Raw genomic sequence first — 57671 nt, 5'->3', positions numbered from 1 at the left:
TATAGCCGATAAAAGCTTGAGTTGAATAAGGTAGAATATCGCCGTGTGCATTGGTAGTAAAGGTAATAGTTGGAACATCATGTTTAGCTAACTCTTTGCCAGAGTCGACCAATTCTTTAGTTTGGCCGTTTAGAGTGATAAAAATCACAATAGCACGTGAATTGATTTTTTTAGAAATAGTCCGAATAATATTAGGATCAGAATGAAGTTCAACATATTTTCCAGTCAGTTGTAACTTTATCATCAGTTCTTGCCCAATTAACTCAGAAAAGCCACGACAAAAGATATAGACCATACTGGCTTGGCGAGTCATCATGATACTGTCTTCAATCATGTTATAACTAAGATTATGCAGGGTATTATTCATTTCAACTTCATTTTTTGTAATTACAGCCTTGATTTTGTCATCGGCATCATTGATTACGTCAAATTTAGCTGTTGCCTTTTTCTTTAAACGTAGATATTCACGATAAGATGAAAATCCATTATAGCCCATCTTTTTAAGAGTTCTGACAACAGTAGCAGTTGAAACATTGGCGAATTGACTTAGTTGAATAATCGACATCTTGATTATTTTATCTGGATTAGCTTGAATGATATTCCATAAATGTTGTTCAGCATTGCTTAACTCTGTAGTTGACATAAGTTACCTTTCTATAATGTAAAAAATGTAAAAATTTTCCAATTCATCTGTGAAAACGCTTTAATTTGGAAATTCGTTACTAATTCTAACACATATAATTATAACTGTAATGAGGAAGAAAGGAGAGGGTTCCTTTGATTTATACAGCAACATTAAATCCAGCAATTGACTTAGTAATTGTAACGCAATCACTTGAACCAAATAAGGTAAATAGAACCCAAAGCTTTGAATTACAGCCAAATGGTAAGGGTGTGAATGTATCTTTTATCTTAAAAAAATTAGATGTAGATTCGATTGCCACCGGTATTGGTGGAGGATTCACTTTAGACTTTGTCAGACAAGGTTTAAAAGATAAGGGAATTAGAGAATTATTTTTACAAGTAGATGAGCCTACAAGAGTAAATGTATTTACTCGGGTTTTAAATCAAGGGGTTGAATATAAGGAAGTTAATCCTGGCCCTAAGATAAATCATGAACTGCAGAAAGCATATCTAAAAAGACTTGAAGATAATTTGGTTGAAAATGATGCACTAGTAGTATCAGGAAGCTTTTCAACAGGAATTGATGAATCTTATTTAGTTGATATCTCTATGTTGTGCGAAGCTAAAAAAGTAAAACTAATTGTTGATTCAAGCTATCCTGTTGTCAAAGACATCTTAAAATATCATCCATTTTTACTAAAACCAAACGATGATGAATTAGCAAGTTGGTTTGGAATTAATAGAAAGTTAAGTGAAGTAGAAATTATCCATTATGCTCAAAAAGTTGTACAACAGGGATGTCAAAACGTTCTAATTTCGAGGGGGAGCGAAGGAGCAATTTTAGTTTCTGATGATACTATTCTTATCGGCAATGCTCCTAAAATTCAAGTTTTGAATACCGCTGGCGCTGGAGATACAATGCTAGGAACATTTTTAGGATATCTGGCCAAAAAACAAACCAAAGAACAAGCTTTAAAGCATGCTATTGCTGCAGGTAGTGATACTGCCAGCAAGACTTGGTTAACTGATTTTGAAAATTTAGATTCACTACTGGACCAAATCGTAATTAAGAAGGGGAGTTTAGAATATGCCAAAGTATGATTTAGTTGGTGCCACAGGTTGTGCAACTGGAATTGCGCATACCTTCATGGCGCAAGAAGCTCTAGAAAAAGCAGCAAAAGAATTAGGTTATTCCATAAAAATTGAAACCCATGGACAAACTGGGATTGAGAATGATTTAAGTCCAGAAGAAATAAAAGAAGCAAAAGAAGCAAAAGGTGTTGTAATTGCATCTGATGTAGATGTAGATGCAGAACGATTTGCTGGAAAAAGAGTGGTTATTGTTCCAGTTGCAAAGGGCATTAAAGATCCAAAAGGATTAATTCAAAAAGCATTAAATCCAGCAACACCAATTTATAAACCAGGTCAAGTTGCAAAAGTGTCCAATAACTCACAAAAATCAGAATCTTTTGGAACGAAACTGTATACCTCACTAATGAATGGGATTAGTCACATGTTACCTTTTGTGGTAGCAGGTGGTGTATTGATTGCTATTTCATTTCTCTGGGGAATTTATTCAGCTGATCCTAAGAATGCACAATACAACCAATTAGCCTTTACTTTAAATAAAGTTGGTAGTACCACAATGAACTTAATGGTTCCAGTACTTGCAGCTTATATTGCGGAAGCACTTGCTAAAAGAAGTGGGTTAGTAGTTGGTTTTGCTGCAGGGATGATTACCTTTGCAGGTGGCGGTGGTTTCTTAGGCGGCATTATTGCCGGATACCTTGCAGCTTTGGTAGTATTCTTACTTCAAAAAGCCTTCAAAGTATTACCTGACAAACAATTTAGAGGTTTGAAATCAATTTTCTTATATCCTGTTTTAGGTGTGTTGATTGCCGGTACTATTATGTTCTTATTGAATGGTCCGATTGAATCAATCAATGTTAGTGCTATGAACTGGCTTAAGAGTGTTCAAAATTCAGATCCAATTGTCTTAGGGTTAATTGTTGGGGCAATGTGTGCCTTTGACTTCGGTGGTCCTGTTAACAAGGCTGCTTATGTTACTGGTACCGCTTTACTTGCACAAGGTAACTTCTACTTTATGGCAGGTGTTTCAGCAGCATGTATCGCTCCACCACTTGCTACTGGTTTCGCAGTATTATTAAACAGAAAATCATATTCCAAGAGTGAACGGACTGCCGGTTATGTGAACTTCTTATTAGGTTCAACTCACATTACTGAAGGTGCTATTCCATTTGCAGCTAAACACCCATTATGGAATATTCCAGCATTTATGATTGGTTCAGCAATTGCAGCTGCATTATCATATGTTTCTAAAATCAAGGTTCCAGCACCTCATGGTGGTTTCATTATTTTGCCTTTAGTTAACCATCCAATTCTTTGGGTTGTATATATTGTTATTGGTGCTTTTATATCCGGTGTGTTACTTGCATTAATTGCTAAGAAGTTTGAAGGTAAGGACTCAGAGTCTTCAATGTCAGTAGATATTTTTGGAGCTGGTGAGGATACTGAAGATATTAAAGAAGAAATAACTGAAGTTAATCAAAAAGAAGACGACCATGATCCGAGTGAAATTTTAAATATTAACAATATTAAGTCTGATCTTGAATTTACGTCAAGAGATGACGCTTTAAAGTATTTGGCAGATTTAAGTGTGAAAAACCAATTGGCAACCGATTCTAAGAAAGTTTATGACAGATATCTAGCAAGAGAAGAAGAAGGATCAACTGGGATGACCGATGGTTTTGCAATCCCACATGCTCAATCTGCAGCTATTAATGAATCAGCAATGATTATTTTGAAATTGCGTAAGCCAATTGATTGGAATTCATTAGATGGTAAGCCAATTGATACTGTGATTTCATTCTTGATTCCTCAAGTAGATAGTAATGAACATTTGAAGTATCTTTCAAATACTGCTAAGTTATTAACTCATCCCGATTTTATTAAAAAATTGAAAGCAACAAATGATCCAGCAGCAATTAAGAAGTTGTTTACTGAATATAAAGCATAGATATAGAAAGAAAAAGAAATATGAATATCAATCCCGAAATCGCAAAACATTTAGACAATTTATCAAATGAAAATGGTGTTATTTCAGCCTTAGCTATTGACCAAAGAGGTTCACTGAAGCGAATGCTTGCCGAAGCTGCTAATAAGCCTGCAGATGAAACAACTATTGTTGATTATAAAAAAGCAATTAGCTCAATCTTGACCTCTTATGCATCAGGTATTTTGACAGATCCAGAATATGGCTTACCTGCAACTAAGTTACGTGATTCAAATTGTGGCTTGCTCTTAGCTTATGAAAAAACAGGCTATGATACAACTGAACCTGGTAGAATGCCAGATTTAATTGAAAAACAATCCGGCTTGCGTCTTAAAGAAGAAGGTGCTGACGGAATTAAGTTCTTAGTTTACTATGATCCTGATGAAGATGAAAAGGTACTAGAAAAAAAGCATGCCTTTGTTGAAAGAGTTGGGGCAGAAGCAAAAGCCAATGATTTGCCATTATTCTTAGAAGTCTTAACATATGATGCTAATATGAGTGACGTTAAGAGTAAGGAATATGCTAAGGTAAAGCCACACAAGGTTATAGAAACTATGCGTGAGTTTTCAAAGCCAAGATACAATGTGTCTGTTTTGAAGGTTGAAATGCCATTCAATATTAAGTTTGTAGAAGGCTTTGGAGAAGAAACAGTTTATACTCAAGCAGAAGCTAAGATGCTTTTAAAGGAACAATCTAAAGCAACTAACTTGCCATACATTTTCCTTTCAGCAGGTGTAACTAGTGAAGAATTCATTGCCGAAATTGAAATGGCCAATGAAGTCGGTGCAAACTACAACGGTGTGCTTTGTGGCCGAGCAACTTGGAAGCCAAGCATTAAGCCATTTGCGGCAGAAGGAGAAACAGCAGGTAAGGAGTGGCTCAAGACTCATGGTCGTGAAAATATTGAAAGATTGAACAAGGCTTTAACAGGAGCTAAGTCTTGGAAAGATAAGTTAAAGATCGAAACTGTCTTAGGATAAATAATTAATAATAAAAAAGGTTATATTATAGCTACTCAATAGTAGGTGATAATATAGCCTTTTTATTAGTCGGTAAATTTGATACAAATAGTTTCTAACCCCTTCAAGTGGTATGGGATAACATAAGCGTTATTTATATTATCTCTTTTAAAGGTATTGTTTCCTTTCTGCGAATAGATTGTAAGTTTTTTTGCTCTAATCTTAGTTGAAATTTTGATTTTAGAGTAATCATCTAAACTACAATTGGAGATAAGGTAATAATTATCCCTACAATTTAGTTTTACTCCCGGCATCTGTTGCAAATGTGGAATATCTAGAATTGCTTGGAAAATTCCCTGTTTAATTGTAGAATATTGAGCTTCCCAACCGTATTTTGGATTGTAGTCTGTGGGGAGGATAATTATGTGATTATCAATAATTGCAATTCCTTTACCTAGAATTTGTCCACGATAGTTTCGGACGGTTGTAATTGTGTGTACTTTATTAGAATTGATGTAGCTTATTTGATAATAATTTCCAATATGTTGTTGCATAGTCATTCGTGGATTTTTGATATTATCGATAATTTGATTATCAGCGACTTCATATGCTTGATAGGCGGTTCGAGGTCTATAAATTTCCACATTATCAATATTAATTAAATATTGTAATTTGCGATGAATTAAGACTTGGACGCATTCTCCATCAAGCAAAACAGTATTATTCTTAATAAGATTTTTAATCTCAGTATTAGTGAGATTTTCTAAAAATTGCCCAGAAATGGCAAGGGTTTCATTTTGAAATTTATTTTTATTTGCAATGATGGTAGTGGCAAAACCTAAGTCTGATATGAATGACCAACCGGTTTCATGTGGCAAAAGTGCATTGATATCTTTTGAATAATAATTTTGAAGATGATAAACGCTATTTTGGTTTGTTAAAATTTTTATGCCATTTAAGGAATTCAAGTTAAAGTTAGTTTTGGCTAATTGTTTGAGAAATGGTTTGGCATCTTTTAATAATTTGGCATAGTTCCAGGTGTTATTAATACCGTTTCCTAGCATGTCGAACAAATTAAGAAAGATTCCACTTGCACCAAACATAGCAGTGGTCATTAGTTGGAATTTGATAAATTTGTTAGATTTTACTAGAGGTGAATACATGTAGTTTTCTAATTCTGGTAAAATCACAGCTTCTGGAAGATTAGAACAGGTTGCACGTGTGTAGTATTCTAATAAGCGTCCATATTTAAGCGGTGAAATTTCATTGTAGGCTGGTAAGTGTGGCCTGATAATGATTGGATGGTTCTTTCCAGCTAAAGCTTTCAATAATTTCTCCCAGTCACGTCCTTCTATCGCATGCCAATTAGGATCAGAAGTCATTAGGGCTAAATTAGTATTGGGGGAAATTCGATGAACAGCTTTTTCAATTTGATTTGCAGCGAAAATCATTTCTTGTCGGGCTTGTTGAAGATAAATTTTTCTGGCCTGACTCGGCTTGTTCGAAATTAATTGATTTACAAAGGCAGTGCGTGAAATTTTATATCCTAATTTTTCTTGATAAAGCTGCATATGATAGTCACAAAAGCACATTAAATTTAGAGGTGAATGGTTGAAATGACGAAAATCATCTTCTAGCCATAACTCTTTAGGTTTTAAGGTAGCATATTTTGCATAGCAAGATGAAATATAATTAACCCAATTAATATCTGCTGGGCAGGCCATACTTTGAGCATAATTTCCATCTAAATCAACGAAAGGGCGAAATTTTAATTCTGGATTAATTTTAAATCCACGGTCCGAGTGCATGATTGTTGTCCATGGGTTTAGACTAGTACTTACACCAAGGTGGGCGAGGTCTTGGCTAATTGGTTGGATTAGCTTTAACCATTGATCAATTTCACTAGAAATTAAATGACCATGATTTAACTCTTCGCCACTGATAAAAAAGCAAACGTTATCAATATCAGCATGTTGTACAAACTGTAGAAGTTTATTAATTTTGTCTTTTGAAGGATTGTATGGATCGAGCATAAAGCGAAGTGAATAATAAAAACTCATGAAGCATTTTCTCCTTTTTGAAAGCGCAATCATCACAAGTTATATTTTACCTCTACCATAGTGACTAAGACAATTAATATATCTGTTAAAGCTTTTTAAATTTTTTCAGCGTTTATTTTCGTATTTTATATTGTACAAAAAATATTGGAGGAAAATAAATGCTAGAAAACCAAAAATACTATGGCTTTACAAATGATGAGATTTTTGGCAGTATTATGCAAAATAAACGTTTTTGTAAGGCGATTATTCAGGCAGCTTTGCCGGATGTAGATGTGGTATCGGTAGAAAGTATTGATGCGCAAAAAGAGCTTGGGACCAAGAGTGATAAAAGGAGTAAATCTGTCAGGCTCGATATTGCAGTGAAAGACAAGGTAGGGAATTTGTACGATGTCGAGGTGCAAGTAAATAACAATCATGACATTGGGCCAAGGATGCGGTATTACCAGTCGTCAATGGATAGAGACACTCTAGACCGCGGAAAACCGTATACTTCGCTTGCTAGAACGTATTTAATTTTCTTGTGTGCCTTTGACCCGTTTGGAAAAGGTAAGCTGCGGTATAGTTTTCACTTGTATGATGATGAAGATAAGAGTATTCAGCTAAAAAACAATGCTGAGAATATCATTATTAATTCTAAAGGTACAGGTAGTGAAGATGTCGATTTGTTAAATCTCCAAAAGTTGATGAACGATGATAAAATAGAGGCAACAGGAGTTTTTAAAGAAATCCAGACACAAATTCAAGAATACAATGATGATCCAAAAAGGAGAAATCTTATGAGAACAGCAGAATTACGGATGAAAGAGGAAACTGCGGTAGCTGAAAAACGTGGCGTTGAGAAGGGTATTGAATTAGGAACCAAGCAAGAAGCACGTAGAAAAGATCAGAATACGGTAAGAGCTTTCGTAACATTCTTTAAACGTACACAATCTAAAATGAGTGAAGCAGAAGTATATTCAGCAATCAAAGATTCGGTTGATTCTGATTTTAGCCTCAGTGATGGTGAAATTCGTGAGATAATCCATCAGAACTTAAAATAAAACCTTATAGCAACACAAAAAGCATTGGTAACCTTTGTTATTACCAATGCTTTTGTTTTATTAATTTTTTACCACATACCAAGAACTTTAGTCCAAAGTAGACCACCGCCTAACCAGATTATGTTGAGGATTACACCGATAATGGCACTTAATTTCCACCAATCTTTATTTGCAACATATCCTGTACTTGAAAGTAATGCAGCTGGACCAGCACTATAAGTTGAAGTTGAAAGATAAAGTGAGCCGCAAAGACCGAGCATTAATGCTGCGATTAAGTGAGGAACTCCTGCTGCAAGTGCAACTGATAGGAAACCAGCATATAAAGCTGAAATTTGAGTTGCAATTGAAGGGAATAAGTAGTGAAGATAGAAGTAGGCTAGATATAAAATTACTAAAACTGTAATCCAGTTACTACCATGTAAGATAGTCCCTAAAGTCTTTGAGAACCAAGGGAAGAAACCTAACTTCATCAGTTTTTGTGACATTAACATGAAAATAGAAAGCCAAGTTAAAATGTTCCAAGCAAATCCTTGACCTAATAAATCTTTAGCGTTAATAACACCAGTAATAAGTAAAATAGCTACAGCAATGAAACTTACTTCAGTTGCGCTGATTCCAAATTTTGATCCAACTAGCCACAATAAGATTGCAAATACAAATACTGCAGCCATAATCTTTTCTGCAAGAGTCATTTTACCAATTTCAGCCAATTTGTCTTCAGCCCATGATTTAGCATTAGGTGTTTCTTTAACCTTTGGAGGATAAATCTTATATAGGACAAATGGAATTAATACTAAAGAAATTAATCCAGGTACGATTGCAGCAAGGAACCATTCCATCCAGGTGATTTCGATGCCTTGTGTCTTAGCTAAGCCAATCGCAATCATATTACCGGCTAAACCGGTTAGAAACATAGTTGATGTAACAATATTAACTTCGTATTCGTTAAAGACTAGGAATGAACCAATCTTGTTTTGAGTGTTATCATCAGGGCTTGATCCCATAGCTTTTGAAAGATTATCAATAATTGGGTACATAATTCCATTTACTCTCGCATTATTACTTGGAATCCCAATTGCAAGGACAGTTTCAACAGCTGATAAGGCATAAGCAAGACCTAAAGTTTTTTTACCAAATGATTTAACAAATAAATATGCAATTCTTTTACCTAAACCTGATTTAATAAAACCTGCGGCTAAGAACATACACATAACAATCATCCATGAGGTATCATTACCAAAGCCAGCAGTAACTTCTTTCATAGTGAAGATTTTAGTTAAGGTAGCAATTGTTACTGCAATTAAAGTAGATACCATCATCGGTACTGGTTTAGTAATACATGCTGCGATAGTAGCAACAAAGATTGCAAATAAATGCCAAGCTGGAATACTAATTTCAGCTGGTTTAAATGACGTTAATAGCCAAATGATAATACCAAGCGCTAATGGTAAAATCCATTTTTTCCATTGAAATTTATCTAACATTTTTTCCTCCAATATTATTTATTTATCAGCTTTTTTAATAGCTTGATTTACTGCTTCTTTAAGAGCTCTTGTAGTTGTACTTGCTCCGGAAACAGCATCAACATTAGTTGAATTATTTTCAACTATCGTTTTTGGAAGTTCTTTAATTGCTTTAGCTCCAATTCCTTCAGTTTCATGGCTTTCTAGAACTTCAATATTTTTAATTTTTTGGTCACTATAAGTAACTCTAACTACTATTTTTCCTCCAATACCTGCTTCGGTTGAACCTAAGTATTGGTTAGGACCTAATTCGATATTTTGATTCTTTTCACCGTCAGCTAAATCATTAATTCTTGGTAAAGGCTTTGAGATGATGACTTTATCAGTATCACTTTTTGGAGTTGCAGCATTTTGACCTGCTAACTTACCAAAAATTAAACATTCAGCTAAATTACCGCCTCCTTGATAGCGCTTAATACAAATACCCCCTAATTCTCCGGCACCGTATAAATGTGGAATTGGCTTGTTTGACCAATCTACGATTTCAGCATTTTCATTTCTTCTAGGTCCACCTTGAGTATTTAATATCGCTGGTGCTAGTTTGATTGCAAAAAGTTGTCCAGGCTTAAATGCTGTCATATTTTCTGGACTTCTGGAAAATTCAATATCATTTCCTGAGTTAGCAAAATCATTAAATTTAGCAATGGTCATTTTTAGCTTGTTTGCAGGAACTGCTAATTTTTCAGCTAATTCTTGAGCATTGTTTGCAGAGACTAATTTCTTTAAGAAGTTAGGGTATCTTAATTTACCTTCTTTTTCTGCAGCTTCGAATTTTTCTTTTTGTACCTCATCCATTACTAACCAAGCGTTTTCATAAGCATGCGGAATGACATAATCGCCATGGGTATAAATATGACCATGTCTAAATTTGGAATCTTCTTTCATAAAACGAGTTCCATCATCGGCAATTGCAAAGATTGATCCAGAATAAAGTAAATTCCAATGACCGATTTGGCGACCGCGATGACCTTCATCCTCTGCAAAGGTATATCCAGGAATTACTCCTAAAGATTCATAATTAGACATATGCCATAATTGTGCGCCAACTTTTGCAGCCATAATGACACCCGCGCCTTTGTTATATAAAGTTCCGAAAGGAGTCAAATGACTTATATGAAGGAAGTTTTGCTGGAGTTGATTATTATTTTCAAATCCACCTGTTGCTAGTACAACACCATTTTTAGCATGGATATAGTACAAGTGATGATTTCTTTCAATAGCAACGCCAATAATTGCTCGTTTTTCTGAATCCTGAATTAAATCTTTAGCTTCACTGTTAAGCCAGACATCAATATTTTCTTTTCGATCTAATACCCTTTTACGAAGTAATTTCCATAATGCAGCATCAAAGTCACGGTTATGGACTAAAGCAAAGTCAAATGTTTCTGAGCCATCATATTCAGGGTATTCAGCCATATGATCTTTTTTATCTAATTTATCGCCTGACTTAACATCTCTTGACCATTGAAAGGCTTTAACATCTAAATATTTTTCAAAGTATTCAGGCATTTTAACCATGCCATGCAAGTATGTGTCTAAAGTCTTTTCGGGAATAGCAAATGGAGCAGCTAGCTTATGATAATATTTTACTAATTTATCGAAATCATAAGCCATTGCTACATGTTGAGCAGAATATCTAGTATTGCCACCTTCATGACCGAATGGAGCAGCGTCAACCAAGAGTACTTTAGCTCCATTATCAGCAGCAAATCTTGCAGCTGTTGCACCAGCTCCGCCAAAACCTAGAACGATAACATCGTAATTTGCATCCCATTCTTTTACTTTCATTGTCTGTTACACTTTCTATTAATAAATAATATTTATCTTTGATGATTTCAAATGAAACGTAACAATAAGAATAATTTTTGTCAACCATAATTTGTAATCGCTTAATTTAATAAATGCAAGTAAATAACAGTATATATACAAAGGTGAAATAAAGTGCTTTTTTGAAAAGTTAGTTATAAAATGTTAGATAAATATAAATTATTAACAAATAAAAATTATTTATGGTGATGACAATTGGAGACAAAAGATTATTTATACTTTATAAAATTGGTTGAATGTAAAAGCTATGTTAAAACAGCACAATTTTTTGGAATAACTCAACCAGCAATTTCAGCGATGGTAAAAAGACTAGAAAAAGGGATTGGTACGAAACTATTTATAAAAAAGGGGAGTAATTCTAGCCTACATATTACTAATGCTGGAAAAGTGGTTTATCGAGCAGCTAAAGAGCTCGTTCGCATAGAAACCACAATGAAAGTGGATGCTAAAAGAGCAAGCAAAAATCAATTTAAGCTAGCATATTCAGAACTGGCAGGAAGTCTTTTATTACCAGCGATTATAACTAAACTTAATCAAGGTAACTTGTTAGCGCATGTTGAGACATATCAGGAAAATTCACACTTGCTAGAAGGTCATATTCTAGAAGGAAAATACGATGCTATTATTTTTTCACGATTAACGGATGAATATATTAAAGGAATTAAATCAGTTGTCCTGCAAAAGCATGAATATCAATTGATTGTTCCAGCATCATCTGAACTAGCCAAAAAATCAGAAATTGATTTTTTTACTATTGGTACTATTCCTTTGATTATGCGTCATAAGCGTTTTTTATCACGCACAGCACTTGATCGAATATTTGCAAAAATTAATTTTCACCCTCAAAAAAGGCTGATTGTCGATAGCATTGATGCAACACTAGAATTAGTTAGAAACAACATGGGGGTTGCGTATTTGATGAATTCTACTGTTAAAAATATTCCAGGTGTGGTCGCTGTTCCACTGATTCCTAGTCAAAAACAATATGTTTATCAATGTCTAGGTTTACGCGAAAATGCAATCCCGAATGAATTTCAGAAAGCGTGTTTGGAAATAATTCAAAAAATAAAATCTTAATCTAACTTATTCCATGCTTCTTTTACAGCCTCTTTTAAAGCTCCACTAGTTGCACTTGCTCCTGAGATGCTGTCAACGTCAACGGTGTTATTTTGAAGCATTGCCTTAGTTAATTTAGGAATTGCAAGTCCACCAACATCAGGAGATTCTTTTTGTTGCAAAACCTCAATTTTCTCAAGCTTATTTTTATTTCCAGTTAATCGTACTACAATTGGAAAATCGCTGATACCGTTATTGCTAATCCCAATTGATTGATTATCAGCAGTTTCGTAATTAGTTGCTGTAATTTTTGCGTCTGAATGCAGTTCTGGTATAAGAGAAGCTCCTGTAACAGCATCTACGGTAGGTGTTAATTTCCTAGTGCGAGCAGCATTCTCACCGGCAATTTTTCCAGAAATTAATAAGTCAGCGATACTATTTGCACCTAAATATTTAGTAGCGAAAATATCGCCCAATTCACCAGCTTCATAAAGATGAGGAATTGGATTACCATTTATATCAATAACTTCGCATTTTTCATTTCTTTGTGCACCACCATGGGTGTGTAGAATATTATGTCTAACTTTGATAGCATAATACGGACCATCCCCAAATGCGCGCATAGTATTAATATTACGGTTTAAGAACATATCTCTTTTTTTGTTATTTACTAGGAAGTTAAAATCTTCAACAGCTTGTGACAATAATGGTGCATTAATTAATTTTGATAATTGATCAATACTGTCAGCCTTGATTGCATAAGAAAGTAATTCTTTAATTTGTACAGATTTTGCTGAAGTATCATTATTTAATTGAGCGTATTGTGCTTGATCCATAATGATGTGAGGATGATTTTGATTAGGAATCATAATCCAATTTCCATGATTATATTTGTATCCATGACGATCTTCTTCATCTTCTCTGAAATAACGAGTCCCATCGTCTCCGGCTACAAAAATGCTACCGTTAAACAATGATTCCCAATTAATCATATAAGCAAATTTTTCTCTAGCATCACCATTTCTAAGTGAAAGACCATGAGAGTCATAATTTGACATATGCCATAAACGGGCATTTGCTTCAACAGCTAAGTCAATTCCTTTTCCTTGGTTATATAAAGTTCCAATTGGTGCGAGAGAACCTTGACCTAAATAGTTTTGGACCATATCTTGATTGTTTTCAAAGCCACCACAGGAAAGCACGACGCCATTTTTTGCTCGAATATTACGAATTTGCCCTTTTCGCTTAATTTGGACACCTAACGTAGTGTTAGTTCCTGAATCTTGAATTAAGTGGATGGCAGGTGATTCATACCAGATAGTTATCTTGTCCAATCGTTCATAAACTTTTTTACGCAGTAGTTTCCAAAAGAAACCATTATACATTCCTTTATTCATACTTTGAGATTGCATTGCATCAGAATTTCTATATTCTGGATACTCTCCCTTGGGACGACGCCCAGTTGCGACTGAATCAATATCGAAATATTTTTTGGCATATTCTTTCATTTGTGTAATATGCTTTACAAAACTATCTAAAGCACGAACATCGTATTTAAAAGGATAGTATGTTTGCTTATAATAGTCCGCAAGTTTATTACTGTCTAAGCCCCATGCGAAGGCTCCTCCGGAATATCTTGTGTTCCCACCTTCATGACCTTCTGGGGCAGAGTCAATTAACAGTACTTGAGCGCCATTGTCAGCCGCAAATCTAGCAGCACCAGCCCCGGCACCACCAAATCCAACTACAATCACATCAAATTGTGCATCCCATGTCATTGCAGGAGTATAAATCATATATATCATCTCTTCCTAAAACGTTTTCAAAAATAATATAGAATATAATTTATAAATAAACAAAATATGATTGTTACTTATTTTAGTTGTTAGAAAGTGCTAGAATCATTGGTATACTAGTTGTTAAGTAGCAAATGAGCAACAAAACTTATAACGCAAAAAGTTTGATTCATAAAAGGAATTTATAAATAATGAATGAAAAAGACATGCTTTATTTTTGTAAATTAGTAGAAGCTCAATCTTATACAATGGCTGCTAAGGAGTTGGGTGTAACACAACCCACCATCTCTTCTGCTGTAAGAAGATTGGCACAATATTATCAAGACCCCTTAATTATTCAAAAAAATAAAAAAAGTAGACCTGCTTTAACCTCAGCAGGTCAAATCCTTTATGACAAATCCAAAGAACTATTACTAGAATTGGCTAGTTTGGATCATGATGTACGTCATGCCAATGATAGAAAAATAAGAATTTCTTTTTCCGGTATAGCGGGAAGCATTTACATGCCTGAAATAATTGAAAAATTTTATCACGCTGGTATTTCAGATATGTTAGAGCCTAAGTTTGAAAGATCGGCAGCTGCTTTTTCTGATTTGGAAAAAGGAGATAGTGATATAGCTATATATTCTTGGATTGTCCCATTTAATGATCCTAATTATTTTATTCGTACTCTTGATAAAACTGAATTAGTAATTATTACTGGGTTGAAGCACCCATGGTTTAATAAAAATGAAATTAATGCACGAGAGCTGAGAAATGAGAAGTTTATTGCTCGAAAGTCTACTTATTTGACCCGTGAATCGCTTGATAGAATAGGAGAATTTGGAGATTTTGCACCTAATATTATCTATACGGCACAGACAATGCAGTTATTGATAGACTTAGTAGAACGAAATATGGGAATTGCATTAGTACTAGAATCAAGTATTAAGCACAATGATTTAGTCCATGTGATTAGGTTAACTCCAGATCAGAAACTTTGGGCATATATGCAAATTGCCATGCGCAAAAGTTTTATGCCAAATAAATATCAAGCAAAGGGAATAGAAATTTTACGAAATTTTCATAAGAAAACAAAATAAATCCACACAAAAAATCTGTATTCGTATCCGAATACAGGGGGTATAAAAATAATTTTAATAAGTTCACTAAAAAACATAAATAAAGATTTGCTTGAGTTAACTTTCTCTAAAACACTGAGTAATATTCTATAATTTTTAAACATATATAAGTAAGTTAACATAGAGGAGATTAGCTTGTGATGCTACTATCCCAACTAAAAAAATAAGGAATGTTTTGCTTGGTTCTATAACTAAATTTAAATATTAAAATAGAAAAAACTTTAGCAACAATACGCAGTAATTGTTATTTTTCGAGTTCGGTGATGTTTCATTACAATGTAGCATCATTATCAATCTATTTTATGAAATGTGGTATTAATAATTTCTTCAGCAGATAATGCTTCATTTATGTTATAGCTGTTCAAATCGAATAAGCAATAACCATAACTTAGATTTCCTTTAATCATGCCATCAATAAGTCCTTGAAATTGATGTAACTGATTGAATAATTCTTGAGGAGATAATTTTCTCGATAAGATTTGTTCAATATATGGTGTTTTAAAAGTTAAAAAATCCCCAAAAGGTAAAGTTAATTTGATAAAGTCATCCTTATGAGAGGATAGAAATCTTGCTTTGATGCCGTCATCAATTATTGCTTCATTACAAATAGCAAATGGAGTATTTAAATATATACCGTCTACTTGTTGTATTAATGTTTGTATATCAGAGGTCTCAATCCCACTAGCTAAAACTACTAGTGTATCAGGATAAACGTTTTGAATTTTATTAGCCACTACTAGTTCTTTAACAATTGCGATATCTAGTCCGTGATTAATTGCGGTATTTGCAAATGCCAAATCGCTGACAACTTGCATGATCTTAATACCATTTTCGTGTAAAATTTTTGCCCAAGCTAGCGAAAGCGGACTCCCCAATCCTTCAAAAAGGGCAATAGTTAATCGGCGCTTACGCATAAGTTCTACAATACTTTTCGCAGTTGGGTCTTTTTCTGGGCTGTCATACTGACTTGCTACTTCTACAGCAAATGATCTAAATGTATTTTCAAGTGTTGTATTAATCTGTTCATTCATTAAATTTCTTTCAGTCATTGTATCCAAAATAGAATAATTATTTGGATTACCAACTACTTCACTGTTGGTTGAGGATGCTCCACTTGTTACGTCTGTTATATTATAACCGCTATTTATTCCTAAAATTCCCAATCCTCCGGCTTCACTAATGGCAGCTACCATTTTTCCATTAGTCATAGTATGCATAGGGCAATGAATAATTGGAGTGTTAATTGCTAAAGCATGACATAAACGATTTTTCATATTAAATTCTCCTTTTTCTATAGCATAATTAAAAACGCTGAAATAAGTAAATTAGTATTATTAATAAATCAATAAAAAACCTTAGGTTGTAGTTTAACCTAAGGTAAAAGACTAAATATCTCTTTTTTTGTGTAACTTTTCATTGATTTGCGATTTATTAGCTTTAAGCCAGTCGATAAAATCAAGACTGGTACTTGAAGTAATTGATTCAGGATTAAAGACCAAATAAACTTGTCGAGTGTCAGTTGGAATGTTCAATAACTTAATTTTATGTAAATTAAATCCTTCTAAATAGATAGTATTTGCGACAATTCCCACCATGTTATTTGATAGAACTTGCCCGGCAATTGCGAGTTCATCATGCATTGAATTAGCAATCATTAAGTCTGATGCTTGAGATAATAATGCGTTAGTAATATCTTTGCCAATTGTAATATCCTTAGTATAAGTAATAATAGATTCACGAAGCTCCTCTGGCGTGATTTCATTGATTTGCGCAAGGTCATTATCTTTACTACAAATGGCAATTACTTCTTCAGTATATAAAGGGATGAAAGTAAAATTGTCAAAACCTGCTACATACGAACAAATTCCGATATCATACCAACCATTTTTAATTCCATTACAAATTTGAAGAGATGGGCTATCATGATAAATAAAATGTGGTGCTTTTTCAACTTGTTGCAAGTATTCTGTAACAATATGTGGCATTAAATTACCAACAGATGTAGGAATACATGCGAGATTAATATTTCCTTCATCTTGGCTAATAGCTTGTGTAAGTTGTCGTGTACCAGTATCAAGAATATTTAAGCTATTAACAACGGTATTGTAAAATTGACGGCCATACTTTGTCAGTTTGACGTAGCGACCATTATGTATAAATAATTTACAATGTAGCTCTTTTTCAAGCTGCTTGATAGAGAGTGATAATGTAGGCTGACTAATAAATAGGTTATTTGAGGCCTGAGTATATTGCTGTTTTTCTGCTAGTTCGCGAAAGTAATATAGTTGATTTAAATTCATTGTGTTACCTCGATGCTTAATTAATACCAATATTAATAATATAAATATAGCTATTACGCTAGGGAATGTAATGTAATAAAAGATAATACATCATAATTATTAAGCTATTTTTTTACTTGTAATAATGAAAAATAGCTTTTTTTGTTGAATTAGTATTTTAAAAATTAATAGTTCCGAAGTAGTTATCAATTTTACTTTACAATCTCAAGCATTGATAATAAAAAGCGTCAAGAGAAAAACGCTTACATTAGATTTCAAATAATATTATAGGCACTTTTCCTCTTAATTAAAAGACTGAAAGAAGCTAAAGGAGAAATTTTAACATGGAAAAGAAATTACACACATTACCACCTTATGAAGAAACACCAATTATGCATACTACTAAACCCGGCGAAAAGATGAGCAACGAAGATTTTGAAAACTACTTAAAGGAAATTCGTCACTTAGCACAAAATGAATTTGATCGTATGACACCATATATTGAAGAAAATCGTGAATTTCCAAAGGATTTTTTCCCAATTGCAATTAAGCACGATTTATATCGTTTTGCATTACCTCGTCAATATGGAGGCTGGGATTTGAATGAAAAGCAAATTTTACAAGTCCAAGAAGAATTCTCACGTACTCAAGGTGGTATTAGAATGCACCTTCACCATGCTTCAGATATGAACTGGAGAATTTTAAATGACTTTGGTAGCAAAGAACTCAAAGATAAATATATGGACAAGTTTCAAGACAAGAGTATATATGCTAACTTTGCTTTAACCGAAAAGAGTGGTGGTACTGGGGCTGACTTACATACTACTGCTGTTAAGGATGGCGATGATTGGATTATCAATGGTGAAAAAACCTTGATTTCTCATGCTGATGTTGCAGACTTTACTTACTTAATTGTAGTTACTGACCCTGACAAGGAAGGTGACGAAAGATTATCAGCATTTTGGGTACCAACTAATACACCAGGATTTGAAGCTCATGAAATGCCATTAATGATGGGTTGCCGTGGTGCTGGTCACGCAGATCTTAAGTTTACTAATATGAGAATTCCTGACAAATATATGCTAGGTAAGCGGGGCGAAGGTATGAAAGTTGCCATTTCTTCACTTTCATTATCACGTGCACACATTGCTGATTCAAACTTGGGTATGGCACAAAGAATGCTTGAAATGGCAATTGCCTACTCAAAGGACCGTGTAACCTTTGGTAAACCATTGTGTAAGCGTCAATCAATCATCTTTGAAATTGCAGATATGGGTGCAAAAGTTCACGCATTACGCTTGATGCTTTGGGATTTAGCCAAAGATTATGATGAAGGTAAAGATATTACTAAGAAAGCTTCATTTGCAAAGCTTGAAAGTATTAATACTGTAAAGCTTGTATCTGACTACATGCTTGAAATCTTTGGTGGTGTTGGTTACTTCCAAGATAACCCTTATGGTCCTGCAGAACGTTTATATCGTGACTGCCGTGCTATGTGGCTTGAAGAAGGCCCTCGTTCTGTACAAAGATTAACCGCTGGACGTTTATTGATCAAGAATGACGGTCAAACTCCAATTACTAGCATTAAATAGTTAATTATTATTTGGACCGAATCAGAACCTTAAAGTTTATTGATTCGGTTCTTTTATTTAAAGACACAATTAAGAGGCAAAAAAATGGCTAATGAAATTTTAAATGGTGTAAAAGTAGTTGATTTAACCCAATTTTTAGCAGCTCCTACTGCTGGCAGAATTCTGGGCGAATGGGGTGCAGATGTTATTAAGGTTGAAGCTCCTAAAGGAGATGCCGGAAGAACTCAAGGTGCAGTCTTTAATATGAAGTATGAAGATGATGAAAATTTGGGATTTGATGTATCCAATATGAATAAGCGATTTATTACCTTGAATACAAAAACTCCAGAAGGATTAGCAGCATTTAAAGATTTATTGAAAAATGCAGATGTTTTTTTAACTAGTGTTAGAACAAAGAGTTTGGAACATATGGGACTTTCCTGGAAAAGTTTACATAAAGAATTTCCAAAATTAATTTTTGCACAAGACCGTGGTTATGGTGAATTTGGTCCTAAAAAAGATGCAGCTGGTTATGATGCAACTGCTTACCAAGCAAGAGGTGGTGTCCAAGGTACTACTGTTGATAAGGGGAGCAACCCATATAACCCAGTTAATGGTTATGGTGATTTTCAGGTCTCGCTTACTTTAGTAGCTGGTATTTGTGCTGCACTACTTAAACAAAGAAGAACAGGACAAGGCGAAAAATTAACTGTTAACTTGAATCACGCAGCTATTTTTATGCAAAATATTGCAATGGTTTCAGCACAATATGGCAATGAATATCCAAAGAGTAGAAAAGAAGTTACTAACCCATTTAACGATACTTATATGACGAGTGATAATCGTTGGTTTGTGCTTTGTGTACCTGAATATGATCGTGATTTTGACAAAGTTATGCATGATGTTGGTCGTGATGATGTAATGGGTGATAAGCGTTACAACAAGATGGATACATTGAATGCTAATGGCACAAGTAGTGAGGTAATTGCTATTTTGGAAGATGCTTTCAAAAAGAAGCCACTGAAATATTGGTTAGACTTATTTGAAAAAGAAGATTTGCCTTTGGAAGCATGTCAAATTCCAACTGAAATTTATAAAGATCCAGAAGCACTTGATAATGATGAACTGCGCTTGATGACGTTCCCATCAGGAGCTAAGCGTTTTATCCCAACCAACCCTGTAAGATTTGAATCTCAAGGCAATCCCGTATTAACCCCTTCTAGAGCACAAGGTTCAGATACTCGTGAAATCTTAAAGGAATTAGGTTATAGCGAAGAAAAAATTAATAAGATGATTGCAGATGGCGCTGCGGGTGATGTGCGTCATATCGGGGAACCTATCAAATAGGAGAGATTAAGATGGCATTACAATATACAGAACAACAAAGAGAATATATTCATCTGGCAAAAGAGTTTGGTGATAGGTACTTAAAGACAAAATTAATCAAAGAATATGATCGCAAGGGTGATTGCCCAGTTGAAGCTTTTAAACCAGCAATTGATATGGGATTACATATGCTTGAAATCCCAAGAGAATATGGGGGTGCAGGGTTGTCATTTGAGGACTCGGCATTAGTTTTTGAAAAATTGGCAGAATATGATGCTGGATATGCTTTAACATTGATAACTTCATTTGTAGCTTTGCGGTGTGTGATGATTTCGGGTAGTAAAAAACAAGCACAAAAATTTGCAAATATTTTAAAACCTGGAAAATTTGCAGCCTTCACTTTGTCGGAAGCTGATGCTGGTTCAGATTCAGGGGCAGTTCGCGCAACTGCTGTTAGAAAAGGCGATGAATATATTTTAAATGGTGACAAAGCCTTTGCTACTAATGGTGGTGTAGCAGATGTATTCATTGGTATTTTTAGAACCTCAGATAATGGTAATCATGGCTTGTCAGCTTTTATGATTCCTAGAAATACTCCTGGTATTTGGGTTGGTAGACATGAAGATAAAATGGGGCTTCGTCTATCAAATACCGTACCAATTGCATTCAGAAATGTTCATATTCCTATTGATAATTTAATTGGAAAAGAGGGAAAAGGGATTAATATTGCTCTTAACTCTCTTAACTTATCACGGGCCTTTGTCTCAACATTAACTGTTGGTGTAATGCAAAGAGCTCTTGATGAAGCAGGAAAATATGCTGTTAAACGTGAACAATTTAATACACCAATTGTAAAGTTTGAATCTGTTCAAAATATGTTAGCTGATATGGCTACTAGTGTTGAAGCAGCTCGCTTAATGGTTAATAACACTATGAAGATGATGGACCAAGGTAGTCTTGTCCGAAAAGAAGGGGCGATGACAAAGCTTTTTGTAACTGATATTGCTCAAAAGGTAACTTCAGATGCAGTTCAAATCTTTGGTGGATACGGCTATACCCGGGCATATCCTGTTGAAAAATTGATGCGCGATGTCAAAGGTTTCCAAATTTTGGAAGGTACCAATGAAATTCAACGGATGACTATAGCACGAGAAGTTGAAAGAGATTATGAAGACTAGAGAGGATGAGTAAAGTGAAAATTGCAGTTATAGTTAAAAAAGAATTTTTAAGTTCAAAGGCTTATACAACTCATCGTCAAAAAGTTTCATATCATGATGAAGACCTCTTCTTAAGCAATAGCGATAAAGCAGCGATTGCTTTGGCGGTCACGTTAAAGCAAGATGGACAAGTTGATTTGTTTAGTTTTGAAAATGGAATAGTTGGAGAACGTGTTTTACGTGAAGGATTAAGCTATGGGGCAGATAGCGCTACCTTGTTTAAAGGAATAGATCCAGATGATCCTTTGAAATCTGCAGAAATTGCTCAAGTATTAGCTAATCAATTTAAGAAGCAAGATTATGACTTAATCTTAACGGGTGAAAGTTGTGAAAGTGCTAATTTTGCAGCTAGACTGGCTGATATGTTAGCTTATAACTTTTATGATCAAATTTCATATTTTGATGCTAATAAGAGCTTTGAATCACAGCTTAATCGAGGTAGTTTAACAGGTACTGCAAATTTACCGGCAGTTCTAACTATTACAGCAGCAGTAAAAAATCCAAAATTACCAAGCTTTTTAGATATGGAAGCTGCTCAAAAAGCTGAAATTAAAGATATTGAAATTAAGGCTTCAGACCAAGAAAAAAGTGAAATTATTGCTGATCAAAGAAAATGGAAAAAATTGATTTGGAATTTGGATGATGAGCCAGATGCAGTTGAAAAATTGGTTGAAGCTCTCAAACAGGATGGAATTTTGAAGTGAGGTTAAAAATGAGTAAAGCATATTTTATTCAATTTGAAGATCAAAACCTTAATGAAGGCTCAAACCTAGCAACTCTGGCTGGGATGAGTGGTTATTTTTCAGATTTAACCAATGTTGTTTTGACCAATCATAGTGATGATATTAAGCCGAAGTATGAAAACTGTGGTGTAAACACGGAAATTTATACTAGTAGTGATTTTACTTTAACAGATTTGCCTACGATTACTAATGCTTTGAGCAAGATAGTAGATGGTAATAATCATGCAGTGTTTGTCTTTGAAGATAGCAATTTAGGCAATAACTTAGCTAGTCGTTTAGCAGCTAAATTAAACTTGCCATTAGTTTGTCATGTTACAGATTTAACAATTAGTCCTAATTCGGTAACAGTTTCAAGAAATATCGCTGAAAGTAAAGCAGTTAGAGTAAGTCATTTAAAACAAGGTGGCGTAATTACTGCCAGCTTAAATGGTGTTATTTCTGAAAATGCAACTAATAGTCTTGAAGTTAATGAGTTTAATTTTAAGAGTGATAGTAAAGTTAGATATATTAAAAAGAAAAATGCGCAAAATGACTTGGTTTATGCCAAAACTATAGTTTCTGGTGGTAAAGGATTACAGGATGCTGCAGGCTTTAAACCTTTGATGCAATTAGCTCAAAAATTAGATGCAAGTGTTGGGGCAACCAAAGCTGTAACTGACCAAGGGTGGATTGATGCTACTAAAATGATTGGGGTTTCTAACTTAATAGTTAAACCAGATGTTTATTATGCTTTTGGTATTTCCGGTGCTGTTCAGCATACTGCAGGTATGGATAAATCTAAACATATAATTGCCATAAATACTGATAAAACAGCTCCAATTTTTAAATTGGCAGATTATGGTATAGTTGGTGATGCTAATCAAATCATTGACCGCTTAATTAATTTGCTTTAAAAGAGGTGATCAAAATGGGCGATTTTGAAACATTAAAAGATGCATGGGATTGGCGTGTTAAACAAACACCGGATAAGCTATTTATCGTTTATCAGCAACAACATTTTACTTATCAACAAGTAGATAATTTAGCTTCACAGACAGCATATTTACTAAAAAAATTAGGACTTCGAACAGGTAATATTATTGGATTACAATTTGAAGTAGACTTTGAAAATATTTTATATCTTATTGCCAGTATTAAATTAGGACTTGTTATTAATCCCCTAAATCCCCATTTTGATAGTACAGAAATTCAAAACTTAGTAGATCGTTTCAAGCCATTTGCAATTGTCACGCAAAAAGCTGTTAGAGGTAGAGACACAATCTACTATGATGATTTACCTAACTATGAATCATTATTTGTTGGTGACTTAAGATTGTTTATTCGAAATAAACGTACATTGCTCTTTTCTCAAACTGACAATGCTGAGGATGCACCAGCATTAATCTTGAATACCTCGGGGACTACAGGTGCACCTAAAGGTGTAGTGTTAACGAATAAAAATATCTTGAGTAGTGAATTTGCTTTTAATAAGGCTTTTGAAATTAATAGTGATGATATGATAGCAATGCCGTCTGGGTTTTATCATGCAATTGGTTTTCACCATGGCTTGATTTCAACTATTATAGCAGGTAGTAGCATGGTGATTATGCGGCATTATAATGTGAAAGACTTGGCTGAGATTCTAAAGAAATATCCAGTTACATTAGTTGACAGCGTACCTACAGTGATTTACGATATTTTGTTTGAAATTGAAGATTTAGGTCAATTAAGACAATTGATATCGGGTGGTGACAAGTTAAAATCCAATCTCCTAGAAAAAGCACGTTTAAGAAAGTTACCCGTTTATAATTGTTATGGGTTAACAGAGGCTGTACCATTTAGCTATACTCCTAAAAAGTATTTTGTAGATAGTAATTATACTTCTACAGCTGTTATTCCGATGGATGGAATAAAAATTCGGTTGTTAGATGAACAAAGACATGAAATAAAGCTAGCAAATATCAAGGGAAATATTGAAGTTTCAGGACCTGTGATTTTCAAAGAATATCTTTTAAATTCTGAAAAAACTGAGGCTAGCTTTGATGGTAAGTGGTTTATTACGGGTGATTTTGGCCACTATAATGATGATGGTTTATTAGAGATAGATGGTCGAAATAGTGATAAAATCATTCGTGGTGGAGAAAATATTTCAGCTAAAGTTGTTGAAGCTAAAATAATGTCGTGCCCTGTTGTAAAAGAAGTTGCTGTTTTGGGGCTCCCTGATGTAAGGTTAGGTCAACGAATCGGTGCATTTATAGTGTTAAAGACACCAGATTGTGATTTTTCGAAAACGCAGTTGAATGATTTTTTGTCAAATAATAAAGTTGATAAGAAACTTTGGCCTGAACGTGTTTTTTTGCTGGACCAACTTCCTAAGACAGTGAATGGAAAAGTCAAAAAATATATTTTGAAAGAAAAGGTAAAAGCAGAATAATATGAGTTTTTCTTTTTATAAGTGTGAGCTCGGAGATTTTGTAGTTACTCCGGAGATGTTGAATCATTTAGGAATTCTCCATGGTGGAAAGTTAGTGAAGCATTTAGATTCAAGTTTAGGGATTTTCGTTTCTAGATATAATGGAACTAGATGTGTTACTGGTAGAATTGACCAAATTAACTTTCTTAAAAGATCATATGTTGGTGATTGCGTTTATTTCGAGGCTAGTATATTAAAAACGAGTTTCCATACAATTACGGTTTATAGTGCAATAAAGAAAAGAAGATTGAATCAAGAGTCTGAACTAATAGGCGAAGCTGTGTTTACTTTTGTAGCAGTAACTCCAGAATTTGCTTTGGTACCTATGAAACCTTTTGTGGCTACAGATGAATGTCAAAACCAATTTATAAGTGAAAAACTCGCACAATTCAGACTTTAAATCATTTTTTGAGACTATTCTCTCTGAGATTAGTCTCTTTTTATTTGTCTTTTTAATATTGTGATTAATTGTATTAATAAAAAAACAATACTTTTTACATCTGATTGCTGATTATTATTGACTAAGTACTGAAATATAGTTACGGATAATGTACTTATCACAACTATAAAAGCGCTTGCAATTATATTGCTTTATTTTTGAGTAATCCTAAAAGAATTAATTATTTTTATTATGTAATTCGCATTATATTAAGTTTGTAACGTTAATAAATTCACAAAATATGAGGTGTAATTATGAAAAAAGACAATTATATTGGCGCTGCTGCTTCTGTATATTTGAATTATGCAGTTGTTGGTGTTGCTACAATTTTTATTTCACAATATCGAGACTTTTTTATTAAGGCTTGGAATACCAGCGCAGCTGGTCTTTCAATGGTATTAGCTGGTGTTGGCTTAGGCCGTATTCTAACGATTCTGTTAGCCGGAGCAATTAGTGATAAAATTGGTCGTAAGAAGACATTGTTGATTGCTTTAGTTTGCGATATTTTATTTCTACTTGGTGCTGCATTTGCAAGAAATATTTGGGTAGCAGGCGTTGCAGCTTTGTTTTTTGGTGCAACAAATTCATTTGGTGATACAGCGGGTTATCCAGCTTTGGCAGATGCCTTCCCCAATAAAACTGCTACTATGAATTCATTGGTTAAAGCAGCTATGCAAATAATGCAGTTAATTTTTCCATTTTGGGTGGCAGCTTTTCCAAATCCGCATGCAACAGCAATTGCATTAATAATTATTATTGCTTTTGATATTTTTACAACTTTGAAGGCGGTATTTGCTTCACAAGAAGAAAGTAAATTAAAGCAAGAAGTGAAAAAGACAAATATTCAAAACCAATCTATAAATCAACCTAGTTTAGCAGTAGATGGAGTAATGATTATTGCATTAGGTTTTACGCTTTGTTTTACTTTTTATATTTTTTCACTTTATGTTCCATTCTTTGGCTCAGTGGTTTTGCATCAAGTACCCGCAACTGCCAACCAATTGATTTCTTGGTATTCAGCCGCATCATTAATTTCCGTATTTATTACTTCAGCTCTTGTAACTAAAATAAAAAGATTGTATTTAATTTTAATTTATTCAACTATTTCAACTTTAGGCTTATTGTTTATGGTCTTAATGCCATCGATTATTAGTGCACGGTTGGGTGCAGTGGCCGTAGGCTTTTTTGCAGCAGGTGGAGTTTGGCAAGTAGGCTTATCAGTTTTGACATCATATTTCCCAACAGATCATGGTAAATTTACATCATATTATTCATTTATGGCCGCAATTTGTTATTTTGTTGCTCCATTAGTTGCAAGTTTTGTAATTAAAAATACGGTTACTAGCGTTTTAGCAGTTTTTTGGATTACTGCAATTATAACTGCTATTTCAGTTATATTAGTATTACTACTATTACAAAGGAGTAAAAAATTTAATTAAACTTATATATCATCAATTTTTATAAAAGAACACAATTAGTAGTCTGGATTAACTAACTGCCAATTGTGTCCTTTTTTCTAAAAAAACTATCTTAAATGAATAGGAATTATTTTATGAATATCTTTTTCAGAGTTTTGTATACTTTGGAAGCAAATATTTATTAGTTGAGTTGCGATTTCTGAAATGTTTTGATTTACACTTAATAAATCTGGGAAAAGGTTTGAAACTAATTGACTACCATCAAAACCCGTTATTACCGGAAAGTAACTCATTTGATGTGTGTGCTCTTTAACTAGTAACGCCGTTAAATCGTCTGTACAACAAATAGCATCATATGATTGATTATTAATAATTTGTGCTATTTGAATTTTTCTATTTATTATTGAACTTTCAAAGTCAGTATAAGCTGTTTTGACATGTACTCCATAATAATTAAAAACTTTTAACATGCCTTTTATACGATCGTTTAGAGGAAAATAATCCATTTGATTTCCCGAAATAATTAATATATTTTTACAACCTAAACTTAAAATTTTTTGCGCTATTTTAAAACCACCATCTAAATTGTTTGATTCAACTATTGGAATAGTTTTATGTATTTTTCTATCAAAGGAGACTATCGGAAAGTCACTATAATCATGTTGCAAGGTTTTAAGAGGAGAACTAGTGATAATCCCACTTATTTCTCCATCCTTTATCTTCTTAATATAGTAATCAATTGAATGATTCATATCATTGTCAATTTGTAAAATAGTTGAATATTGATAGCCATTTAATTGTTTTACTAACTGACTGAATAGTTCTGAATAGAAAGGGTTTGTTATCGATGGAAAAATAACGAGAATATTTTTATTTTTATTGATTCTGGGAGACCATTTTTTGGAATGGTAATTTAATTTCTTAACAGCTAAGTCTATTTTTTGTGCTGTTTCCTTTGAAACATTACCAACTTGATTTAAATATCTACTGACTGTTGCAATAGAAACATTTGCTGTTTGTGCTACATCTCTAATTGTTGATGCCATTATATATCTCTTTTCTTACTGTTACATTTTGTTACATAGCGGTATATCCCTAATCTTGATTTAAGTAATGTAAACTTTGTAACAAGCATATATTGAATCCGCTTTCTTTTATTATATAAATGTAAACCAAATAAAAGAAAAAAGAAAGTGAGTTTTTATATGAGCAAATATGATTATAAGCAAGACGCTCAAAAAATTATTCATGCATTAGGTGGAAAAAGTAACATTAAAAGAGTTTTTCACTGTATGACACGAGTAAGAGTTTATGTTAAGAATGAAAAATTAGTTGATGCTGAAAGTATTGCAAAATTACCAGAAGTAGCAGGTACAACATGGAATAATGAGCAATTTCAAATAATTGCTGGTACATATGTGGGTGGCATCTATGACGCTTTAGTTGATTTAGGTGTCCCAAATGATGATGTAGATACCAGCGACATGACAAGTAATTCAAATAACGGCACAATAATGTCAAAGATTGTTGAAGCAATTACAGGATGTATGACACCACTTATTCCTGCTTTAACTGCCGCTGGTATGATTAAGGTTGTTTTAGCTTTATGTACAACCTTTAATTGGGTATCACAAACAAGTAGTACTTTCCAAGTTATCAGTTTTATGGCTGATGCAATGTACTATTTCTTACCATTCTTCGTTGCAGCAAATGCAGCTAAAGTATTTAGGGTAAATCAGTCTTTAGCACTTTTAATTGCGGGTGTATTTTTGCATCCCAATTTTGTTAAAATGATGGCAGCCAAAGCACCAATTCTTTTCTTTGGAGCACCTGTTTATAAGTATGACTACTCATATTCAGTTATTCCTATTTTATTAATGGTTTGGTTAATGTCATACATTTCCAAATTCTCAAAGAAAGTGTCACCTGATATTATCCGCTTAATTATGGAACCAACTTTGACAATTGTAGTTAGTGCACCATTAGCGCTTTTGATTGTTGGGCCAATTGGTGGTGTTATTGGTGAAGGATTGGCTATTGTAATCAAATTCTTATCAGCTCATTTAGGCTTTGTAATTGTTGGTTTGTTAGCTGCAGCGTTCCCATATATTGTTATGACAGGTATGCACCATGCTTTAACTCCAATTGGATTGAACGCAGTTGCAACCGGTGGAGATACACTTATTTTTGTATCTCAAGTGTGTTCAAACGTCGCTCAAGCTGGTGCCGCATTAGCTGTAGCAGTTAAAAGTAAAAATAAGAATATGAAGCAATTAGGGTCAGCTACTGGTATTTCAGCTTTAATGGGAATTACCGAACCTGCTCTTTATGGTGTTACATTAAAACTTAAAAAGCCATTACTTGCAGCTACAATTGCTGCTGGTGTTGGTGGTATTATTGGTGGTATTTTACAAGTTACATTGTATATCCCTCAAAATTGTTTATTAGCATTACCAGCCTTTATTGGTGGTAAAAAGCCATGGATTAACTTTGCCTTTGGGTCACTAATGATTTTAGTTTCATTTGTGATGGCCTTTATTCTTACTTTAGTATTTGGATTTAAGGAAAATCAACAATCAGTAAAAAATGCAAAGAAATCAGTTAATACAGCAGATGCTGTGATTATTGAAAAGCCTGCTACTGTATCAGCACCTGTTGAAGGGCAACTTGAAAGTTTGACATCTGTACCGGATAGAACTTTTTCTGAAAAAATGATGGGAGATGGAGTTGCAATTAATCCAAGTAATGGTGTCGTAAGAGCGCCAGCAGATGCAACAGTTATTTCAATTATGGATACTAAGCACGGAATTATCTTACAACTTAAAAATGGTGCTCAGATTTTAATCCATATCGGTTTGGATACCGTAAATTTAAAAGGAAAATACTTTGAAAGTACTGTTAAGAATGGCGATAAAGTTAAGAAAGGCGATATTTTAATTAGGTTTGATAAAAAGCAAATTTTAGCTGCTGGTTATAATTTAATTACGCCAATTATTGTTTTGAATACTTCAGCTTATAATAAGATTCAAATGGAAGATAAAGGAGAAGTTACCTTTAACGATATTGTTCTTGATTTGAACTAATTTAGAAGACGTCTCCATTAAGTTGGGACGCTTTTGATTTAAGGAGTTAAATATGAATAAATTTCCAAAAGATTTTTTATGGGGTGGCGCTACCGCCGCCAATCAATATGAAGGTGGCTTTCAGGAAGACGGAAAAGGACTTAATGCGATTGATGTATTAACTAATGGCTCAAATACTGAACCACGAAAAGTTACCTGGAAAAAAGCTAATGGAACTATTGGTGCTATACCAATGGTATGGGGAAAGAATTTTGACTTTCCTAAAGACGCTAGACCAGCAATAGTGAATTGTTATTATTATCCAAGCCACTCAGCTACTGATTTTTATCATCATTATAAAGAAGACATAAAATTAATGGCAGAAATGGGATTTAAAGTGTTTCGCTTATCACTTGGGTGGTCAAGAATTTTTCCTAATGGTGATGAATCTGAACCTAATCAGGCGGGGCTAGATTTTTACGATAAAGTTTTTGATGAATGTCATAAATATGGGATTGAACCATTAGTAACTTTATCACATTACGAAACTCCTCTAGGCCTTATCACCAATTACGGTGGTTGGAAAAATCGTAAATTAATTAAATTCTTCACTAATTATGCTAAAACAGCTTTTACTGCATATAAGGGAAAGGTTAAATACTGGCTCACTTTTAATGAGATTAATGCAATGGACGAAGCTCCTTATATGGGTGGAGGATTGTTGGACACATCTAAGCAAGCAAGAGCTCAGGGGGCGCATAATCAATTTGTTGCTTCTAGTATTGCTGTGAAAATCGCACATGAAATTGATTCAAATAATAAAGTTGGACAAATGCTTGCATATTCTCCAATTTATGGATTAACAGCAGACCCCAAAGATCAATTGACGGCTTTGAAGAAAATGCAGAATGCTTTGTTTTATGCAGATGTCCAAACAGGAGGATATTATCCTGAGTATCGATTGAAACAATACGAACGTGATGGCATAAAACTTGATGATAAACCTGAAGATTATGACTTGATTAAGCAATATCCAGCAGATTTTCTTAGCTTTTCTTGTTATGGGTCATTAACAATTACTACCCATGATGAAGACGGTAAAGCTGGTGGTGGGAATTTGGGAGCTAATACTGTAAAAAATCCTTATCTTAAAACAAATGCTTGGGGCTGGGCAACTGATCCTGATGTGTTACGTATTGCTTTAAATCAACTTTGGGATAGATATCATAAACCTTTATGGATTGTGGAAAATGGTATAGGATGGAATGATCAAATTTCAGAAGATGGAAAAATTCATGATGACTATCGAATTAAATATTTGGATGCTAATATAAAGTCTATGCGCGATGCTATTAATTTAGATGGCGTTGATTTAATGGGATATACCATGTGGGGATGTATTGATTTGGTTTCTAACGGTACTGGTGAAATGAAGAAACGTTATGGTTTTGTATATGTAGATCGTGATGATCGAGGTAATGGGTCAATGAAGCGGATTCCGAAAGATTCATTTTATTGGTATAAGAATGTAATTGCGGCTGACGGTTCAAATTTATAAGTTTTAAGTAGTTCAGAAAATAATTAATCTGAGCTACTTTTGTTTTCGCCAATTTTGAGGACTTATTCCGGTAATTTGAGAAAATTGCTTGCTAAAAGATGAAACTTCCTTGTAGCCTAATTCATTAGATATTTCTTCGATACTTTTTGTGGTTAGTTTCAGTTGTTCTTTTGCTAAGCTAATTCTGATGTTTAGACGTAAATGTATAAAGTCTTGCTTAAATAACTTTTGACAAAGACGGGATAGATAATTTTTTTGATAGCCAAATTCATTTGCCATTTCAGATAAAGTAACTTGTCCGTTGTGACGAGCTATATACGACATTAAAGCACCTGCTTGGGTATCTTTACTTGCATATTTTACTTTTTTAGATGGAAAATCTGAATCTACTTTTGAGATTTTCTGACGATGATTATGAAGTAATTCAGTTAATAGTAAGCCACTAATTCTTTGTGATTGAAAATCATAATATTTATCTCGTTTTTTGCTTGCAATGATTTGTAAAATGTCTAGATAATTGTGGCAAATTTGTGATTGTATTTTTTTAAAACAGATATAACATAAATCCTTATTTGTATCATTCATCATGTCATGAATTAAGGGGTTGTCAGCAACGAGATACTGATTTAAAGGACTAGGATATTTTATATCTATACTAATTAATCGAATAACATCATGTCTTGATTCGCTTGAAATTCTAATATTTTTAAAGTGATGAGAAACAATTATATCAGATCTTGTTAGCTGTATAGTTCGATTACCAGAACTTAGAATACATGTAGTTAAGGCTTCTAAAAATTCCATGTGAAAATAATTCAAACTATTATTTTTAAAGCTTTGTTTTGAACTGTTAACGATTTCATTATTGCTATAAGAACGATACTTAAGAACCATATTTTTACCTATAAGATATATAAAACTAAAATTAAAGATAACTTTTACTATTAAATTGTAAATCTATTCACGATATTATTGAAACGAAAAATGAGAAAGGATAAAGATTATGGTTAAAGAAATATTTACTGATGTTGTTATAGCTGGTACTGGTGGTACAGGACTTTCATGTGCCATGGTTGCTGCAGAAAACAATTTAAAAGTTATTGCAGTTGAAAAATTGTCTCAAATAGGAGGAAATACACGTATTTCAAGTGGCTTTTTTGCTGTTGGTACAAAAGAACAACAAGCTGAAGGCTTACATTTGTCAACTAAAGAAGCTATTAGACAATTAAATGAATATAATCATTACTTAAATAATGGCCCCTTAACAAAGAGAATTGTAGAAAATGCTAAGCCGACTTTAGAAGTTATTGAAAAGTGGGGAATGGAAATAAAACTAAATCCAACATCTAATACAACTCAATACGCTCATAAAGATAATCCTTATGCTGGTGGATCTTATCATATGTATCAAAATAAGGATGATTCATATAAAAGAATTAAGAAAAATCTTGAGGAAAAAGGTGTTAAATTTCTATTTAAAACTACTATGAAAGACTTGGTTAAGGATAAGGATGGATTGATCAAAGGAATAATTGCTGTAGATGAAAATGGAAATGAAGTTAAAATTTACGCCAAAGCAACTTTAGTAGCAACTGGTGGATTCGGAGGTAATGTTAAGCGAGTCGCTAAATTAATGAAAACTAATCGAATGAGAAGTTTAGGAGTTCCAAGTATGGGAGAAGGGATGACAGCACTTGAAAATGCAGGGGCTGTTAATATTGATTCACATGCATTAATCCATGCGGCTCAACTAGCTAAATCTAAGGTCACACAAAACACATCTAAAAAGCACTTAGCTGGTTTTAGTGATAATCCGTTAACGAGACTATTACTTACACCATTAATGTGGGTCGATCCAGATGGTCGTCGCTTTACTAATGAAGATACTGTTTATGATACAGTGCTTTGGGCTAATGCTGGATATAATGTGGGCGGTATGTATTACATTTTAGTTGATACAAAGACATTAAATGAGTATACAAAAGGGACAAAATTAATTGTTTCTAAAGCTGGACCTGGTGCAACAGATAAGCCTGGTGATTTCGTTAAGTTAGCTGATGAAGCTGTGAGATTAGAAACTGCATTTAAGGGTGAAACTTTAGCTAAATTAGCTGAAAAAGCAGATATGAATTTGAAAAATCTTGAAACCTCAGTAAAGACATATAACGAAGCAATTAAAAATAAAGATGATAAAGAATTTGCTAAGAAGTCCGATCATTTAATTTATAGCGTAGAAGAAGGCCCATTTTATTTATTTAAAGCACAAGTTGCTTATCTTGGAACGGTAGGCGGTGTTAGAGTTGATGATCATATGAGAGTTTTAGATAAAAGCTTTAAACCTATTAAAGGATTATACGCTGGTGGTGCCAATGCTGGTGGGTATTATGAAGGACAGAGTTATCCAGCATATGAAGGCTTAGCGTCAGGATTTGCTTGGACTAGTGGTAGATTAGCAGGATTAGCAATTGTAAGTGACTTAGGAGATTAAAAATGAAAATTTCAAATTCAACATCTTCATATATCACTAAAACAAGGATTGGGGTTTTAGCGGTTAGTGCAATGGGTATGGCTTCATTAGCGATTACGCCATCTTATGCAGCAATTGCAAGAACATTTGCATTATCGAATACAGGCGTTCAAATGTTAACATCCTTGCCCAACTTATTTATGATGATTGCAGGAATTGTAGTAGGAAAATTGACAGCTGCCAAATTAAATTTAAAAATATTAACTCTCGCAGCTATTTTATTAATTGTTCTAGGTGGATTTATGCCACTTATCTACAATTCATCTTTCGCTTTTTTAATGGGGTGTTCTTGTTTAGTAGGACTTGGTCAAGGAGCTTGTACTAATTTATCACAGGTTTTGATTTCTCAGTTATTGCCTAAAAAGCTTCAACAATCAACCATGGGATTAACAACTACATTTACTAATATTGGTGGGATTATATTTATTATGGGTGGCGGTCAATTAGCCGCTTCAAGCAGTTGGATAAACAATTATTGGATTTACATTTTCAGTTTACTAGTTTTAGTTGTAGCAATTTTGTTAATTCCACTTTCACCAAAAGATTTAAATGAAAACTTAAGTGATACTGAATCCAATCAAGGAATAAAGCTTAATAAATATGTCTTTTATTGTGCATTTTGGGCTTTTTTAATCATGATGCTGAATAATATTTTGAATAATAATATATCTTTATTTATTGTTCAAGAAAAATTAGGAGGTACATCTGAAGCAGCATTAACATCGACACTTTCTCTTGTTGGTGGAATGCTTTGCGGATTTATTGTAGGAATAATTGGTAAAAAATTTAAATATACTTCTGTTTCAATCGCATATTTATTGTATGGCTTATCATATTTATTAATTGCATATGGTAATAGTCTATTAACAGTAATTGTTGGTAGTTTTATTGTAGGTGCGGCAATGAGCATTGCTATGGGAACATTTCCATATTTAATTTCGATTTCGGTCAATAAAAGCAGCATATCTATGGCTTTAGGAGTTTATGCAGCTATTAATGCAGTTGGTGGTGTAATCAGCCCATTTGTCATTAATCCAATAACTACTACTTTATCTAAAGTTGGCTTTAATGCCTTTTCAGTTGGTGGTGTAATTGCATTAGTTACTTATGTAGCTATTTTATTTAGTGGCTTTCAAAAGAAATTAGTAATTAATGCAGAAAATAATTAATTTAAAAAATAGATATCCAAGTTGATATCTATTTTTTAATGTAAATAAATTATGTAAAGCACACTCGATTTTATCAAAATCAATAGTTTTAGCGTTAATTATATTCCAAAAACCTATCACTTTTTATATATAAATATAAACTACTTTCGTATAAGCATATCTTATGTAATTCGCTTACATACGCATAAAATAGGGGGGGGGTAGTGAGCTTTCTATAAAAAATCATTTTTTAAATTCTTGCTAGACTAGAAATTGTAGAAATGTTTTTAGTTTTAGAAAGGATTACATATTTTTTATGGGAGAGACAAATAAAAAACTACGCTACTCACTTAGAAAAATGAAAAAGGGTGGAGCTGCATCTTTTGTTATTGGGGCAGTAATTTTTTTAAGTGCAGTAGAATTAAATTCTAAGCAAGTCTATGCAGCCGATACAAATAATGAAACAGCTGCACAGTCTAGTTCAAATGAAGTTTCAGCTAGTTCAGATACTTCTACTGAAACTGCGCAGGAAGAAAAAAGCCAAAGTACAAATATATTTATTTCAAAGCCAACAATTAACGAAGTTTTTGTTGGTGATAAGCTCATTAAGGGAACTACCAAGGCGAATGCTCAAGTAATTCTATATAGTGGTAGTTCAAAAGTACAAACTATTTCTGCAGATACAACAGGTGCATTTACTTTCAATCTTACTAATGCTGTAAGTGATAGTGATAGTTACTCTGTTCAAGTTGAAGTAGATGGGTCACAAAGCGCTAAGACTGACATTAAACCAATTACGCGTTCAAATACTAAGCCTTTAGCAAATGAACGGAATGCATATACTGCTTATGATGTTTCTTTAGCTAATCGAGGATTTAAGTATGATGAAGATAGACATGAATCATATGTGGAATTAGATCTTTCATTAGGACTTTTATCTGAAGCATATCTTGATTTAAATAATGCCAAGATGTTTTATCAAATAGATCCAACTCTAGCACCATATATTGATAAGATTGTCTTTACTAGACCTCTTTTATCTGATGGCGAAGCAACCAAAGATACTTCTAATGAAGTGGCAGGTGCTTCTAATGTCTGGACCAGTGGTGTTTTAACTACACAAAATGGTCCAGTTCGAGCAGCTTTGGCTGGACCAGCTTCAAGTACTTACAAAATATATTTAAAAGCAAACACACCAGATTCTGTCTTATCTAAACCATTAACCTTTACTATGTGGGCTCGCTATGGCAGTGGACAAGATATGGTTTCAGATTTTAGCAAGAACCTTATTTTAAATGATAATGAAACAACGACTTTTAGTAGTAACAATTTCTTTAAAGATAAGGACATAGTTAATAACGATGGCCCAATTTTAGACAATATGACTGTTAACTATGCAAATAAGTCAATTACAACTCGTTACCGAATTAATGGTTCTTTAATTGGAAATAAAGATAACTTAACACTCAGAATCAGAGGTAATGACAACTTATTAAAGCTTATTGATAAAGTCACTATTGGAAATAAGACCTATAAATTAGCTGATAATACCTTAAAATATCAAACTGGTGAATTATACATTAATGATATCGGTGGAAGTAGTTTGGGATTTTTATCATCGTTAGCCAATCGGCAAGATTTTAATGTTACTTTCTTTTTGAAAGATGACAAATCTTTTGCTAATGCCTTAACAACTGAATATCAACAATTTGATTTCTTGTTTGGAATTTATGACAGCACTAATTACGCAACTGCTTTTCATGCTCTTGACACAATAACTAATAGTTTATCAACCAAGACTTATACTACTGGTGGTAAGTACGGCACCAAGACATATGACTTGAGAACTTTTAAGCCAATTCTAGATAACTTAATTAAAAATAAGCAAGATAATCCAACAACTTATTTAACATTTGAAAATAAGCCAATTGCTACTACTGAAAACAATCCATATGAAGCAGTTAAAGCGGCACTTGAATCACCAACATTTAATAACTTATCTATTGCTCGTGCTTTAGTAAATGGAGCAGATCGTAAGCAATTAGATAATATAGCAAGATTTGTTTGGGATAATGGTGCTAGAAATGACTTGCTAAAGTATTTAGATGTAGCTAATCAAGTCGCTGGATATATTCACTTGGCCTTTCCAACTAATTCAACTGACTTTCCAGGGTTACTTTTAAGTAATACTCGCGCTGGAACATTTATCTCAGCTAGTGATAGCGATTGTGATGGTATTTTGGATATAACTGAAATTGATAACTCATATGGAACTAACCCTTCAGTTGCAGATACCGATGGTGACGGGATTAGCGATGGTCAAGAACTGATTGAAGGTCGTGATCCTGGTGTTGCTCCGTTTAATTGGACTGATGCTAATGGTAATCGGCTAAGTATTGATGTAGATACTAGAGCTATCTCAGGACAGTTAGGTAACCACAACTATCATAATGAGGTTATGCAACCAAGAACTGTTAACTTATATAAAGTTGATGATACTGGTAAGAAAACATTAATTGCTTACACTACTTCAGCTGTTGATCAAAATGGTAGTTTTACATTATCAAAATTCACTTTGAATAAGGGAGACAAACTCGTTATTGGATATGTTACTCCGAGAACCAATAAGTCTCTTACTGATAAGGATACAATTTTGCAACAAGCCTTTCCAACTGAACAATTTTCTAATGAAATTATTGTTAAAGGAAAGCAAGTTACAGTTACTTTTGATATGAATGATGTTAGTGATGGCGAAAATCAAGATATTAAAGTAGAAAAGGATTCTAGTTTTAATAAAGATAATCTAACCTTGCCAACTCCTTCAATGAAAGCTGGTTATTCATTTAAAGAATGGAATACACAAGCTGACGGCAAAGGAACTGTTATTACAGCGGATACTCTTTTTGATAAAGATACTACAGTTTATGCAATTGGCGAAAAGATCAAATTACCAAGCCCAGCTAATGTTAAGGCCGAAACTAGAATTAACGATAAGACCAAGGGGCAAGAAACTATTATCACTGGTAAGGCTACACCTGGTGCAACAGTTACAATTAAAGATAATTTAGGTAATGAAATTGGGACTGGTGTTGCTGATGATGCAGGTAACTTTGAAATAAAAGTCAATAAGCCGCTTGCAGAAGGAAGTCAAATTTCAGTTGAAGTTTCAAAAGATGGTCAAACAAGTGATGCTGTTGAAGTAACGGTAGGACAAAATAATTTCCAAAAAGGTGAGCCATTAATTAAACCAGCTTCTCCAACAGACCTTACTGCTAAAACAATTAGAGCTAGCGATGGAACCAATAATTCAACAACAGTTACTGGTAAAGCAGTAGCGGGAGAAGCTGTAATAGTAAAAGATAGTTCAGGTAATGAAGTTGGAACCGGTGTAGTTGGCAATGATGGAACATTCATTATTACTACTTCCAAGCCAATTGCTGAAAACGAAGAAATTCAAGTTACTGTAAACCAAGATGAAGTTGATAGTGATCCAGCTAAAGTTGTTGTAACTGCTAAAACAGAACCGACTAAGCCAACTGAAGTAACGGCTAAAACATTACCTGATGGCAACTCAGATAGTACCATTGTTGCTGGTAAGGGAAAAGCTGGCGAAGTAGTAACTGTTAAGAATGATGCTGATAAGGTAATTGGAACTGGTAAAGTTAATGATGATGGAACATTTAGTATTAAGACTAATGAAGTTGTTGATCCAGGTAAATCTGTAACTGTTAATACAAGTAACGATGGCCTAGATAGTGATCCTGTTTCTGCGACTGTTTCTGGAGAAACATTTAGTTCGATAAAGCAAGCTGCGAAAGATTCGATTGATAATTTGACTCATTTAAATAATGCTCAAAAGCAAAGTGCTAAAGATGCAATTGAAAAAGCTACTACAGTTGATGAGGTGACTGATACCCAAAATAACGCTATATCGACTGATACTAATATGAAGCAATTATCAGAAGATTCTAAATTAGCAGCCGACAAAACGCAAAATCCATATCTCAATGCGGATTCTGAGAAGCAACAAGCATATGACAAGGCAGTTGAAGAAGCCCATAAACTCTTGAATAAAGAAAGTGGCACAAGTGTTGGTGCTGATAAAGATTCAGCTGAAGTGGCACGAATCAAACAAGCTGTTGATGATGCATATGACGCATTGAACGGTAATTCTAGTTTTGATGATGCTAAGCAAAAGGCAAAAGATGCAATCGATCAAATGTCTGATTTATCAGACAGCGATAAGCAAAAGGCTAAAGAAAAGATAGATCAAGCTAAAACTCTTGAAGAAATAGCTAAGGTACAGAAAGATGCCCAAGAGTTAAATGATATTAAGAAAACTGCCAATGATTCCATCGATCAAATGTCTAACTTGAATAATGCTCAAAAAGAAACTGCTAAAGCAGCTGTGAAATCAGCAGAAGATAAAGATGCGATTGAACAAGTGGTTAGTCAAGCTAAGGAAACTGACACTGCTATGGATAATTTGAAGAAAGATGATAATTATACCAATAGTGAGGCTATCAAACAGTCAAGTAATTACGCCGGTGCAAGTTCTGAAGCACAAAAAGAATTTAATGATGCATATGAGACTGCTAAGACTTTGCTAGATAAGGAAAAAGGCTCAAGTACAGGAAATGTAGCAACAGATGCAAATAAAGTTAAAGAAATTAAGCAACGATTAGATGATGCGACAGCTAACCTTAAATCTAATGCTGATACTAATCTTGATGATGCTAAGCAAAAAGCTAAAAAAGCAATTGATCAAATGTCTGATTTATCAGACAGCGATAAGCAAAAGGCTAAAGAAAAGGTAGATCAAGCTAAAACTCTTGAAGAAGTGGTTAAGGCACAAAAAGATGCCCAAGAGTTAAACGACATTAAGGCTGAAGCTAGGTATGATATCACTGAACTGCCACATTTGAATAATGCACAAAAACAAAGTGCGCTTGATGCAGTAAAAAATGCAAATACAGTAGATGATGTAACCATCGCAAGAAATAATGCTCTTTCTACTGATGGAAATATGCTTGAATTATCAAAAGATTCTAAATTATCAACTGATAAGACCCAAAATCCATATGTTAATGCTGATTTGGAAAAACAAGAAGAATATGATAAGGCAGTAAAAAATGCATATGACCTTTTAGATAAAGAAAAAGGGACAAGTGTCGGTGCTGATAAAGATCCTGCAGAAGTGGCACGAATTAAGCAAGCAGTTGACGATGCTTATGATGCCTTAAACGGAAATAATGCTTTTGCCGAAGCTAAGCAAAAAGCAAAAGAAGCGATTGATAAGGTTTATAGTAACCTAAACGATAAGCAAAAAGAGATTGCTAAGAAACGAATTGATTCAGCTGAATCAATGGATGAAATTCAGGATGCAGACAAAATTAATTCAACTTTAAATGATAAAATGGGTGAATTAAAAGAAACTGCTAAATTAGCAGATGAAACTGAAAAAACTTCTAATTACCTTAATGCCGACTCTGAAAAGAAGCAAGCTTATAAAGAAGTAGCTGATAATGTTAGAGAAACAGTTACTCCATCTGGGGATGATTTATCTACGGATCAAGTTGCAAAGTTAATTGATGATGAAGCTAAGAAGAGAGCGGAATTAAATGGGGATGCTAGAGAGAAAGCTAAGCAGGAATTGGAAAAGAATTATGATGATAGTAAAGCTATGCAAGATAGTAATACTCCAACTCCTAAATACTCCAATGCTAGTGAAGAAAAGAAGCAAGCTTTCTACACAGCTCTAGAAACTGCTAAAAATATTTTAGATAATTCAGATTCAACAGAAGATGAGTATAAGACTGCCAATGCAGAACTAGAAAAAGCTAAAGCAGAACTAGACGGTCAAGCAACTGATGAATCTAAGTCTAAGTTTGATGAAGCATTGAAGAAGGGCGAAGAAGTTAAAAATAATTCTAATGCAAGCCAAAACCAAAAAGAAGTAGATGAAGCTACAAAGAACTTGAAAGAAGCTCAAGCAGGTTTGGACAATCACGCAACTGTCAAGACTTTATCAAAATTGACTAAAAATAATGTAAAACTTAAAAAGCAAACTTTACTACCTCAAACTGGTACAGAAACTAACCCAATAACTGCTTTAGGGGTTGCTCTTTTAGCATTGAGTGCAGGCATTTTTGCTAAGAAAAAAAGAGATGATGAAGCTTAATCATAAATAAAATTTCTATCTAATATATGAAATCCTACTTTTAGTTTACTTAATAAACTAAAAGTGGGATTTTTTGGTAAATAAATTTATATTGACTCTACATTAGTTATAGTTCTACAGAGAATTAAGTCTTTTTTGTGTATTTATGTGTGTAAAGATTTATTTTCTCTGGAGGTAATTATGTCATATCATGATGACAAGTTTTATGGTTTCACAAATGATGAGATTTTTGGTAGTATTATGCAAAATAAGCGCTTTTGTAAGGCGATTATTCAAGCGGCACTACCTGATGTAAAAGTAGTCTCGGTAGAAAGTATTGATGCACAAAAAGAATTAGGGACAAAGAGTGATAAGCGCAGTAAATCTGTTCGCTTAGATATTGCAGTTAAAGACCAATCTGGTAACTTGTACGATTGTGAAATGCAAGTTAATAACAACCATGACATTGGACCACGAATGAGATATTATCAGTCGTCAATGGACAGGGATACCTTGGACCGAGGGGAGCCGTATACTTCACTATCTAGAACTTATCTAATTTTTCTTTGTGCATTTGACCCGTTTGGCAAGGATAAGTTACGTTATAGCTTCCATCTTTATGATGACGAAGATAAAGGTATTCAACTTAAAAATAATGCGGAAAATATCATTATTAATTCAAAAGGTAGTGGAAGTGAAAATGTCGATTTGTTAAATCTCCAAAAACTAATGAACGATGATAAAATAGAATCAAAAGGAATCTTTAAAGAGATTCAGACCAAAATTCAAGAATACAATGATGATCCGAAAAGGAGAAATCTTATGAGAACAGCAGAATTAAGGATGAAGGAAGAAACAGCAGTAGCGGAAAAACGTGGCGTTGAGAAAGGTCGCGAAGAAGAGCAAAGAAAGGCTATAAAAAATACATATAAACTATTTAAAAGTTTAAGCCCCAATTCTACAGTGGATGAAGTTTTACAATGGATAAAAGCAAACACAGATGTTTCTCTTTCAGATGAAGAAATAAAAGCTATCTTGAGTAAAAGTAACTAATTTTGCTTCAAAAGGAGAAATCTTATGAGAACAGCAGAATTAAGGATGAAAGAAGAAACAGCAGTAGCGGAAAAAAGAGGCCGAGAAGCAGGAGACAAGAATACGGTGAAAGTGTTCAAAGCATTAAAACCAGATGCAACAGTAGCAGAAGGCCTGGCATGGATAAGGGCTAATACTGATGTTTCACTTTCTGATGAAGAAATAAAATCAATTTTGAGAGAAAAGTAGACTCCGAAAAGGAGAAATCTTATGAGAACAGCAGAATTACGGCTGAAAGAAGAAACGGCAGTAGCGGAAAAAAGAGGCCGAGAAGCAGGAGACAAGAATACAGTGAGGTCTCTCACGCTGACAATTAAAGAAATGCGTCCTGAAATTAATGAGCTAGATTTATTTAAGCAAATTAAGAAAACTGTAGGTTCAGACTTCAGCTTAAATGATGCAGAAATCAAAACTATAATTCACCAAAATCTTAAATAAGGATGAAGAAATGCAAAAAGCATTGGTAAAATTTAAATTTACCAATGCTTTTATTTATATAATATTTTTCTATAAAATTAATGTTTTATTGCTTCCAGTCACTGTCAAACTTAACTTTACCAGCTTTGATTGCAGTGTTAACATTGTTGCCCTTGGCTGCCTGAGATAAAATGCTTTCCATGATTGAGCTTAAATCAGAGAAGGTTGCATCGGAATTTTTAGAAACTGGAATAGTGTAAAGCTTTTTAGTAGTAGATGATAATATAGCTGGTGCTTTGACACTCTTAGACTTCTTGTATTCTGCTGAATTCAAAGCTTGCGTGTTAACTGGAATGTAACCAGTTTGGCTTGCCCACTTGAGTTGGCTTGATTTTGAAGTTAGGAACTTGATGTACTTAAATGCTGCGGATTTTTGCATACTGCTTGCATGATTGAACATGTAAATATCTGTTCCTTGAGGGATATTGTATTCAGATGGACGAGCAGCAACACCGTATTCGAACTTGTTAGCAACACCTTTTTTGACAAAGGCTTCACCAGCACTTGAACCAATGTACATTGCCACTTTTTGGTTGGCGAATGGAGTTGAGAAGTATTTTTGTGAACCGGCAATTTGGAAGTAGCCATTCTTAACACCATCGGCATAGTAGTTGATGACAGACTTGGAATCCTTACCAGTAAAGTCGATGCTAGAGTTGAAGTTGTGGCCTTTTGCTTTCATGCCTAAAACGTAATAGGTTGACAAAACATCAAAACCAGCTCCTGCAACCTTATGATTGCTCTTTTCGTAAATCTTTTTAGCAGCAGCCTTCAATTCAGTCATGTTTTTTGGAACTTTGACACCATATTTAGCTAAGAGCTGCTTGTTGTAAATTAGGATTTCGACAGATTTGTTAAAAGGAATGCCATATTGCTTGCCATTGATTTGAGCACCTTTTAGTAAGTCACTCTTGATTTGAGACTTCTCGCTGCTGCCCCAACCAATTTGGGAATTGTTAATGTATGGTGTAAGGTCAACCAACATATTGTTTTTGGAAGCTGTATAAAGCCAACCAGGATATGCTTGAGTAATGGTTGGTAGATTCTTAGGTGATTGCATAGTTGAGGTGATTTTTGAATGCAAATCTTGATAAGAATTTTGATTTTCAAGTTTGACCTTGATGTTCGGATTTTCTTTTTCGAATTCAGCAGTTAGTTGCGTTAAACTGTTTTCAAGTGGGCCGGTCATACCATGCCAAAAAGTGATCGTAGTCTTCTTGGTAATCTTAGTAGGTATTGAATTCTTAGTAGTAGAGCTACTAGTAGATTTTTGATTATTTGAGCATCCAGTAGCTGCTAGTAAGCTAGCTGCTACAGCACTGATGATTGACATTTTCTTAACTATTTTCATTGTATCCTCCAGAATTGTTAAGTTATTTAAATTGTATCAAGGATAAACGGAATTAAAAGACTGAAATAGCGTATATTTTTATGATATTATAGATTTATTGTGCGTTTTTTGTAAAAATAAATCACTTTGTTATAAATGCGTTTTTTACGTATCTATATTGATGTCTATATTGATGATCCGAAAGGGAGAAGCCGCTAAAAAAAATTTCTTGTAAATAAATTATGTAAAAACGTTCTACCGAATTCTCCATCTATTAAGATATATTGCTAGTTCTTTAATTTATCTTTTAGGTTCACTTAAAGATATACCAATTTATAAAGATAATTCTTGACCGCATTGCTAAAAAAGGCTATTATTGCACTTGTAACAATAAAAATTAACTAGTCCGATAAATAAAAATTGAACTAGACCAAAGGAGAATTTTCTATGTGTGGTATCGTTGGTGTTGTTGGTAAGGCTGCACGAAATATTATTTTAAATGGTTTAACTAACTTGGAATATCGTGGATATGATTCTGCAGGCATTTACTTAAACGATTTAAAGGGGCATGAATATTTAACAAAGGCAGTTGGCCGTATTTCAAACTTAAAAGAAAAAATGACCCCAGATGAAGATGGTTTAGTAGGTATTGGTCACACACGTTGGGCAACACATGGTAAGCCAACTGTTGACAATGCTCACCCTCACTTTGATGAAACTAAGCGTTTTTACTTAGTTCACAATGGTGTTATCGAAAACTATACTGAATTGAAAGACAAGTACTTACAAGGTGTTAAATTCCATTCAGATACTGATACTGAAGTCATTGTTCAATTAATTAGTAAAATTGCACGTGATAAGAACTTAGATGGATTTACTGCTTTCAAGGAAGCTTTGAAGCTTGTTAGAGGTTCATATGCCTTCTTGCTTGTTGATGATCAAAAACCAGACCATGTATTTATCGCTAAGAACAAGTCACCAATGATGCTTGGTTTAGGTGAAGGCTTTAACATTATTGCTTCAGATGCTATTTCTGTTTTAGATCAAACTAAGACTTTTGTTAGTCTTGAAGATGGTGATGTTGGTGACATTACTAAAGACTCTTACACAATTGAGACAATCGATGGTGAAAAAGTGGAACGTGAGCCTAAGGTGTTAGACATTGATCCTAATGCTGCATCAAAGGGAACATACGAACACTACATGCTCAAAGAAATCGATGAACAACCAGGTGTAATGCGTCACATTTCTCAAACTTATCTTGATGATGCTGGCAATCCTAAAGTAGATTCAAAGATTGTTGATGCAGTAGCTAAAGCAGACCGTTTATACATTTTTGCAGCTGGTACTAGTTACCACGCAGGTTTAGTAGGTAAAGCCTTGTTTGAACACTACACTGGCATCCCTACTGAAGTTGGCTATGCATCAGAAGCAGGTTATCATTTCCCAATGATGAGTAAGAACCCATTCTTTATCTTCTTAACTCAATCTGGAGAAACAGCCGATTCACGTGTTGTTTTAAAGGAAACTAACAAACGTGGCATCCCAAGCTTAACTATGACTAACGTTGAAGGTTCAACATTATCTCGTGAAGCTACTTACACTATGCTTTTAGGAGCTGGCCCAGAAATCGCAGTTGCTTCAACTAAGGCTTATACAGCTCAAGTTGCTGTTCAAGCAGTTCTTGCTAAGGCACTTGGTGAAAAGCTCGGTGTTAAGGAAGCACAAGAATGGAACTTACACCATGATTTGGCAATTGCAGCTGAAGGAATTCAACAACTTGTTGATGGAAAAGAAAAGCTTAAGGAAATTGCTGACAAGTACTTGATTAAATCAAGAAATGCATTTTACATTGGTCGTGGTATTGATCATGCTGTTGCACTTGAAGCTGCACTTAAGTTAAAGGAAGTTTCATATATTCAAACTGAAGGTTTTGCTGCTGCTGAACTTAAGCACGGAACTATTTCATTAATTGAAAATGGCACACCTGTTATTGCCTTGATTAATGACCCAGTAACAGCAGAATTGACTCGTGGTAACATTCAAGAAGTAGTTTCTCGTGGTGCAAATATTGTAACAATTGTAAGCAAGGAATTTGCTAACAGTACAGATGATATTGTATTGCCAGAAATCAATTACTACATGTCTGCGTTATTAACTGTAATTCCTACTCAACTTCTTGCATACTATGCTTCTAGAGATAAGGGCTTAGATGTTGACAAGCCACGTAACTTGGCTAAGAGTGTTACTGTTGAATAAAGTTTAATAATTCATTTAAAAAATAGAAATGCCTAATGGTATTTCTATTTTTTTGTTTATTAATACTTATAACTTAAAAATTAATTTTTATAATTCCAAAAATACGGCTATTTAAGTAGTAAAAAAGAAAATCCAGTTAAAAATTATTTGACAAAATAAAAGTAATTCGATATTCTGTAAAGATTTATATTTAGCAAGCGAGGATTAAAATTATGAACACTTAAAATTGCTAATTTGTTTACAAGAAGGTTCTAGAAAGGAAAAGAAGATGAGAAATAATATTATTTTGGAATGTCGACAAACTAGTGAACGTATTTATATTACTAGTAAAAATAAACGGAATACTCCTGAAAGACTGCGATTAATGAAATATTCACCTAAGTTACAAAAAAGAGCAGAATTTGTTGAAATTAGTAAATAGTTGAAAGGAAAATGAATGAAATCAAAATTATTATTAGCAAGTTTGATGGTTTCAGGAGCTATTTTAGTTGGAACCAATCAAAATTCGATTGTCAAAGCAGATGATTTATCCTCAACAACAGAAGTAAATTCAGGAGTAAGCTTTACAGGAGTTTTTTACTATACAAATGGTTTACCAATTGAGTCCGGTAGTTATGTACAGTTAAAAAATCAAGCAAATAACAAAACTATTTCTAAAACTGTTAATGCTTCGGGAGCTGTAACGTTTAATGCAACAGATGGACTAAAAACTGGTACCAGTTATGAAGTAATTGTCAATAATCAAAAGCTGAATTATACTTTGCAACTGAGTTCTGGCAACTCTAATATCTCAAAAGCTTTCACAGTAAACTTGCCAGGAGCAGAGCTGCCTTTAACTTATACAGTAAATGCTCGTTACACTAATGGTTTGCCATTAAGGGAAGGGACCGAAGTAAAATTACGTAACTTAACTGATGGTTCAACAGAAGTTTTAACTAAAAAGGTAAACAGTCAAGGTAGTGTAACATTCACAGAAGCTGATGGCTTGAAAAAAGGTGTTAATTATAGCGTAGAAATTCCTGGCCTAACAACGGGCTATTCAATTCGTTATGATTTAGGTGGAAATAAGAGCAAGGACTTCATCCTTGAAACTACAGAATCAAAAACTTCTGAACAAAACTCCGCAAGTAGTTCATCTTCAAATCTTTTATCAAGTAGTACTAATTCTGCCTCTCTTTCAAATTCAAATAAAGCCAATTCTACTTCCTCAGAAGATTTGAAAAAGCAAGCTCTTCATGTAGCAGCAACCGCTTCACACAAGGCAACTTCAGCAACGAAGTTACCAACTAAGAAGCAAGTCCAAAACTTGCCACAAACTGGTACTAAATCTGGTCTATTGCTTACAGCTTTAGGATTATTATCATTACTCGCTTCTAAACTTCTTTTTAAGAGAAGAATTTACTAAATCTACTATATATACTCCTTAATCATTTATAACTTAAAAGTTCCGATTTACTTCGGGGCTTTTTTGTTAAAATAAAAATAAATTCAATACAGAAAGAAAAATTAATATGAAAATTTTAATTGCTCCTGATTCTTATAAAAATTGCATGGCTGCTCGTCAAGTGGCTGTAGTGATGAAGAAAGGACTCAGCCGAATATTTCCAAATGCTGAATATGTTCTTGTGCCAATGGCTGATGGTGGGGAAGGGACAGTAGATGCCCTAGTTAGCGCTACTAATGGTCAGTTTGTTGATGTCCAAGTTCATAATCCTTTGAACCAATTGGTCATGGCAAAGTATGGCTTTTTAGGAGATAAAAAAACAGCCGTAATTGAAATGGCAGCTGCTAGTGGTATTCAATATGTCGATAAGAAAACAATGAATCCCATGATTACTACCAGCTATGGTACTGGAGAAATGATTCAAGATGCAGTTAGGCGTGGAGCTAAGCAAATTATTTTGGGGATTGGTGGCAGTGCAACTGTTGATGGTGGCTGTGGAATGGCTCAAGCCCTTGGTGTTAAATTGCTGGATAAAAATGGTCAAGCTATAAAATTAGGTGGTGCAGGTTTAGCTGATTTGACTCATATTGATATTAGTCAGGTACCAGAACAGATTAAAAAGATAAAAATATATATTGCAAGTGACGTAACTAATCCATTAACTGGGTCACAAGGTTCAGCTGTTGTTTTTGGTCCCCAAAAAGGAGCAACTGAGCAAATGATTTCGGTTCTGGATCAGAATTTGCATCATCTTGCTCAAGTTGTTAAAAATGATCTTCAAGTGGATTATGAAGCAACTCCTGGCAGTGGTGCTGCAGGAGGTTTAGGATTTGGTTTACTAGCATTTACCAATTCAGAAATGAAACAGGGGATTGAGCTAGTAACAGATTTTGCGCAATTAGCAGAAAAAGCTAAGGGAGCAGATTTAGTGATTACTGGTGAAGGTAGTACTGATTTTCAAACTAAATTCGGCAAAACCCCATATGGTGTAGCTCTGACAACCAAAAAAGTGGCTCCACAAGCTCCAGTTGTTGTTTTATCAGGGAATATTGGACCAGGTGTTGAAAACTTATATGAAAATAATGTGATTGATGCAATTTTTTCGACTCCAAGTGGGGCAAAAAGTCTTGAACAGGCAATTAAAGATGCACCAGAAGACATAGCTCTTGCAGCTGAAGAGGTAGGTCGTTTAATAAAAAGCATTATTAAATAACAAGCACTAATAAAATGTTATTATTTTAATACTGTTTAAAAAGTTCTTGTTATTTATTAAGCAAATAAATTGTTTTTATCAATTTTTTGGACTATTCTAAGAGCAGAGTAAAGCTCTAGAAATTTATTGCAGAAGGAAAGGTATTAATATGAAGAAATTAGAAAGTACTAAATTAACAGCAGATCAACAAAAATTCTTTACTGACAAGCTTGCATTTGTATCATCAGTAAGTAAAGATGGTGAACCACAAGTTGGTCCTAAGGGTTCTTTGAACGTTGTTGACGAAAGCCATTTGGCATGGGTTGAAGTAACTCACGCACACTTATGGGAAAATGTACAAGCTGGTAGCAAGGTAGCTGTTGTAGTTGCTGATGTTCCTAGCCATACTAACGTACGTGTAATTGGTACTCCACATGTATCAGAAGACAAGGAATTCATCGAAGCACAATACAAGAAGACTGGTAAGACCAGCGGTGATGTTGTTGTTATCGACATCGAAGAAATTGATGCTTAATTAAAAATGCTTTTAGAAGAGCGATAACCTAATTTTGGGTTATCGCTTTTTTATATTCTCTATGTTTAACTAGAATATTATTCCTAAAAAATTAGATAAATTCTATCATTTAAGAAATTTGTCAAGGGATATTTAATTAAATAACAAATTGTGTGTTAAATATAAGTGCTTTTAGGAATTGTTTTATTTAATTCTTCAAACCTATTGATTTTTTCTATGTTTATTGCTTAAATAATATTAGAATAATTGTTACTAATTGTTGCTGTGGGGGCATGGTTTAACAATTAAAGGATGTTCTTTTTTTAGGCTAGAATAAATATGGGTAACAAAATATTTCAATTTATTTAATAGAGATCTTAGTTGTGGGAGATTAAGACTCAGTGGGGTTAATTAATAAGAATATCCTTTATATACAAAAAGAAGCACCAAATTATGGTGCTTCTTTTATTTTATAATGCTGATTAATTTTTTAGCTTCGGTAGCGATTAATTCACTAGTCTTGATTAGACTTAGTGTCATCAAACAAAGTTGTTGTAGTTGTTTCAACGTATTTAGCCATACGAGCAGAGTGATATGGGTCAACTCCATCCTTGTTAAATGCATGTGCATCGCTAATATTCTTCATCGCTTGACGCACAACTGCTTCATCAAGGCCATCCTTAGCATTTGGCAATGATAAAGTGGTGTTTTTATTTTCACTATTGATAAAACCTAATTTTAAAACTTTAGACATGATATTGACTCCTTACTATTTCAAAAAATTAAACTAACTTGATATTTTGCTTTTGGATTAAGATAGCATCTGATAAAGTATCGCCTTGCAAGCTACTGAGGGCTTGACCTACTTGGGCAAGAGCAGAAGCAGTTGCATCTTTGGCAACATTTTTCAATGTGCGTGTTAATTTACCGTTGGTGTAACTTTCTGATGAAAAAGTATATTGGACTGATTGTTCTAATAATTCAAAATTCATAGTTATTCTCCTTATATCTAAATCATGTAAGTCATGCGCGCAATTGCCTTACACTATATATAACGAATGGGAGAAGCAAAACACGCCAAATTTTTTGTAGAGATCGGGGGGAAGTTGAATAAGTCGGGCTTTATTAAGGCCAGTTTCTTGTATAATATAAACTATAGTTTAATTACAACGAAAGTGGGTTATTCATGATTTACGATAAAGAGGATATTTTTGAAAACTCCTTAATTGAATATCTATCAACTGGCAAGGTTCCTCAATATGAAATTAATGAACCAAGTCAAAATTATGTTATTGATACTTTGCGTAAGCAAGGTAGAAAGCAAATTTGGCAATATTTACCTAATGTAAAGACTACCCCTGCTCTTTGGCAAAACTTCAAAAAGATTTTGGAACAACATAATCAAGACAAGCTTGATGGGCCATTGTCAGAAAATGAATTTGCTCAAGTAAAGAAAGAGATTTCTTCTTTGAATACACCATATCAAGCTGGTCAATTCTTATATGGTGTAAATGGGATTAGTCAAATTGAAATTGACTTAGATGATGGGCGACACGTTTTTTTGAAAGTCTTCGATCAAAAACAGGTTGGTGCTGGAGATACGGTTTATCAAGTTGTAAATCAAATTCAAAGACCAGCAGTAATTCACGGAAAACAAGAGCGTAGATTTGATACAACGCTTCTTATCAATGGCTTACCAATTATTCAAATTGAAGAAAAGAAAGATGGCATTTCAGCTAATGAAGCATTGAATCAAATGCATCAGTATATTGAAGAGGGTCAATATAGTGACATCTTTTCTACAGTTCAAATTTTAGTAGCAATGTCTCCTCATGAATGTTTATACATGGCTAATACTACAGCTGATAAATTCAATAAAGATTTTGCCTTTCACTGGCAACGAAAAAAAGACAATACCCAGGTCAATAATTGGCTTGAATTTGCGGATACAGTCTTGAGTATTCCAATGGCCCACCAAATGGCTACAAGTTATATGATTTTGGACGGTACTCCTAATAATCAAATGCTTAAAGTCATGCGACCATATCAGGTTTATGCAACGCAGGCAGTAATTGAAAAGCTCAAGCATTGGGACTTTGAATATGGTGAAAATCGCGTTGGTTATGTCTGGCACACAACTGGATCTGGTAAAACAATTACTAGTTTTAAAACAGCTTGGCTTGCTAGTCGCTTGCCTAACGTTGATAAAGTGGTTTTCTTAGTTGATCGAATTGCTTTAACTCGGCAAACGATGGAAAAGTACCACGCCTATGATCCAGAAGCAAGTGAAGATGATTGGGGCAATGTTCTTGATACACGTAACACTACTGACTTGAAGAATAAGTTACGTAAACGTGGTAGTGATATTATCGTTACTAGTGTACAAAAACTCGAGACATTGGTTAAACGTGATAGTTTTAAAGACCCTGACAAGAATATTGTCTTTATCGTTGATGAAGCTCACCGTTCAACTGGTGGGGATGCTTTTAGTTTGTTAAAGAAAGCCTTTAAGAAAGGGGCTTGGGTTGGCTATACTGGTACGCCAATGTTTGATGATACAACAGCAAATGGTGTAAGAACTCAAGATGTTTTTGGAGAGCCACTTCATATCTATACCATTAGAGAAGCAATTAGTGATGGGAATGTTTTGCGGTTTAAGGTTGACTTCCAAACAACTATTGATGAAGACAAGATGAAGAGCGATTTCTTGCCTGAGTTTTATCATCAAAGATATCCTAAATGGACTGAAGCAGATATTAAGCACAAGATTGAAAACTTGCAACCTGATGATATCGATGATGCCATTGGGCCAACTTTTTATGATGAGAATAAAGAACACGTTAAATTAGTTGTTGAAGATATCTTTAAGAATTGGCGTAATCGTTCAAATGATGGGCAATATAATGCATTACTGACAACTCACGTAGGTGGTAATCGTGCAAGTACTCCAATGGCTATGATGTACTATGATGAATTTCAAAGAGTTAATGCTGAACATCAAAAAAATGGTGGCTTAGTTCTAAAAGTTGCGGTTACCTTCTCACAAAGTACCGGTAATGACGACAACATGGTTGAAAACAATAAGAATTTAAGTCGTGCAGTAGACCTTTATAATGCCCAGTTTGGTACGTCATTTGGAATGGATGATATTGCAGGATATACTGCTGATGTTGTTTCAAGACTGAATAAGACGGCCTTTGATAAGAACTACTTAGATTTGGTTATTGTTGTTGACCAATTATTAACTGGTTTTGACGCTCCAGGATTGAATACCTTGTATGTTGACCGAATCTTAAGAAATGCCAGCTTAATTCAAGCATATTCAAGAACTAACCGGATTGCTGATATGCAGACTAAACCTTTTGGAAGAATTGTTAATTATCGTTGGCCGGTTGAAAATGAAAAGTTGATGAATAGAGCCCTTTCTATTTATGCAAATAAGTCTTCGGCCTTTAGTCAAGATAAATTACTAAAGGATGATGATAATCCAGTTACTGTACCATCATATAAAGAACAAGTTAATGAAGTAAGAAAAACTATTGACCGTCTTAGAACGCTCACAAATGATACACTTGAAGAAGTTCCAAAGTCTGAAGAAAATCAAAAAGAACTAAAACAATTACTTCAAAAATATAGTCGAGAAATTGAAATACTTAAGCAATATGATCATAAAATTGATGAGAATGGTGAAGAAGTTGGTTATGATTATGAACATCCTGAAAAATTACTTTCACAATTGGGTATTTCTGAACAAGAAGAAAAGAAAATTACGACAGTATTACCTAACTTGATTAAAACAATAAATCCAGTAAATCCGGGTAATCCTTTGCCAGACATCGACTTGCGTATGACTCACATTAAGGAAGTCGTAATTAATTATGATTATCTTACTCACTTGATTGAAGAACTTATTAATAAGGTTCATGAAGATGATAAAGAAGCAGTTCGTAAAATTCAGGATAAGATTAGAGAATTCACTTTATCAATGGATAATCGAGCTTATGCTAAGCAAATTGAACGGACTAGTAGAGCAATTGTTAATAAGCAATATCCTAAAGATGCTGAAAATCAAAAGTATCCATATCATATTGAAGATGTTCATGAAGTGATTTCTCAAGCTAATGAAACTGAAATCGATGATATTATTTATAAATTCAGAATTAAGTGGGGAATTGCTGATGTAGTAACTACCGAAGAATTAAAGTCGATGTTTGCTAACCACCGTCTTGGCCAAAAAGATTTAAACGATTCTGGAAAAATTGATGCAATTAAAAAAGCCGCTGCTGAAACATATAAAAAACGTGCAACGGATGAAAAAGTTGTTAAGTTGTCAAAAATAAAATATAGAAATTCACTTGCTGATGCTATTTATGAGTTGGCAGATGAACTTAAGAGAGAAATTTAAGAGTAGGGAAGAGAATAAATGTCAGAAAAAGATATCACAACTAAATTATGGGCGATGGCTAATGAACTTAGAGGAAATATGGATGCCTCAGAATATAAAAATTATATTTTGGCGTTCATGTTTTACCGTTATTTGTCTGAACATCAAGAGGACTACTTGGTGAAAAACGATATTTTAGACATCGAAGATGGTGAAAGTGTTAATGACGCATATGTTCGAGAAGCTAGTGGGGAAGATTTAACAGATTACTTAGAAGATATTGCATCAAGTTTGGGGTATGCAATCGAACCCCATGATACTTGGGCCTCATTAATTAAGCGTGTTCAAGATAAAGAAGTAATTCCAAGTGATTATCAAGACTTACTTGATCACTTCGCTAAGAATACTGAATTAGCAAACAATAAGACTGCTAGTCAAGATTTCCGTGGAGTTTTCAATGATGTTAATTTAGGAGATTCTCGTCTTGGTAGCAATACCAATGATCGTGCTAAGTCAATTAGTAAGATTGTTCAGTTGGTAGATACTATTGAATACAAAGATGAAAACGGAAAAGATATCCTTGGGACAATCTATGAATACTTAATTGGTCAATTTGCAGCTAGTGCTGGTAAAAAGGGTGGGGAATTTTACACTCCATTTGAAGTTTCAAAAGTTTTAGCTAAGTTGGTAACTGCAAACTTAAAAGGTGAACCAGAAGAATTCGAAGTATATGACCCTACTTGTGGTTCAGGTTCATTATTGCTTACTGTTCAAGGTGAAGTTCCTGGCGGTAAGAAGCCTGGTGTTGTGAAGTTCTACGGTCAAGAAAAGAACACTACTACTTACAACTTGTCACGAATGAACTTGATGATGCACGGTGTCGAATTTACTAATATTCACTTGTCTAATGCTGATACACTTGAAGCAGATTGGCCAGATGGACTTGATGCCCAAGGGGTTGACCGTCCTAAGACTAACTTTGATGCAGTTGTTGCAAACCCACCATATTCAGCTCACTGGGACAATAACGAAAACAAGTTAAAAGACCCACGTTTTTCAGCTTATGGGAAGCTGGCACCAAAGACCAAGGCTGATTATGCTTTCGTTCTTCATGGGTTATACCACTTATCACCTGAGGGAACAATGGCAATTGTTCTTCCACACGGTGTCTTGTTCCGTGGTGCAGCCGAAGGTGTAATTCGTCAAAACATTATTGAAAAGAACTACCTTGATGCAGTAATCGGCTTGCCAGCTAACTTATTCTATGGCGTAAGTATTCCTACAATTGTGCTTGTCTTTAAGAAGAATCGTCAAAATAAAGATATCTTCTTTATTGATGCTAGCCGTGAGTTTGAAAAGGGGAAGAATCAAAACAAATTAACTGAAGAAAACATTGATAAGATTATTTCAACTTACCTTAAGCGTGAAGATGTAGATAAGTATGCTCACAAAGCAGAACTTGATGAAATCAAGGAAAATGACTACAACTTAAACATTCCACGTTATGTAGATACATTTGAACCAGAACCACCAGTTGACTTAGGAAAAGTTGCTGATGAACTTGAAGAAGTTAACCAAAAGATTGCCGAAAATAAGAAAGAACTGTTAGAAATGTTAAAAGAATTAACGACAGATGATGATGATTTACGGGCACAATTGGACAAGTTTATTAGCGTGTTTGAGAAGAACTAAGAGAAAAGTGGGGTGAAAAATAATGACAGATGATTTGATGAAAAGCAGTGGTAGCAGGGATGCTGGCAATAGCACTCACGCTGATGAACAACGATTGTATCCGAAGGTCAGATTTCGTGGGTTTGATGAGCCTTGGAAGAAGGTTAAGTTGGGGCAAATTGCAGATGTCAGAGATGGAACACATGAGTCACCGAAATATGTATCTCAAAATGGCTACCCATTAATCACTTCTAAAAACTTAGAAAATGGTACTATTAATTTTGACGATATTTCTTATATTTCAAAAAAAGATTATGAAGAAATAAATAAACGTTCTTTGGTTGAAAAGAATGATATCTTATTTGGAATGATTGGTACTATCGGAAATGTAGCTATTGTAAAAAAATCTGGATTTGCCATAAAAAATGTTGCATTAATAAAAAGCAACTCTGAAATACCATCAATAAATTTAATTCAAATTATACAATCTGATATTTTAAAAAAATATACTAATAGACTGAATTCTGGAAATTCGCAAAAATTTATTTCGCTTGGAGATATTAGAAAATTTGATTTTAAAATGGCTAGTAAAAGTGAGAATATGCTCATTTCTAAACTTTTTAAAAAAGTTGATACTCTACTTTCTCTTCAACAACGAAAATTAGAGCTTATGAAGCAGCTATATAGATACCTTTTAGAAAATTTAAATACTGAAAAAAAGCACCCTAACATATTTATTAAAGGCAATTATTCACACTGGAATAAAGTAAAGCTTTCTGATTTAGGTGAAATTAGAACTGGAAAAACTCCAACACCAAGTGTTAGATCTAATTATACAAATATAGGAATGCCATTTGTAACTCCAACCGAAATCGTTGATTTGTATAACTATAATACGAGTAGATTTATTTCAAATTCGGGGCTGAAAAAAGCTCAAATTGCTCCTAAAGGTTCAATTTTAGTAACTTGTATCGCAAGTATTGGAAAGAATACTTGCGTGTTTAAAGAGAAGGTTGCATTTAATCAGCAAATCAATGCGGTTACGCCTAACAGTTTTAATGATTCAACATTTTTAGCATTTAAATCTTTACAATGGTCTAAAAGAATTGACTGCTTAACTGCAAATACTGCTATGCAAATTATTAATAAAAAAGATTTTTCAAATATTGAAACAATGGTTCCTAATCTAAATGAGCAAAAAGATATCTCAAAAATTTGGTTGAAATCTTATTCTTTAACCTATAAATATTCTGATGCAAAAAAATTAATTATTCGACTTAAAAAATTCCTACTTCAAAATTTATTCATTTGATATCTACCAAGCGTATTTTTGCTTTGATATAATAAAAAAAGCTCGTCAATAGATGAGTTAGTAGTTCAGAATAACTACATCCTCCCATTTCATTTATTCAACTTGGAGGTGCTTGTATGTTTATTCGGAATAGACTGGGGTTGTGCCTTAATGGCCGAAGTCATTATTGCAATTGGCAAAGCAAGTATATACTTTGCACTTGCCTATGCGATAATAAAAAAAGCTAATCATAAAGATTAGCTAACAACTCTAGTTATTCAACTACGTTCGAGGGTAACGGACTGGGACTCCGTTGCCCTCTTTTCATTTCAGTTATAATTATATGAAATCTGATAGTAAAAAGTCAAACCTTTTGGTAGTACTTCATTCTCTATTTTTATTTGAGTTGAAGCAAAAATATCACTTTTTATTGCACTCAAATAATCTGATGAACAACGATTGTATCCTAAGGTCAGATTTCGAGGGTTTGATGAGCCTTGGAAGAAGGTTAAGTTGGGGGATGTGGCTGAAATAATAGGTGGTGGTACGCCAAGTACATCTAATCTAGAATATTGGGATGGCAATATAAATTGGTTTACACCTACTGAAGTTGGAAAAACAATTTATTTACATGAAAGTCAAAGAAAGCTTTCCGAATTAGGCTTAAAAAAATCATCAGCTCGATTATTAAATCCGGGAGCTATATTATTTACTTCTAGAGCTGGCATTGGAAATACAGGGATTATTATCAATCCCAGTGCTACTAATCAAGGTTTTCAGTCAATTCAGCCTAATAAAAACATTATTGATTCCTATTTTATTTTTTGCTTAAGTAGTCGATTAAAAAGATATGCCCTTAAACATTCAGCAGGATCTACTTTTACAGAAATTTCGGGTTCTGAAATGAAAAAAGCTAAAATAAGGATATGTGCTAAAAATGAGCAAAATAAAATATCTACCTGTACGCGTGGTGCTAGTTAAATCGTTTTAGTTAATAAAAAAGTCCAATCTTGTTAGACTCGACTTGTAAATAGTAAT

The 57671-nt window shown here is 33.9% G+C and carries 43 protein-coding genes (1 of these 43 running past the window's edge); 31 read left to right on the top strand and 12 right to left on the bottom strand.

The features are described from left to right. On the bottom strand, positions 1-643 hold the 5' portion of the coding sequence (locus tag ETI37_RS04190; protein WP_143458429.1) for a MurR/RpiR family transcriptional regulator. It extends 113 nt beyond the left edge of the window; the window shows 643 of its 756 coding nt (coding positions 1-643); its start codon is at positions 641-643; the stop codon falls past the left edge of the window. A gap of 134 nt (positions 644-777) precedes the next feature. Here ETI37_RS04190 and pfkB point away from each other — a divergent pair, with 134 nt between their 5' ends. From pfkB to ETI37_RS04175, 3 genes are read left to right on the top strand one after another with little or no spacing between them, the layout of a single operon-like run. Continuing rightward, entirely contained in the window at positions 778-1725 is a 948-nt protein-coding gene (gene pfkB / locus ETI37_RS04185; protein ID WP_143458430.1) for a 1-phosphofructokinase, read from the top strand. Next, the gene (locus tag ETI37_RS04180) at positions 1712-3661 is read left to right on the top strand and encodes a fructose-specific PTS transporter subunit EIIC (RefSeq protein WP_143458431.1); all 1950 of its coding nucleotides are present in this window, start codon (positions 1712-1714) and stop codon (positions 3659-3661) included. The genes pfkB and ETI37_RS04180 overlap by 14 nt, the downstream gene beginning before the upstream one ends. A gap of 20 nt (positions 3662-3681) precedes the next feature. Continuing rightward, positions 3682-4677 (top strand): tagatose 1,6-diphosphate aldolase, encoded by a 996-nt coding sequence (locus ETI37_RS04175; protein WP_143458432.1) that lies wholly within the window; start codon positions 3682-3684, stop codon positions 4675-4677. 65 nt (positions 4678-4742) lie between these two features. On the opposite strand, the gene ETI37_RS04170 is transcribed toward ETI37_RS04175, so the two are convergent. Beyond that, positions 4743-6716 (bottom strand): hypothetical protein, encoded by a 1974-nt coding sequence (locus tag ETI37_RS04170; protein WP_143458433.1) that lies wholly within the window; start codon positions 6714-6716, stop codon positions 4743-4745. A gap of 158 nt (positions 6717-6874) precedes the next feature. On the opposite strand from ETI37_RS04170, the gene ETI37_RS04165 reads away from it, so the two are divergent. After that, positions 6875-7756, top strand: a complete 882-nt coding sequence (locus ETI37_RS04165) for an Rpn family recombination-promoting nuclease/putative transposase (protein WP_143458434.1) — start codon at positions 6875-6877, stop codon at positions 7754-7756. A 68-nt stretch (positions 7757-7824) separates the two neighbouring features. Here ETI37_RS04165 and ETI37_RS04160 read toward each other — a convergent pair whose 3' ends face one another. Together ETI37_RS04160 and ETI37_RS04155 are read right to left on the bottom strand one after the other, a co-directional pair. Then, positions 7825-9240 carry a DASS family sodium-coupled anion symporter gene (locus ETI37_RS04160; protein ID WP_143458435.1) on the bottom strand — a complete coding sequence of 472 codons (1416 nt, stop codon included), beginning with the start codon at positions 9238-9240 and terminating at the stop codon, positions 7825-7827. An 18-nt stretch (positions 9241-9258) separates the two neighbouring features. Continuing rightward, entirely contained in the window at positions 9259-11067 is a 1809-nt protein-coding gene (locus ETI37_RS04155) for an FAD-dependent oxidoreductase (RefSeq protein ID WP_143458436.1), read from the bottom strand. A 234-nt stretch (positions 11068-11301) separates the two neighbouring features. Here ETI37_RS04155 and ETI37_RS04150 point away from each other — a divergent pair, with 234 nt between their 5' ends. Then, entirely contained in the window at positions 11302-12183 is an 882-nt protein-coding gene (locus ETI37_RS04150; protein ID WP_143458437.1) for a LysR family transcriptional regulator, read from the top strand. Here the strand turns inward: ETI37_RS04150 and ETI37_RS04145 are convergent. Next, the gene (locus tag ETI37_RS04145; protein WP_143458438.1) at positions 12180-13958 is read right to left on the bottom strand and encodes an FAD-binding protein; all 1779 of its coding nucleotides are present in this window, start codon (positions 13956-13958) and stop codon (positions 12180-12182) included. The genes ETI37_RS04150 and ETI37_RS04145 overlap by 4 nt on opposite strands. A 191-nt stretch (positions 13959-14149) precedes the next feature. On the opposite strand from ETI37_RS04145, the gene ETI37_RS04140 reads away from it, so the two are divergent. After that, positions 14150-15040 (top strand): LysR family transcriptional regulator, encoded by an 891-nt coding sequence (locus ETI37_RS04140; RefSeq protein WP_143458439.1) that lies wholly within the window; start codon positions 14150-14152, stop codon positions 15038-15040. A gap of 329 nt (positions 15041-15369) precedes the next feature. Here the strand turns inward: ETI37_RS04140 and ETI37_RS04135 are convergent, their stop codons facing one another. Both ETI37_RS04135 and ETI37_RS04130 read right to left on the bottom strand, forming a co-directional pair. Beyond that, positions 15370-16353, bottom strand: a complete 984-nt coding sequence (locus ETI37_RS04135; protein ID WP_143458440.1) for a nitronate monooxygenase — start codon at positions 16351-16353, stop codon at positions 15370-15372. A 111-nt stretch (positions 16354-16464) separates the two neighbouring features. Next, entirely contained in the window at positions 16465-17379 is a 915-nt protein-coding gene (locus tag ETI37_RS04130; protein WP_143458441.1) for a LysR family transcriptional regulator, read from the bottom strand. Between the two features lie 323 nt (positions 17380-17702). Between ETI37_RS04130 and ETI37_RS04125 the strand changes: the two genes are divergently transcribed. From ETI37_RS04125 to ETI37_RS04090, 8 genes are all read left to right on the top strand, one after another. Further along, positions 17703-18950 carry an acyl-CoA dehydrogenase family protein gene (locus tag ETI37_RS04125; RefSeq protein WP_208723190.1) on the top strand — a complete coding sequence of 416 codons (1248 nt, stop codon included), beginning with the start codon at positions 17703-17705 and terminating at the stop codon, positions 18948-18950. Between the two features lie 84 nt (positions 18951-19034). Next, a complete protein-coding gene (locus ETI37_RS04120) occupies positions 19035-20276 on the top strand; it encodes a CaiB/BaiF CoA transferase family protein (protein ID WP_143458442.1) in 1242 nt (413 codons plus the stop codon). Between the two features lie 11 nt (positions 20277-20287). After that, a complete protein-coding gene (locus ETI37_RS04115; protein ID WP_143458443.1) occupies positions 20288-21433 on the top strand; it encodes an acyl-CoA dehydrogenase family protein in 1146 nt (381 codons plus the stop codon). Between the two features lie 14 nt (positions 21434-21447). Continuing rightward, positions 21448-22176, top strand: a complete 729-nt coding sequence (locus tag ETI37_RS04110) for a hypothetical protein (protein WP_162501146.1) — start codon at positions 21448-21450, stop codon at positions 22174-22176. 8 nt (positions 22177-22184) lie between these two features. Then, positions 22185-23108, top strand: a complete 924-nt coding sequence (locus ETI37_RS04105; protein WP_143458445.1) for an electron transfer flavoprotein subunit alpha/FixB family protein — start codon at positions 22185-22187, stop codon at positions 23106-23108. Between the two features lie 14 nt (positions 23109-23122). Continuing rightward, entirely contained in the window at positions 23123-24628 is a 1506-nt protein-coding gene (locus tag ETI37_RS04100; RefSeq protein WP_143458446.1) for a class I adenylate-forming enzyme family protein, read from the top strand. Position 24629: 1 nt separating this feature from the next. Then, positions 24630-25067 (top strand): acyl-CoA thioesterase, encoded by a 438-nt coding sequence (locus ETI37_RS04095; RefSeq protein WP_143458447.1) that lies wholly within the window; start codon positions 24630-24632, stop codon positions 25065-25067. A gap of 293 nt (positions 25068-25360) precedes the next feature. Then, on the top strand, positions 25361-26545 hold the full coding sequence (locus ETI37_RS04090; protein WP_143458448.1) for an MFS transporter: 1185 nt from the start codon (positions 25361-25363) through the stop codon (positions 26543-26545). An 86-nt stretch (positions 26546-26631) separates the two neighbouring features. Here ETI37_RS04090 and ETI37_RS04085 read toward each other — a convergent pair whose 3' ends face one another. After that, complete coding sequence (locus ETI37_RS04085; RefSeq protein ID WP_143458449.1) at positions 26632-27570, bottom strand: LacI family DNA-binding transcriptional regulator; 939 nt, start codon at positions 27568-27570, stop codon at positions 26632-26634. A gap of 159 nt (positions 27571-27729) precedes the next feature. Here ETI37_RS04085 and ETI37_RS04080 point away from each other — a divergent pair, with 159 nt between their 5' ends. Next, on the top strand, positions 27730-29607 hold the full coding sequence (locus tag ETI37_RS04080; RefSeq protein ID WP_143458450.1) for a beta-glucoside-specific PTS transporter subunit IIABC: 1878 nt from the start codon (positions 27730-27732) through the stop codon (positions 29605-29607). A gap of 52 nt (positions 29608-29659) precedes the next feature. Beyond that, positions 29660-31144 (top strand): family 1 glycosylhydrolase, encoded by a 1485-nt coding sequence (locus ETI37_RS04075; protein ID WP_143458451.1) that lies wholly within the window; start codon positions 29660-29662, stop codon positions 31142-31144. Between the two features lie 33 nt (positions 31145-31177). On the opposite strand, the gene ETI37_RS04070 is transcribed toward ETI37_RS04075, so the two are convergent. Then, entirely contained in the window at positions 31178-32038 is an 861-nt protein-coding gene (locus tag ETI37_RS04070) for a helix-turn-helix domain-containing protein (protein WP_224783250.1), read from the bottom strand. Between the two features lie 109 nt (positions 32039-32147). Between ETI37_RS04070 and ETI37_RS04065 the strand changes: the two genes are divergently transcribed. The 6 genes from ETI37_RS04065 (at position 32148) to ETI37_RS04040 (ending at position 42509) form a co-directional block, all read left to right on the top strand. Further along, positions 32148-33632, top strand: coding sequence for an FAD-dependent oxidoreductase (locus tag ETI37_RS04065; protein WP_143458452.1), 1485 nt, complete (start codon positions 32148-32150; stop codon positions 33630-33632). Between the two features lie 2 nt (positions 33633-33634). Then, positions 33635-34840, top strand: coding sequence for an MFS transporter (locus tag ETI37_RS04060; protein WP_143458453.1), 1206 nt, complete (start codon positions 33635-33637; stop codon positions 34838-34840). A gap of 295 nt (positions 34841-35135) precedes the next feature. After that, complete coding sequence (locus ETI37_RS04055; protein WP_143458454.1) at positions 35136-41000, top strand: Ig-like domain-containing protein; 5865 nt, start codon at positions 35136-35138, stop codon at positions 40998-41000. Between the two features lie 180 nt (positions 41001-41180). Next, positions 41181-42032 carry an Rpn family recombination-promoting nuclease/putative transposase gene (locus tag ETI37_RS04050; RefSeq protein ID WP_143458455.1) on the top strand — a complete coding sequence of 284 codons (852 nt, stop codon included), beginning with the start codon at positions 41181-41183 and terminating at the stop codon, positions 42030-42032. A 24-nt stretch (positions 42033-42056) separates the two neighbouring features. Next, complete coding sequence (locus ETI37_RS04045) at positions 42057-42260, top strand: hypothetical protein (RefSeq protein ID WP_006586673.1); 204 nt, start codon at positions 42057-42059, stop codon at positions 42258-42260. Positions 42261-42281: 21 nt separating this feature from the next. Continuing rightward, positions 42282-42509, top strand: a complete 228-nt coding sequence (locus ETI37_RS04040; RefSeq protein WP_143458456.1) for a hypothetical protein — start codon at positions 42282-42284, stop codon at positions 42507-42509. 85 nt (positions 42510-42594) lie between these two features. Here ETI37_RS04040 and ETI37_RS04035 read toward each other — a convergent pair whose 3' ends face one another. Further along, positions 42595-43899, bottom strand: coding sequence for an extracellular solute-binding protein (locus ETI37_RS04035; protein WP_006586675.1), 1305 nt, complete (start codon positions 43897-43899; stop codon positions 42595-42597). Between the two features lie 426 nt (positions 43900-44325). Between ETI37_RS04035 and glmS the strand changes: the two genes are divergently transcribed. The 5 genes from glmS (at position 44326) to ETI37_RS04010 (ending at position 49308) form a co-directional block, all read left to right on the top strand. Then, entirely contained in the window at positions 44326-46137 is a 1812-nt protein-coding gene (gene glmS / locus ETI37_RS04030) for a glutamine--fructose-6-phosphate transaminase (isomerizing) (RefSeq protein ID WP_006586676.1), read from the top strand. 268 nt (positions 46138-46405) lie between these two features. Beyond that, positions 46406-46558, top strand: a complete 153-nt coding sequence (rpmG, locus tag ETI37_RS04025; RefSeq protein WP_006588059.1) for a 50S ribosomal protein L33 — start codon at positions 46406-46408, stop codon at positions 46556-46558. 15 nt (positions 46559-46573) lie between these two features. Further along, on the top strand, positions 46574-47542 hold the full coding sequence (locus tag ETI37_RS04020) for an LPXTG cell wall anchor domain-containing protein (protein ID WP_006586678.1): 969 nt from the start codon (positions 46574-46576) through the stop codon (positions 47540-47542). 106 nt (positions 47543-47648) lie between these two features. Beyond that, on the top strand, positions 47649-48794 hold the full coding sequence (locus ETI37_RS04015; protein WP_006586679.1) for a glycerate kinase: 1146 nt from the start codon (positions 47649-47651) through the stop codon (positions 48792-48794). 148 nt (positions 48795-48942) lie between these two features. Continuing rightward, complete coding sequence (locus ETI37_RS04010) at positions 48943-49308, top strand: pyridoxamine 5'-phosphate oxidase family protein (RefSeq protein WP_006586680.1); 366 nt, start codon at positions 48943-48945, stop codon at positions 49306-49308. Between the two features lie 493 nt (positions 49309-49801). Here ETI37_RS04010 and ETI37_RS04005 read toward each other — a convergent pair whose 3' ends face one another. Further along, positions 49802-50041, bottom strand: coding sequence for a DUF2922 domain-containing protein (locus ETI37_RS04005; protein ID WP_006586681.1), 240 nt, complete (start codon positions 50039-50041; stop codon positions 49802-49804). A gap of 28 nt (positions 50042-50069) precedes the next feature. Next, positions 50070-50279: a DUF1659 domain-containing protein gene (locus ETI37_RS04000; protein WP_006586682.1), complete on the bottom strand. Its 210-nt coding sequence runs from the start codon at positions 50277-50279 to the stop codon at positions 50070-50072. Positions 50280-50473: 194 nt separating this feature from the next. Between ETI37_RS04000 and ETI37_RS03995 the strand changes: the two genes are divergently transcribed. From ETI37_RS03995 to ETI37_RS03980, 4 genes are all read left to right on the top strand, one after another. Then, on the top strand, positions 50474-53692 hold the full coding sequence (locus ETI37_RS03995; protein WP_006586684.1) for a type I restriction endonuclease subunit R: 3219 nt from the start codon (positions 50474-50476) through the stop codon (positions 53690-53692). Between the two features lie 18 nt (positions 53693-53710). After that, positions 53711-55363: a type I restriction-modification system subunit M gene (locus ETI37_RS03990; protein ID WP_006586685.1), complete on the top strand. Its 1653-nt coding sequence runs from the start codon at positions 53711-53713 to the stop codon at positions 55361-55363. A 22-nt stretch (positions 55364-55385) separates the two neighbouring features. Further along, positions 55386-56654, top strand: coding sequence for a restriction endonuclease subunit S (locus ETI37_RS03985; protein WP_143460223.1), 1269 nt, complete (start codon positions 55386-55388; stop codon positions 56652-56654). A 438-nt stretch (positions 56655-57092) separates the two neighbouring features. Then, on the top strand, positions 57093-57614 hold the full coding sequence (locus ETI37_RS03980) for a restriction endonuclease subunit S (RefSeq protein ID WP_143458482.1): 522 nt from the start codon (positions 57093-57095) through the stop codon (positions 57612-57614). The last annotated feature ends 57 nt before the right edge of the window (positions 57615-57671 follow it).

It is taken from the genome of Lactobacillus mulieris, from assembly GCF_007095465.1.
In the GTDB taxonomy this organism is placed as follows: domain Bacteria; phylum Bacillota; class Bacilli; order Lactobacillales; family Lactobacillaceae; genus Lactobacillus; species Lactobacillus mulieris.
This window is presented reverse-complemented; position numbering and strand designations above follow the sequence as displayed.

Coding starts and splice junctions, on each gene's coding strand:
- ETI37_RS04180 (WP_143458431.1), top strand. CDS start 1,712: ATGCCAAAGTATGATTTAGTTGGTGCCACAGGTTGTGCAACTGGAATT.
- ETI37_RS04175 (WP_143458432.1), top strand. CDS start 3,682: ATGAATATCAATCCCGAAATCGCAAAACATTTAGACAATTTATCAAAT.
- ETI37_RS04170 (WP_143458433.1), bottom strand. CDS start 6,716: ATGAGTTTTTATTATTCACTTCGCTTTATGCTCGATCCATACAATCCT.
- ETI37_RS04165 (WP_143458434.1), top strand. CDS start 6,875: ATGCTAGAAAACCAAAAATACTATGGCTTTACAAATGATGAGATTTTT.
- ETI37_RS04160 (WP_143458435.1), bottom strand. CDS start 9,240: ATGTTAGATAAATTTCAATGGAAAAAATGGATTTTACCATTAGCGCTT.
- ETI37_RS04155 (WP_143458436.1), bottom strand. CDS start 11,067: ATGAAAGTAAAAGAATGGGATGCAAATTACGATGTTATCGTTCTAGGT.
- ETI37_RS04145 (WP_143458438.1), bottom strand. CDS start 13,958: ATGATTTATACTCCTGCAATGACATGGGATGCACAATTTGATGTGATT.
- ETI37_RS04140 (WP_143458439.1), top strand. CDS start 14,150: ATGAATGAAAAAGACATGCTTTATTTTTGTAAATTAGTAGAAGCTCAA.
- ETI37_RS04135 (WP_143458440.1), bottom strand. CDS start 16,353: ATGAAAAATCGTTTATGTCATGCTTTAGCAATTAACACTCCAATTATT.
- ETI37_RS04130 (WP_143458441.1), bottom strand. CDS start 17,379: ATGAATTTAAATCAACTATATTACTTTCGCGAACTAGCAGAAAAACAG.
- ETI37_RS04125 (WP_208723190.1), top strand. CDS start 17,703: ATGGAAAAGAAATTACACACATTACCACCTTATGAAGAAACACCAATT.
- ETI37_RS04120 (WP_143458442.1), top strand. CDS start 19,035: ATGGCTAATGAAATTTTAAATGGTGTAAAAGTAGTTGATTTAACCCAA.
- ETI37_RS04115 (WP_143458443.1), top strand. CDS start 20,288: ATGGCATTACAATATACAGAACAACAAAGAGAATATATTCATCTGGCA.
- ETI37_RS04105 (WP_143458445.1), top strand. CDS start 22,185: ATGAGTAAAGCATATTTTATTCAATTTGAAGATCAAAACCTTAATGAA.
- ETI37_RS04100 (WP_143458446.1), top strand. CDS start 23,123: ATGGGCGATTTTGAAACATTAAAAGATGCATGGGATTGGCGTGTTAAA.
- ETI37_RS04095 (WP_143458447.1), top strand. CDS start 24,630: ATGAGTTTTTCTTTTTATAAGTGTGAGCTCGGAGATTTTGTAGTTACT.
- ETI37_RS04090 (WP_143458448.1), top strand. CDS start 25,361: ATGAAAAAAGACAATTATATTGGCGCTGCTGCTTCTGTATATTTGAAT.
- ETI37_RS04085 (WP_143458449.1), bottom strand. CDS start 27,570: ATGGCATCAACAATTAGAGATGTAGCACAAACAGCAAATGTTTCTATT.
- ETI37_RS04080 (WP_143458450.1), top strand. CDS start 27,730: ATGAGCAAATATGATTATAAGCAAGACGCTCAAAAAATTATTCATGCA.
- ETI37_RS04075 (WP_143458451.1), top strand. CDS start 29,660: ATGAATAAATTTCCAAAAGATTTTTTATGGGGTGGCGCTACCGCCGCC.
- ETI37_RS04070 (WP_224783250.1), bottom strand. CDS start 32,038: ATGGTTCTTAAGTATCGTTCTTATAGCAATAATGAAATCGTTAACAGT.
- ETI37_RS04065 (WP_143458452.1), top strand. CDS start 32,148: ATGGTTAAAGAAATATTTACTGATGTTGTTATAGCTGGTACTGGTGGT.
- ETI37_RS04060 (WP_143458453.1), top strand. CDS start 33,635: ATGAAAATTTCAAATTCAACATCTTCATATATCACTAAAACAAGGATT.
- ETI37_RS04055 (WP_143458454.1), top strand. CDS start 35,136: ATGGGAGAGACAAATAAAAAACTACGCTACTCACTTAGAAAAATGAAA.
- ETI37_RS04050 (WP_143458455.1), top strand. CDS start 41,181: ATGTCATATCATGATGACAAGTTTTATGGTTTCACAAATGATGAGATT.
- ETI37_RS04045 (WP_006586673.1), top strand. CDS start 42,057: ATGAGAACAGCAGAATTAAGGATGAAAGAAGAAACAGCAGTAGCGGAA.
- ETI37_RS04040 (WP_143458456.1), top strand. CDS start 42,282: ATGAGAACAGCAGAATTACGGCTGAAAGAAGAAACGGCAGTAGCGGAA.
- ETI37_RS04035 (WP_006586675.1), bottom strand. CDS start 43,899: ATGAAAATAGTTAAGAAAATGTCAATCATCAGTGCTGTAGCAGCTAGC.
- glmS (WP_006586676.1), top strand. CDS start 44,326: ATGTGTGGTATCGTTGGTGTTGTTGGTAAGGCTGCACGAAATATTATT.
- rpmG (WP_006588059.1), top strand. CDS start 46,406: ATGAGAAATAATATTATTTTGGAATGTCGACAAACTAGTGAACGTATT.
- ETI37_RS04020 (WP_006586678.1), top strand. CDS start 46,574: ATGAAATCAAAATTATTATTAGCAAGTTTGATGGTTTCAGGAGCTATT.
- ETI37_RS04015 (WP_006586679.1), top strand. CDS start 47,649: ATGAAAATTTTAATTGCTCCTGATTCTTATAAAAATTGCATGGCTGCT.
- ETI37_RS04010 (WP_006586680.1), top strand. CDS start 48,943: ATGAAGAAATTAGAAAGTACTAAATTAACAGCAGATCAACAAAAATTC.
- ETI37_RS04005 (WP_006586681.1), bottom strand. CDS start 50,041: ATGTCTAAAGTTTTAAAATTAGGTTTTATCAATAGTGAAAATAAAAAC.
- ETI37_RS04000 (WP_006586682.1), bottom strand. CDS start 50,279: ATGAATTTTGAATTATTAGAACAATCAGTCCAATATACTTTTTCATCA.
- ETI37_RS03995 (WP_006586684.1), top strand. CDS start 50,474: ATGATTTACGATAAAGAGGATATTTTTGAAAACTCCTTAATTGAATAT.
- ETI37_RS03990 (WP_006586685.1), top strand. CDS start 53,711: ATGTCAGAAAAAGATATCACAACTAAATTATGGGCGATGGCTAATGAA.
- ETI37_RS03985 (WP_143460223.1), top strand. CDS start 55,386: ATGACAGATGATTTGATGAAAAGCAGTGGTAGCAGGGATGCTGGCAAT.